The following is a 57,671-nucleotide window of genomic DNA, read 5'->3' as shown; positions in this document are numbered from 1 at the left end:
ACTTTTTAAACCGTTTGTATGGTGGACCAGATTTTGATGCAATGGCACAGCAGATCGAACGTCTATTGAAATATGCACACAAAGCAGAAAGTTTATTGCCAGATAATGCAATTAAAACGGGAACTAAATCGGTTAGCTTAGCTGTCTTAGCAACACGTTTGGATGAGCAAGTTGCTGTACAACTTTTACAAGATTACCCAGCTGACACTGTATTGACTGATGAAATTATGCGTCAAACGCTCATCAAATTGGATCAAGGCGAAGATCGTTATGAGCAATTACATCTTTTGGATGAGTTAGGTGTCGCATTAGATAAATATATGCGTTCAACCATGATGTACGCTGCATTTAAAATGTGTAAAGGCATCGCCAATAAATACCAGTTCGAACGCATGTATGACTTTATTCAAGAAGGTTTTGCAGCGATGAAACCAATGAAATCAGCGGCTAACTTCATCAAAACTTTCACTGAAAAAGAGCGTGAAATTATTGAGAAGGTTCACGCAGGTCACCCAGACCCATTTCGCCCTTAAACATCAGCGTCATCTCTGCTAATTTTTATTGAGAGATGACGCATAAGCATTTTTCGATTTAGAAACTCTTTTTAGTCACTGACTTTCTGTATATTATTCATAACAATTACATGCTAAGCCCTGTAAAAAATTACAAAATCTGTCATCATGCATGTTGATTCGTATCGCTAGAACGAGAGTTTAGGAGAAAACAATGTCTAACGAAAACCAACAGCCTACCCCAGAAGTTGAGCAAAAACCGAGTTCAGACAAAGTCAGTCCATTCCTAAGTTCACCGCTTCCGCAAGGTACACCGCAAGGTCAACAACAATCATTACAACAAGGACTTGCATCTACCCCTACAGGTGGCTCTGTACCAAAATACAACTTACCGCGTGGTGCCAATACTGGCAATGTCGGCGCGACCACACACTTTGGCTATCAGACAGTTAGCAGTGATGAGAAAGCTCAAAAAGTTGCTGAAGTCTTCCATTCAGTTGCGAGTAAATACGACATCATGAATGACTTGATGTCATTTGGTATTCACCGTCTATGGAAACGCTTTGCGATCAACATGTCAGGCGTTCGTCGTGGGCAGCATGTTTTAGATATTGCAGGCGGTACAGGTGATTTAGCGAAAGTCTTTAGCCGTGAAGTCGGTCCTCAAGGGCATGTGGTACTCTCAGATATTAATGAATCCATGTTGAATGTTGGTCGTGATCGTTTGATTGATGCGGGCTGCACCAATGTTGATTTCGTACTTGCCAATGCAGAAACATTAGAACCTTTTGCGGATAATAGTTTTGATTTAGTGACGATCAGTTTTGGTTTACGTAACGTGACGGACAAAGATGCGGCATTACAAGCGATGTATCGCGTACTTAAACCAGGTGGTCGTTTATTGGTACTTGAGTTCTCAAAACCTGTTTTTGAACCATTTTCAAAACTCTACGATTTTTACTCATTCACCGCACTTCCGATGATGGGTAAATTGGTGGCGAATGATTCTGAAAGTTATAAATACCTTGCCGAATCTATTCGTATGCACCCAGACCAACGTACACTTAAAGGCATGATGGAAAATGCAGGCTTCCAAAGCTGTGATTACCACAACTTAACAGGTGGTATCGTTGCAGTTCACCGTGGATTCAAACTGTAAGGCTTAAGATATGTGGTCGATTTTAGCACTCGGTGCAGTCGAACGTATCATTCATCATGTGATTGATTTGGATGCGATTACGCGTATCCAACTGAATCAATTACAAGGTCAACTATTACGAGTTGTGATCGATAGTCCACAACTCTCAGTTGATGTTTTCTTTGATGAAAATAAAGTTCGTCTAGAACCCACTGTCACTGGACAGAGTCAAACTCCTTCTATTTTTGAGCAGCGCCCTTTCGATCATCAAAATAAGATCACCGATGCCACTGCAACCTTACATGTTGCAAACGTGGTTGAACTGATTCGACTTTTGCTAAGTGATATGGATCAAATCGGTAATATTCCTTTACAGGGTGATTATCATTTATTGCAAGATATCCAGCGCATCATGCAACAGGCGGAACCTGATCTCGCTGCACATTTATCCCCTTGGATTGGTCCACAACTCGCACATGAGTTAGGAAAAATCCAGCTTGCGCCTCAGCAAATAAAGCGCTCGTTGCAAAGTCATTTGTTCTTTGTCGAAGATACACTTAAAGAAGATAGTGGTTTGTTTGCGCCACGTTGGCAAATGGATGATCTGAATCGAGAAACTCGTCAGCTCAATCAAGAAATTGATCGCTTAGAAGCAAAATTTCAGCAATTAAAATCTCAGTTTAATCCCACACAAGACTAGGTAAAATTCCATATGATTCCGCATATTACACGGTTACTCGAACTCTGGCGTATTGCAGCACATTACCGCCTTGACACCTTGTTTCCTGCGGAAGAGTTACCAGTTAAAGCACGTCATGCATTAAACATCATCAAAATGCATCCTGCGGCGTGGTCAAGTCGTGAGAAAAAGAATCCTCTCAAGTTAAAAGAAGCCCTAGAGGATATGGGGCCGTTAGCCATTAAACTTGGGCAATTGCTTTCGACTCGCCGAGATTTGATCCCGCCTGAAGTGTTATCACAATTGGTTTTATTACAAGATCGTGTAAAACCTTATGACACACAATTGGCGAAACAGCGCATTCAAGACTCATTAAAAGCAGATATTTCAACACTATTTCTACGTTTTGATGAACAACCGCTTGCGGCTGCATCGATTGCACAAGTTCATACTGCGGCTTTGCACGATGGACGTGAGGTAATCGTTAAAGTCACTCGTCCTGATATTCGCAGTCAAATTTTGCAAGACTTTGAAATTTTGGCATGGTTGGGCGATTGGCTAGAAAACCGTTTAGAAGCTGCGCGTGCGCTGCACTTATCTGAAATCATTCAAGATTATCGCCAAATTATCTTAAATGAACTTGATCTAAGTCTAGAAGCAGACAACACTCGCCGCATGCGTCATTACTTTACTGGCTCAAGCATGATGTATGTGCCAGAAGTCTATATGGACAGTAAAGACGTGATGGTCGCAGAACGCATCACTGGTGTTCCAATTTCAGATACCGCAACTTTTGATCGTCTAGGCATGGATCGTGCTGATTTAGCGGAAAAAGGTTTAACGATCTTCTTCACCCAAGTATTCCGTGACAACTTTTTCCACGCTGACATGCATCCTGGTAATGTGTTTGTGGAAACAATTAACCCAAGTAACCCACGCTTTATCGCGTTGGACTGCGCCATTATGGGTGAGTTGTCAAAACATGACCAAATGACCGTAGCGCGTATGTTACTTGCTGTCATGAACAGTAACTTCATGCAACTGATTCAGATCGTACATCAAGCAGGTTGGATTCCACCTGGTACTGACCAAGATGCTTTATCTCGTGAGATGCGCCGCACTGTGGGTCCAATGGTCTCAAAACCAATGGATCAATTAGATTTTGCAGGTATTTTGATTCAAGTCATGGATATTGCGCGTCGATTCCATTTAGAAATCCCACCGCAACTGATGTTGTTGTTGAAAACCTTAGTCCATGTAGAGGGCTTAGGAACTGATCTTTACCCTCAACTTGATATTTGGAAATTGGCAAAACCGATTTTGACTGAATGGGTCAAAGCCAATATGAACCCAGTTAAAAATATCAAAGAGATTGGACAACAAATCCCAGACTTACTTTTGGGTGCTCAGGATTTACCAACTTTACTCATTGATAGTTTGAATGGTTTAAAAAACCAGTCTGCATGGCAAGACAAACAACTGCGCGAAATACAACAAATGCGTTTGCAAATGCAACAGCAACAACGTCGTAGCTGGATGTTTGGCAGCACGATGTTGATTATGTTAACAATCGCAATTATAAGCCCTTGGTTTGTTTCGATCATTCTGATCGTCTTAAGTAGCCTTTTGGCACTGTGGCGGATTGTGAAATAAGTTCCAAAGCCCTTGTACATACAAGGGCTTTTTTATAAGTCAGTTTTTTAATCTTTTTCAAAATATAGATATCAGTTAAGATCAGGACTAGATCAATATACAAATACTTTAAAAGAAAAAATAATGAAAGCACCTCATTTTGCAATTATTGGTGCAGGCACAGCAGGACTCGCCACTGCGATTTTGCTTGCACGCGAAGGTCATCAAGTCACGATCTTTGAACACGTTGATGAACTCTCTCCTGTTGGTGCTGGTTTACTTTTACAACCTGCTGGCTTAGCTGTTTTCGAACATCTTGGTGTACTTGATCAAGCATTGAAATTAGGTGCAAAAGTCACGGGTTTAGAAGGTCAACTTGCAGATAAACGTCTATTGGTGAATAGTCATTATCACCAAGCTGAGGCTCATCATTTTGGTCTTGGTATTCATCGTGCCACCTTATGTCACGTCTTAACTGAAAAATTGGCTGAATATTCGAGTCATGTCACTTGGAGAATGGGACATCGTATCGACGGACTTGAGGAACTACAAAGTGAAGTTCGAATCTTTGGCTCATGCAAATACCAATTCTTCGATGATTGTTTTGATGCGGTACTGATTGCCAACGGTGCAAGAAGCCAACTTCGCCCTAAAGCATGGGTTAAAATCGATCAACCCTATCCTTGGGGAGCTGCATGGACAATCGTGCCTGAATGCTTAAGCTTGAATCCTGAGATTCTGCATCAATTTTATGATCGCTCTAACATTATGATGGGAATATTACCGACAGGAGCTATTCCTGCAGCACCACAACAACGGCTTTCAAGTGTGTTTTGGAGTTTACCAACATCGCAACTGCAATCTTTCTTAAAAGATGAATCTGCAAAGCAGGAATGGCTAAAACAAGTTTCAGATCGCTGGCCAGATGTGGCTGAATGGTTAAGTCAACTTTTATTAGACAAACAAAATCAACCGCAATGGTTATCAGCTCAATATCGTGATGTGGTGATGTCAAAATTTGGTCAAGGTCGAATCGGGGTCATCGGTGATGCAGCACATGCCATGAGCCCTCAGTTGGGACAAGGCGCCAATATGGCACTGTTAGATGCATGGGCTTTTTCGCAATCATTGAGCCTCGCTCGGAAGAATCAGCAGATTGATTGGTCGATATTATGGCAACACTATCATCAACATCGCCGCTCCTCGACTCAGTTCTATCAATTTCTCAGCCGTTTACTGACTCCTCTGTATCAATCCAACCACTGGTGGGCAGGTAGTTTACGTGACTTAATTTTCCCGTGGATGTATCAAATCCCCTATTTTCGTAAAGAAATGGCAATCACCATTTCAGGCTTAAAAAAAGGTCCTCTTCAACAAATAAGTTATCAGCAAATTGCTGAGTATCAACACCATGAAAATCGTTTGATTACAAACAATCAATCATTACCTGAATGTGAATAAAAAAAAAGAGAGTTAAATTAAATATGAAAATTAGCCATTTAGACCATTTTGTTTTGACCGTTGCTAATATTGAAATCACCTGTCAGTTTTATCAATCAGCCCTGAATTTTGAAGTCATTACTTTTGCCGAAAACCGAAAAGCACTGCAATTCGGCAATCAAAAAATCAATCTACATCAAGCTGGTAAAGAATTTGAACCTAAAGCATATCGTCCAACCGCAGGATCGGCCGATTTATGTTTTATTGCGGAAACACCGCTCCATGAAGTGATTGCGCACCTTCAGGCACAGCACATTAAAATCATTGAAGGTCCAATCGAAAGAACAGGTGCGATGGGAAAAATCCTTTCGATTTATTTTCGTGATCCAGATCAGAACTTGATTGAAATCTCGAACTATCTTTAAAGCCTGATCCATGACTTTTTACCCAACAAGCATAGCCAACCTAAGCCACAAACGCTACACTAACGGCTTTCCACTCAATGGATTTTTCACTCATGTCAAACTGGTTAGATGAAGTTAAATTTGATTCCAATGGTCTTGTTCCTGCCATTGCACAACATCATCAAACTGGTCGAGTGTTAATGGTTGCATGGATGAACCGTGAAGCATTACAACTGACGGCTGAAAAGAATCAAGCGGTGTATTACTCACGTTCACGTCAAAAATTATGGCACAAAGGCGAAGAATCTGGACACTTCCAAACAGTGTATGAAATCCGTCTAGATTGCGATGCTGACGTTATTATTCTACAAATTGAACAACATGGTGGTATTGCTTGTCATACAGGTCGTGAATCTTGTTTCTATCGCAAGCTTACCCTTCAAGGTTGGGAGATTGTAGATGCTCAGCTGAAAGATCCAACGGCGATTTATGGTGCATCAGCGAAAGTAGAAACTCACGAGCATAACCACAGTGAACAAGTCGATGTACTTGCGTATTTAGGTCGCTTGATGCAAGAGCGTAAAAATGCTGCCGCAGATAGTTCTTATATTGCAAGTCTATACAAAAAAGGCATCAATAAAATTCTAGAGAAAGTCGGTGAAGAAAGTGTTGAAAGCATTATTGCAGCTAAAGATTATGCCGCACTAGCCTCTCTCGAAAACAAACATGACCTCATTTATGAAGTTGCCGATTTATGGTTCCACAGTATTGTCATGTTGGGCTATTTCGATCTTGATCCGCAAGAAGTTTTAGATGAACTTGCTCGTCGTCAAGGTCTTTCTGGTTTGGTTGAAAAAGCAAATCGTAGCAAAGAAGCGTAATTAGAGCCTGTGTCAAATCACGAGAAACCCAAAGCTACCTACGAGCAAGCGATTGCCATAGATAATGCTCGTTTAGGACAATCATTTAAAGTGATTGCGTATGCTGGCACAGGTAAAACCACGACATTACAAATGATTAGTGATGCCATGCCTGAACGGCGTGGTATGTATTTGGCATTTAACAAAGCCATCGCATCTGAAGCGCAAAATAAATTTCATGGCAATGTGAATTGCAGAACCTTTCACTCCCTTGCCTTTCGCAGCGTGCCTCGTGGCGTGACTGATAAATTACGCTTACCACGTTTAAGCCCAAGTTTTATCGCTAAAGAATATCGTCTTGAGCCGATTACATTACGTCGCCTTATGGGGGGACGTTATGAAAAATATGTACTGATGCCTAGTCGACTTGCGAGTTTAGTGGCAAATGCAGTTAGTTATTTTTGCTCGACAAGTTCGCAATATCCTGCACCTCGTCATATTCAAGTACCTAGCTGGTTGCACCAAGATGATATTGAGTCATTACAACAACACCTTTACCCTGCAGTAGAACGACGTTGGTTAGAATCAATTGATCCAAATCATCAAGCAGGTATTGGGCATGACATTTATCTGAAATTATGGGCTTTATCAGAACCCAATATTCCAACAGATTATGTTTTGTTTGATGAAGCACAAGATGCAGATCCTCTGATGCTTGGCATATTACTTCGTCAAAAAAGCACCCAAGTGATTTATGTAGGTGATGCACATCAGCAGATTTATGCATGGCGTGGCGCAGTCAATGCAATGCAACAAATGCCCTTACATGAAAGTCGCTTGACGACTTCATTCCGTTTTGGTGATGCGATTGCTGATGTAGCAAACTCCATACTAGGTGCGTTGAATGAAACTGTCCCTTTACTCGGCAATCCAAATGTTAAGTCCAATGTCGTCAACAAACCGCATACCAAAATGCGCGATGCGATTTTATGTCGGACGAATGCACGAGCGATGGAGTTATTACTTTCAGGTTTAGTTCATGGTGATAAAGTCAGCTTACAAGCTGATCACCAAAAACTGAGTCGTTTTGTTGATGCTGCCAGTTTACTCAAACAAGGTAAACGCATCACCGATGTACCAGAGCTAGCTTGGTTTAACTCATGGCATGATGTACATGAATACTGTGAAACGAATGATGGCAGTGATATCAAACCCTTAGTGAAACTAGTTGATGATCATGGGACTGAGCCACTCAAACGCGCTTTAGCTAAAATCACCCCGATTGAACAAGCTGATTATGTCATTTCAACCGCACATAAAGCCAAAGGCTTAGAGTGGAATCGCGTACACATCGAAGATGACTATCAATTTAAAATAAATGGCTTGGAACATAAAATTACAGATGAAGAGCTGAGATTACTTTACGTTGCGTGTACACGTGCTAAAGTAAGTCTAAATATTCATCATCTATATGACTTAATACAACAATTAAAACGATGCGCTCCCTCAACTCTTCGCCAGTCCGCAGGATAAAGCGCTCAGGATTGAGGTGAGCTTATGCAACTCGAGTCGGTTCAATTTAAACATGTCGGAATGTTCCGAGATTTAACTGTTGAATTTCACCCTGCACAACGCCCAATTACCTTAATTCTTGGTGATCAGGCGACAGGTAAAACCACCGTTTTAAAGAATATTTACCAAGCTCTGACTTGGTTTTCAGCACGTTTCAAAGATATTCGAACCGCAGGCGTGGTGATCTCTGATCAAGATATTATGCTGACTCGACTTCAAGCAAAAGTTCAAGTCAACGTTAGAATCAGTTCTGAGTTAAATGGTGCTCTTGCTGAAAGTAGTTCTGCTCTAGAAACAGATACGCATAGTTGCTCATGGAAATTATTTAAAACATTTAATAGTCAAGGCGTTGGTATCAGTCAGGTTGAAACTCAACAACTAGATCAAGTGGTGAATCTTTATCAGAAAACCAGCCTGCAAGATCCTTTGTTCGGCTTACCCCTGATTGCTTACTACCCTGCTGAACGCTTCGTCCAAGAAGTCAATCTACAAAGCAAAAATGTTCCAGGTATTTTGCAAGAAATTGCGGCATATGATTTAACAGCACTTCCCTACACAACCTTTGCACGTTTTTTTGAATGGTTACGAGAAATCAGTGACGTGGAAAATGCGCACTCTGCTCATATTGTTCGACGCTTAATGGGGAATGATTTCAAACAACAAAATCAGTCTGAAATTTTACAGCAGCTTCAACAAGAACTTGCCAATCATCCCAAACAACTATCTGCACCAAACTTATATGCTCTGAAAAAAAGCCTACATACAATTTTCCCAGAAGTTACTGATTTATTTATACAATATGTACCAAAACTGCAATTGATGGTGCGCTACAAAGAGCAACTCATTCCATTTCAACAATTATCAGCCTCCCTCAAAACATGGATCGCACTGATCGGTGATGTGACACGTCGCTTATGTTTACTTAACCAACATTGCTTCGATCCTTGCTTAGAAGGTGATGGGATTTTATTAATTGATCAGGTTGATCATCAACTTGATCAAAATTTCTCAGCAGAAATTCTACAGCGACTACATCTTGCATTCCCTAGACTACAAATCATCGTAACAGGCAACCGAGATGAGCTTTTAGAACATGCGCTTGATTATCAATGTTTACGTTTGGATGCCAACGAAATCTACGAAATCAATCTTGCACAATCTCAAAACCAACTCTCGCAACTTTATAATCAACTGGTATGGAGTGAAGGAACTAACGTTGCTCAAACGCATAATTTATTAGAAACAGAAACTCTTGTAAGTAAAGTGGATGAGTTATTTCATCAAATACAGGAACTTAATCCACAAGAAAAAACTGATTTATTCAATCTGTTAAAAATAGATGATACCCCTCAAGAGACTTCACTTTAATTGATTGTTTTGGTGAACGATTTTTGGCTTTTGAGTTGCTAGAATGTTGTTACTTCATGTAATACCATCGGGTTTTTGTTGATGTTTTATAGTAAGATAAAACTCATTTTTTATTTTCAAGTTGTGCAATACAACTTGCTGCCTCCGTTAACTTGATTGGGTTTCGAGATTTGAAACTTTGGCAATCTCTTTGAATGCCTGTGAATCTTGGAAGAAAATTCACCCTTAGGTCCTTTGATCTAAATCATCGACATGGATACCAGTGTGCTACCGATTATTATCTTATTACCGCTTATACTCGGCACCACCCTTGTCTCACAGCTGCAACGTTTTTCACGTGGTGTGACGGCACTAGGGGCGATAGGCATTAGCCTGAGTTGTTTTTTATTACTGCTAACTCAAGCAGAAACGGTTCTTCAGGGCACACCGCTCGTACAAAGCTGGGACTGGCTTCCGCAATTTGGGATCAATCTAAGCTTTCGTTTAGATGCTTTAGGTTTATTGTTTAGTTTACTGATTAGCGGTATCGGTACGCTTATTTATATTTATGCCTATTATTATTTAAGTCCTAAAAATTCGTTAGCTAAACTGTATCAACTTTTGATGTTATTCATGGCAGCGATGCTCGGGATTTCACTCTCAAACAACTTGATGATCCTTTTAGTTTTTTGGGAGCTTACCAGTATTTCATCATTTCTTTTAGTGGGTTACTGGAGTCAGTACGATGCTGCTCAACGTGGCGCACGTATGGCTCTCACCATTACGGGGATGGGTGGATTAGCGATGCTAGGTGGATTTGTTCTTTTGGGGCAAATTACAGGGACCTATCAAATCGATCAACTGGTGTTGATGAAAGATGAAATTCAACAACATGCCTTATTCATTCCGACACTATTATTAATTTTATTAGGTGCATTTACCAAAAGTGCCCAGTTTCCATTCCACTTTTGGTTACCGAATGCGATGGCTGCTCCAACGCCTGTTTCTGCATATCTACATTCAGCGACTATGGTAAAAGCAGGTATTTTTCTACTTGCTCGTTTAGCACCTATTTTTATTGGTGCTGCGCTTTATCACAATATCGTAACTTTTGTTGGTCTGTTTACCTTGTGTATGGCAGCAGGTTTTGCGATTTTCAAAGAAGATCTCAAAGGTTTATTGGCTTATTCAACAATTAGTCATTTAGGTTTAATTGTTTGTTTACTTGGTATTGGTTCTCCTCTTGCTGTAGCAGCCGCAATCTTCCATATCATTAACCATGCAACCTTTAAAGCTGCATTGTTTATGATCGCTGGTATTATTGATCATGAAAGTGGCACGCGAGATTTACGCAAGCTTAGTGGTCTTTGGCAATTATTACCGTTCACTGGCACATTAACTATGATCACAGCTGCCTCAATGGCAGGAGTTCCACTGACCAATGGTTTTATTTCCAAAGAAATGTTCTTTACCGAATTGCTCGCTAATTTGTCAGGACCCGTGATGGTCATTTCAGCTATCGTTGCAACTTTGGCAGGCATATTTGCAGTCAGTTACTCGATTCGTCTAGTTCACGGGGTGTTCTTCGACGGCGAGCTTGGGAATCAAGTGCCAAATAAAGATGCGCATGAACCACCTTTAGGTATGCGTTTACCTGCAATTTTTCTTGCGACTTTATGTATTTTAGTCGGTATTTTCCCTGCCCTTCTTGCAGGTACGATGGTCAACAGCGTGACACGTGCCAGTCTCATGCAACCAAATTTTGAAGGTACACATCTCGCGATTTGGCATGGCATCAATGCTCCATTGCTAATGAGTGTAATTGCATTAATTGGCGGGGCAATTTTCTATTATAGCCTCGCCAAAGATGGTCGCATTCGTAAAATCGATTTAGATCCGTATTTAGGCAAGTTTCAAGGAAAGATTTTATTCGAGTTATTCCTTAAACATTTATTATTGAATAGCCGCAAAATTAAGCAAAAAACTGAAAATGGTTCATTACAAAGCTATTTGCTCTGGATCGTTTTGTTCAGCATCATCATGGTCGCCTTACCTTTGTTCAATCAAGGCTTAACCACTGGTACTAGAGAACTTACACATGCACCTTGGGTCGCAATGGTTCTTTGGCTTACTCTATTCTCAGCATGTTGGATGATGCTGTGGTTCCATCATGAACGTATCAAGGCAGTGTTAATCAGCGGAGCCGTTGGTTTAGTCGTGACTATGGTTTTCGTGACTTTATCTGCTCCAGATCTTGCATTAACTCAGATCACAGTTGATGTTGTCACCACTGTATTGCTTCTCATGAGCCTATCATTACTTCCGCAATTAACACCATACGAATCAAGTCGTCCTCGTCGTTGGCGTGATGCAAGCTTGGCAATTGCTGGAGGTTTTGGCATCGGTTGGATTACATGGTTAATCCTAACCAGAGACCATAATTCTATCTCTTGGTTCTTCTTGCAACAGTCAATTCCATTAGGCGGTGGCTCAAATGTTGTCAACGTGATCCTCGTTGATTTCCGTGGTTTCGATACTTTTGGGGAAATTGCAGTACTTGGTATTGCTGCAATCGGTGCCCTATGTCTAATGGATGGTATGCGTGCTCATGGTACGACCATGACGCAAGGTCTTAGCTATCGTTTTAATCCGTCACCGTTAATGTTACGTATTACTGCTTCGTGGATACTTCCTCTTGCATTAGTGGTTAGTGTTTATATTTTCTTGCGTGGTCATAACTATCCTGGTGGTGGCTTTATTGCAGGATTGATTACTTCGATGGCATTGATTATTCAATATATCGTTTTAGGTCAAGATCAGGCAGAGCAAATGATCAAAGCTACATCTGGTCGCCTTTATGAGATATGGATTGGTTCTGGACTCACGATTGCAGGTTTAACTGGGATTGCCGCGTGGTACTGGGCACGTCCATTCTTGACCAGTGCTCATATTTATGTTGAGCCTCCGCTTCTAGGCAAAATGCATTTAGCTTCTGCGGCTGCATTTGATTTAGGCGTATACATCACTGTTGTGGGTGCCACGATGCTGTTAATTTCAGTTTTAGGTGACTCTCGCCACTCAAGTATGTCGGGTCCAATCCCAAGTGGAGATAAATAAAATGGTAAGTATTGAATTTTTACTCGCATCGGGAATTGGATTACTGACTGCAACAGGCATTTATTTGATTTTGCGTGCAAGGACATTTCCTGTCGTTCTTGGACTTGCCATGATTGGTTATGCGGTGAATTTATTTTTATTTGCAATGGGCCGCTTACAAGTCAACGCGCCTGCAATTTTAACTGAAGCAACCAAAGTAACTGACCCACTTCCTCAAGCATTAGTTTTGACAGCAATTGTAATTGGTTTTGCAACTACCGCATTTATTGTGCAATTGGCATTACGTAGTCGTTATGAGTCTGGTACGGATCATGTTGACTCCAAAGAGGAACCGACCTTGACATATGACCCACGCGAGGATGAGCCATAATGTTCAATTTTTCAAATTTTTGGCTAAGTCACGCTCCAATTTTTAGTATTTTAATTCCTGCATTTACAAGTTTCCTTCTATTAATTTTAGGAAATCCTGGTTCTGGTTCTTTAAAACAAGATTGGCGTCAACCATGGCGACGGAGTATTAGTTTAGGTTCAGTCACTTTGGGGCTGATTACTGCAGTGAGCTATTTACTGTTAGCGAGCACAGGTCAGATAACGGTTTATCAACTCAGTGAGTGGTCTGCACCTTTTGGTATTGTTTTAGTCTTAGATCGACTTTCAGCTTTTATGCTGGTATTAACTTATGGTTTGGCGCTCCCTGTACTTTGGTATGCCAGTGATAATTGGGATACTCGTGGTCGCTATTTCCATGCAATGTTCCACTTCCTACTCATGGGATTATCTGGTGCATTCTTAACAGGTGACTTGTTCAACCTATTCGTATTTTTTGAAATCTTGTTGATGGCATCGTACGTATTATTACTGCATGGCCAAGGTCGTCCTCGCTTTCAGCTTGGCGTTCATTACGTCACGATTAATTTACTTGCCTCGGCACTTTTCCTCATCGGTTTAGGCATGATCTATGGAAGTGTCGGTAGTTTAAACATGGCTGATGTCAGCCGTCTTGTCCCTACCCTAGACAATGATCAACACAAACTCGCGGTTGCTGGTGGTTTCTTGTTATTCGTTGTCTTTGGTATCAAAGCCGCAATGTTGCCCGTGGGTTTTTGGCTACCGAAAACATATGCTGTAGCAAGCACGCCTGTTGCAGCGATTTTCACAATCATGACCAAAGTAGGTATCTATGCCATCTTACGTGTCAATGGAACGGTATTCGATGATGCGATGGCAAAAGACATCTTAAAGCATGTCTTACTGGTTATTGGATTAATTACATCTCTATATGGTGTAATTGGTGCACTTGGAGCAGATCGCTTACGTCGTTTTGTTGGGTTCATGGTGCTATCGTCAATTGGAACATTACTGATTGCGATCGCTATGCTAAGCACCCAAGCTTGGGCAGCAGGTCTTTATTATTTAGTGCATAGTACATTAATCGCTGCAGCATTTTATCTATTCTGTGGCTGGATGACTTCACAACGTGGCGAGTTTAAAGATCATTTAAAAATCGCACCAAAAATAAAGCAAGAAAAAGCAGCTGCATTAACCTATTTCACCATCGCACTTATGATGGCTGGATTACCTCCGTTTAGCGGTTTTTTAGGTAAAGTCTTTATTCTTCAAGCAACAGCTGAAACAGCTTATCAAGGTTGGATTATTGCTGTGATTCTAGTTGTCAGCTTACTGAGTATCATCGCATTAACACGTGTAGGTTTTATTCTGTTCTGGCGAGCGACCTCACCTGAAGACAATCCTGATGAAGCAGCATTTGCTACTTATCAAGATTTACCTGAAAAAGCACCTAATCGTAATGACACCGTGATTTATGTCATTTTATTCGGCTTGATGAGTTATGTCGTTTTTGCTGCGCCAGTACAACATTATATGACTGCGACTGCTCAGCAAATTCAGAATCATGCACTTTATAATGAAGCAATATTAAAACTTGATGATCAAGGTCGCCCTATTAGCGTACAACCTTATGATCCTAGCTATTTGCCAGAAACGAAATATGGTGGTGAAGTAGAAGATCATAATGCACTGTTGATTCCAAATGTGATTTCTAAACCAACATTGCAAGGTGAGCACATTTCGGAATACAAACAACGTCAGATTGCAGAGCAAACTCTTGAAGCACCAACAATTCCAAATGCCAGTCAACTAAAACCGATGGAGGAACACTAACATGCAAAAAATCGCTTTGCTTGATCGGTGGTTTCCACATCCATTTGTTTCATTTATGGTATTTCTCAGTTGGTTAATGTTGTCAGGAAGCGTTGAACTATCAACATTATTTCTAGCTACCTTGTTAGCCATTATTATTCCACGATTAGTACGCCCTTTTATCGCACGCACACCACATATACATTGGATACCTGCTATCAAATTATTCTTTGTTGTGTTATGGGATATCGTGATTTCAAACTTTCGTGTTGCACGGATGGTGCTTGGACCGATAGATCACTTACAACCTAAATGGTATCGAGTACCGCTTGAAACGGAACATGAAGAAGTTAATACATTACTGGCGATGATCATCACCACAACACCAGGTACAGTTTCAGCAGGTATTGATCAAGAGCGAGGTGATATTCTAGTTCATGCACTCAGTTCAGATAATGCAGAACTTGATATTCAAGAAATCAAAAATAGATATGAAACACCTTTATTGGAGATTTTTAATGTCAAGCCAATGCAAGGAGTAGAACAATGACAATCTTGCCTTATGCTCTTGGTATTTGCTTAGTTGCGATTACGATCTCTATGTTTCTTTGCCTAATTCGCTTAATCATAGGACCATCAGTGATTGATCGATTATTGGCGTTGGATACGCTTTTCCTGAACGCGACTTGTCTGATTATCGTTTTAGGTGTGTATTGGGTCAGCACGAATGTCTTTGAAGGCGCGCTACTGGTTGCCATGTTGGGCTTTGTGTCAACTGCGGCACTTGCTCGTTACTTTACAACGGGTCATGTGATCGATTAAGGAGATATATCATGCAATTTGTTTTTGAAATAATTATTTCCTTCTTTTTGATTTTTGGTGCATTTTTTATGCTGGTGGGTTCCATCGGCATGATTCGTTTACCTGATTTATTTATGCGCCTACATGCACCCACAAAATCAAGCACACTAGGTTTAGGTAGTTTCTTAATTGCTGCTATGATCTTTGGTGCAACTCAAGGAAAGTTTGGCTTTGCAGAATTACTTATCACTCTATTTATCTTTATCACAGCGCCAGTTTCAGCCAATTTGATGGCACAAGCTGCGATACATTTACGATTACGTTCTATGAGTGGTGATGTGCCAGAAGCATTAAATCGTCCTCTACCGTGGCAACGTTATCGTCGTACAGCAAATAAAGAAGATCAGAACTAAATCTTGTGATTTAAACAACATATTCTCATCATAAAAAAGCCACCCGAAGGTGGCTTTTTTAAATTTATTCTTTATCTTCTTGCCCTTGTTCAGGCAGATCCTTGACAGCTTCAGCGATCAAACCAAACATGTAGTTACCGTATGCATTGGTTTTATCATAATGGAACCGCAATCTAGGGGTAATACGTGTCTTAATACGACGACTTAGCTCATGACGCAGGAAACCAGATGCTTTATTTAATACATCTAAAGTTTCTTTATTTGCTGCTTCACTTTGCTCATCACCAAGCTCACGCCCCATCACGGTTACATAAACTTCAGCATATCCTAAGTCAGCACTGACTTTGACCGCAGAGATGGTCACTAGACCACCTAAGCGTGGATCTTTAAGCTCCTGACGGATCAACTCTGACAACTCACGTTGTACTGAATCCGCCATGCGCTTTAAGCGTTGGCTACCCGCCATTAAAGACTCCGTTTAACCAATTGAACATCATAAACTTCGATTTTATCAAGTTCTTTGATGTCGTTATAACCTTTAACCGCAAGACCACATTCCATACCAGCACGGACTTCTTCTACTACATCTTTATAACGACGTAATGACTCAAGCTCACCTTGGAATACAACCACATCATCACGTAAGACGCGGATTGGTTTGTTACGGTGGATTACACCTTCCATTACCATACAGCCTGCAGCAGCACCAAACTTACTTGAACGGAACACTTCACGAACTTGAGCAACACCCAAGATTGTTTCACGATGTTCAGGAGCAAGTTTACCGCTCATTGCTGCTTTCACGTCATCAATTAATTGATAGATAACGCTGTAGTAACGAATGTCGATACCATCTTGGTCAGATTTTTGACGCGCTGTGTTATCTGCACGAACGTTAAAGCCTAATAATACAGCTTCTGAAGATTCTGCAAGAGTAACGTCAGATTCTGTAATCGCACCAACACCTGAACCAATTACACGTACTTTCACTTCATCAGTAGATAACTCATCAAGTGCAACATGTAATGCTTCTAAAGTACCGCGTACATCAGTCTTAAGTACAACATTCACAGTCGGAACATCTTTCTTACCCATAGACGCCATGATGTTTTCAAGACGCATAGAGCTTGCACGTTCAAGACGTTTTTGACGTTCACGATCTGCACGAGCATCAGCAACTTCACGTGCTTTCTTCTCGTCATTTACGACTAGAACTTCATCACCCGCCATCGGTGCTTCAGGTAAACCTAAAATTTCAACTGGAATTGATGGTCCAGCCGAAGTAATACGTTGACCATTCTCATCTGACATCGCACGTACGCGACCATAAGATGAACCAGCCAATACAAGATCACCAATATTCAAAGTACCGTTTTGTACTAGGATAGAAGTAACTGCACCACGGCCTTTATCAACACGAGCTTCAATTACTACACCTTGTGCCGCACCTTCTGCTGAAGCTTTAAGCTCCATCAATTCTGCTTGGATCAAGATAAGGTCAAGTAAGCTATCGATACCTGCACCTGAATGTGCTGATACTTTTGCAACTGGAACATCACCGCCCCATTCTTCAGGCACGATACCTTTTGTAGTCAGCTCATTAAGTACACGGTCAACGTCAGCTGATTCTTTATCCATCTTGTTGATTGCAACAATAATCGGCGTACCCGCTGCACGAGCATGATCAATCGCTTCCGCTGTTTGTGGCATTACACCATCATCAGCAGCAACAACAAGAACTACGATATCTGTTGCTTTCGCACCACGAGCACGCATAGACGTAAATGCTGCGTGTCCAGGCGTATCTAGGAAAGTAATAATACCTTTCTCAGTCTCAACATGGTAAGCACCAATGTGCTGAGTGATACCACCCGCCTCACCAGCTGCCACTTTAGAGCGACGAATACGATCTAATAATGACGTTTTACCATGGTCAACGTGCCCCATAATTGTTACAACAGGCGGACGAGTTGTTTGCTCACCACGTGCTTCTTCAGCAGCTTCAAGTAAGTTGTCTTCCGCTTGAGTATCAGAAACTAGAACTGGATTATGACCCAACTCTTCGACGACTAGTACAGCTGTATCTTGATCGATTGCTTGATTCTGAGTAACTAACTCACCCATTTTCATGAGTGTTTTGATTACTTCACGGACTTTAACCGCCATTTTTTGAGCAAGATCAGCAACAATGATTTTCTCACCGATCTCAACATCATAAATCTGCTTCTTAACAGGTTTTTCAAAACCATGTTTATTCGCTTGGCTCGTTTTTAAACCACGCTTGTGATGGCTCTTACTGAAACTTTGCTCTGCTTGGGCATCGCCACCACGACCGCTTTTCTTACCAGCACGTGGATTTGCAGTTGCACCACCACGTTTGATTTCACGGTCTTCTTTGTTGAATGAATCTTCATATGCTTGACCAACAAGACCAGCAGCTAAAGGAGAGTCATCAATCACGCGAATCGTAGTCGTAGCATCATCATTTGAATATTTTGATGCCATTTTACGCATTTGCTCGAGTGTACGCTGTTGTGCTTCTTCAGCAGCTTTACGACGTACAGCTTCTTCAGTCGCTTTTAACTGAGCCGCTTGAGCTTCACGAGCTTTTTTCTGTTCTGGCGTTTCTGTTGGCTTAACAACAGGTGCTTTAATAATCTTGTCGCTGTTACGTTTTTTAACGACAACAGCTGTTTTAGCTGGTGCTTGTGTTGAACTGTCAGAAGTATGCTCTGCACGCATTGCTTCTAAAGTTGCATTAGCTTTTTGCTCAGCACTATCACGGGCTTTCTGTTCAGCTTCAACACGTGTTTTTTGTTCAACACGTACTTTCTGATCAGCTTCAGCTCGCGCTTTTGCTTCTGCTGCAAGTAACTCAGGGCTCGGTTTCGCAAATACTTGTTTTTTGCGCACTTCAACATTAATGTTTTTAGCTTTACCCGATGTACTTGTTACTTTAGCAGTACTCGTTGTTTTACGTTTCAACGCAATTTTTCCTGTGTTACCACTTTCCTGAGCATGTACTTTTTTCAAATAATTGACCAAAGCATCTTGCTGTTCAGTGGTAATAATGTCATCTGCTTTACGCTGTGGTAGACCTGCATCGCGAACCTGCTCTAGGAGTTTCTCTACAGGACGTTCTACGCTGAGCGCTAACTCTTGAATCGACTTGTCCGTCATCTATTATCTCCTAATTAAACCATGATTCACGTGCTTTCATAATTAACTGACCTGCTTTGTCATGACCTAAACCTTCAATATCTGAGATATCGTCAGTTGCTTGGTCAGCCAAATCATCAATCGTAATCACACCACGCGCCGCCAATGCATATGCAATCTCAGTCGTCATACCTTCCATACCGAGAAGTTCTGCACTTGGCTCTTGAATATTTTCTTGCTGTTTTAACGCATCCGTCAATGCAGCTTCTTTCGCACGACTTTGTAACAATTCAACTAAATCAGCCTCAAGCTCGATTTCATCAAATGTTTCAGCTGGAACATAAGCAATTTCTTCTAATGAAGTAAAGCCCATCTCAACCAATGCCATTGCTAAATCTTCATCAATATCAAGACGAGAAACAAACATATCGAGATATTGTTGAGCTTCATTTTGCTGACGAGCACGATACTCTTCTTCTAACATCATGTCGAGTTTATAACCCGTCAATTCAGATGCCAAACGAACATTTTGTCCTTGTGAACCAATCGCACGCGCCAATTGGTCATTGGTCGCAAAAATGATGTCTGCACTGCGTGCATCTTCATCTAATACGATACCAGATACATCTGCTGGCTCTAAAGCACTTGCGATATATTGCGCTGGATCATCAGACCACACCACAACATCGATACGCTCACCATTTAACTCTTGTTGCACTGCTTGGATACGTGTACCACGCATACCAATACAAGCACCAACAGGATCAATACGGTGGTCGTTAGTTTTCACTGCAATTTTAGCACGAACGCCTGGTTGACGTGCTGCTGCTTTAATCTCAATGATTTCTTCAGAAATTTCAGGAATTTCTTTTTTCATCAATGCAATCAGCATCTCTGGACGTGAACGAGACAACAAAAGTTGTGCGCCACGACCTTCACGATTCACGCTATATAAAATTGCATTGATACGTTGTTTAGGACGCAAAATTTCTTTATGGATCGTTTCTTCACGCGCCAAGTAAGCTTCTGCATTGTCGCCTAGATCAATGATAAAGCCATCTTTGGTTTGCTTTTTCACTTCACCGTAAATCAACTCACCGACTTTCGATTCATAAGCATCAGCAACCAATGCACGCTCAGCTTCACGAATCTTTTGTACAATTACTTGTTTTGCGATCTGTGCAGCAATACGACCAAACTCGATTGACTCAACTTCAAGTTCGCGCACATCACCAATCGACCATTTCGATGGATCTACATCTGAAATTGCATCTTGGCAAGCTGGCATTTCATGATCTTCGTCCGCAACAACTGTCCACTGACGGAAAGTACGGTAATCACCTGTTTTACGATCAATCTCAACGCGAAGTTGAGCTTCTTCTGAATGTGTACCTTCGTAAAACTTTTTCTTCGTTGCTGCAACAAGGGCTTGCTCTAACGCTTGGAAGATCGCTTCACGACTAACACCTTTTTCATTACTAACCGTTTCTGCAACGGTAAGAATTTCGCGGCCCATAAGTCACCTACCGATTTCTTATAAAATTAAGTTAATATTAGTCTTGATAGATTAAATTTGCTTTATCAATGTTATTGCTATCAATTTCAAGCACGTGTTTACCTTCCACTTCAACTTGGATCAGTTCATTTTCCAAATCTACAGAAAGCAATTTCGCCTGAAACTTACGACGGTTTTCGACGGCAGCAATCAAGCGTAAAGCCACTTGTTGTCCAATATATGCTGGTAATTGATTTAATTGGAAGAATGGTCGATCCCAACCAGGTGATGATACTTCAAGAGCATATTCACCAGAAATAGGATCATGAACATCAAGCATTGCACCCACTTGTTGTGTAACGAGCACACAATCTTGAACGCCAATACCACGCCCTTGTTCTAATTCACCATCTTCATTCAGAATAGGTTCTGCGTTCTCATCGACAGGTTTATCGATATAAATACGTAATAAAGAACGCTTTCCTTGTGGAAGGAATTCAATCCCCCACAGATCTACACCACACGCAGCTACAGCTGGCGCGATAAGATCATGCAATGCTTGAGATTTATTTGATAATTTCATTTACTCTCGTCGCTCTCATGCGAGCCAATCAATCTTAACCGTATAGTGAAGCACGACTATTTGACCAATTGATGTCGAACACTACACGATAGCTAAACAACCAATAAAAAAGGGCGTAAATCGCCCCTATGTTACACAGAAAAGCATTGCCCACTGTGCAAAAAGGCCCACCTTATTGTGAGCCTCTTTTAAGAAACTTGGTAGCGGGAGCTGGATTTGAACCAACGACCTTCGGGTTATGAGCCCGACGAGCTACCAGACTGCTCCATCCCGCATCAACGTGCAAAAATTATATACAAATATGAAAAAAAGTCAATTCAAGTTTTCATACTTACTTGATTAAGTTGCACCTTAATCAAATGGTAGCGGGAGCTGGATTTGAACCAACGACCTTCGGGTTATGAGCCCGACGAGCTACCAGACTGCTCCATCCCGCATCAACAAAACACTGCATACACCAAACTTACTGGTTATTAAGTTTGGTGCGGAAGGGGGGACTTGAACCCCCACGCCCGAAAGCACTACCACCTCAAGGTAGCGTGTCTACCAATTCCACCACCACCGCAGCTTTGTGGGACGCATTCTATTCGTTTAAAGCGAAAAAGAAAAGTCCTAAATCAACTTATTCAGTTGTTTTTGGCGCGTTTGATGAAGTTTCAGACGATGAGGCAGGAGCTGTTGTCGTCGTTTGAACTGATTTAAGCGTATATGCATCTGTCGTTTGTTTTTTAGCGAACACAGCCAAGGTCAAACTAGTTACAAAAAATAATGCAGTAAAAATAGCAGTTAAACGGGTCAAGAAGTTACCCGCACCCGAAGCACCAAATACTGTAGCAGCACCAGCAACACCAAAAGATGCGCCAGCTTCAGCACCCTTACCTTGTTGTACAAGAACCAGAGCAATAATCAAAATTGCCAAAATGATATGTACAACGAGTATAAAACTATACATTTCTATTCCTCGTTATTTGCTTTGAGCAAAAGCTTTTGCGATTTGGAAGAAGGATTGCGCATTGAGTGATGCACCACCAACCAGAGCGCCATTAATATCTGGACATGCAGCTAATTCAACAGCATTCTCAGCTTTCACACTTCCGCCATACAAAATAGCAATATTTGCTCCGAAAGGTGTGATTTGTTTTAAACCTTCACGAATTTTTGCATGCATCATTTGCGCATCAGCAGGAGAAGCAGTCTTTCCAGTGCCAATCGCCCAAATCGGCTCATAAGCGATCACAATATGCTGCCATTGATCAGGCTTCACAATCGCTGCGATATCACAAATTTGTTGTAATACAACTTGTTCAGCAGCGCCCTGCTCGCGCTGCTCTAAACTTTCACCAACACAATAAATCACAGTCAATCCTGCATTTAAAGCATTGTTGAGTTTAGCCTTGATGATTTCTACATTATCACCAAATAATTCTCGACGCTCAGAATGTCCAATCAATACAAATTCGATTTGACTATCTTTTAGCAATTCAGCACTGACCTCACCTGTATATGCCCCTGTGCCAGCAATTTTGGAAACGTCCTGAGCGACCGTATAGATTGTTCGATTAAATTCAGCTAAATGTGCTTGTATATTTGTAAGCGCAATCGATACTGGAGAAACACCAATATGACATGCCGCTTGAGAAATAGGTTCCTGTTGTAATAACAGTTTAAATTCTTCTATTAATTTTAAAGCGTCAGCATGCATTGGATTCATTTTCCAATTGCCAACAACCCAAGGGGTAATGGTCGAATTCGACATACTCCGCCAACCTACGAATAAATTCTAAAAAATGCTGCATATTTTACACAGTTTTTTAGAAAATTCAGTTTTTTTATATCGTTTGAATTTAAAGCAGTGACTATGGGATGAAAAAGAGTATTATCAGTTTAACCAAAGTGGATTTGGTTGGCTGAGACATTTATTTATTCAAAACATCATAACTACAAGTTTATGATAAAAATAAATTTGCAAAAGATTCGATCAGTTCAAAGTTTTAAAGCTTAATCAAGTCAAAAACGACACTTTCAATGGTAGTAATTTTACGTAACGAAAGTATAATTTTGATATATAGCTATTATAACCATATTGTCATAAGGCGGACAGATGTCAGGAATACATACGTCTCCAAAATTTTCGGGGTTTATTCGACGCATAGTCGATGATGGTCACATTGCTGCATCAAATATGCAGAGTGCGATTGATGCTGCAAAAAAAGCACAACAAGATATTGTTGCTCACTTAATTGAACATCATCGTCTATCACCTCTGACAATTGCGGAAAGCATCTCTTTAGAGTTTGGTGAGCCACTCTTTGATCTTGCTGTATTTGATACAGCTCTATTACCTCGTGAAATAACTGACAGCAAACTGATTCAAAAACATCGTGTTGTTCCACTCATTCAACGTGGTCAGATTTTGTATGTTGCGACCAGCAACCCGACGAATATTGATGCATTAGACGCAATCAGGTTCAATACCAAATTGAATATCGAACCTGTGATTGTTGAGCACAATAAACTCGAAAAACTGATTGATCAGCAATTTGGAGATAGCGGCAGTTTCGATTTTGGGGAAAATGACGACTTTGATTTAGATAATGTTGATGTTGCAACGACTGATACAAACAACACGACTGAGGATGAGGATACAAATAATCAAGAAGAATCTCCTATCGTAAAATATATCAACAAGTTATTGATTGATGCGATTCGCATGGGAGCCTCTGACTTACATTTTGAGCCTTATGAAAAAATGTATCGCGTGCGTTATCGTGTGGATGGTGTACTCAGACAAATTGCTAACCCACCATTACAACTCGCAACTCGTTTAGCCTCGCGCTTAAAAGTCATGTCTCAAATGGATATCTCTGAAAAACGAATACCTCAAGATGGTCGTATTAAACTCAAATTGTCAAAAACCAAAGCCATCGATTTCCGTGTCAACTCTTTACCCACCCTGTTTGGTGAAAAACTGGTACTCCGTATCCTTGATCCATCAAGCGCTATGCTCGGAATTGAAGCATTAGGCTATGAAGATGATCAGAAAGCATTATTCATGGAAGCACTTGAAAAGCCTCAAGGAATGCTACTGATTACAGGTCCAACAGGTTCGGGTAAAACCGTATCGCTATATACTGGTCTAAATATTCTAAACACTGAGGATACTAATATTTCAACAGCGGAAGATCCTGTTGAAATTAACTTAGAAGGCATCAATCAAGTCAACGTGAATCCCAAAACGGGGTTAACTTTCTCTGCTGCACTGAAAGCTTTTCTACGTCAAGATCCAGATGTAATCATGGTCGGTGAGATTCGTGACCTTGAAACTGCTGAAATTGCAATTAAAGCAGCTCAGACAGGTCATATGGTCATGTCAACATTACACACCAACAGCGCACCTGAAACTTTAACTCGTTTGCGTAATATGGGGGTACCCTCATTCAATATTGCAACCTCAGTCAATCTTGTCATTGCACAACGTTTAGCACGACGTTTATGCTCACAATGTAAAGCACCAGTTGATATACCTAAGCAAAGTCTCATTGAACTTGGATTTACTGAACAAGACTTAGCCAATCCAGATTTACAGATCTTTCAACCGATTGGCTGTGCGGAATGTCGAGAAGGGTACAAAGGACGTGTAGGTATCTATGAGGTGATGAAAGTCACCCCTGCAATTTCTCAAATCATCATGGAAGATGGTAACGCACTGCAAATTGCAGCAGCATCAGAACAAGCTGGTTTTGACAATCTGCGTCGTTCAGGTCTAAAAAAAGTGATGCAAGGTATTACTTCTTTGCAAGAAATTAACCGAGTAACAAGTGAATAAAATCAATAAAAAGGATTAAGAATCATGGCAGCGAAAAAAGCGCAAATGATGCCTACTTTTACTTATGAAGGGGTAGATCGAAAAGGCGCCAAAATTAAAGGGGTATTACCAGCACGCAATATGGCCTTAGCAAAGGTCACATTACGCAAACAAGGCATCACAATTAAAACCATTCGAGAAAAACGCAAAAATATTCTCGAAGGTTTAATGAAGAAAAAAGTATCAACGCTAGATATTACGATTTTTACTCGTCAATTAGCAACCATGATGAAAGCCGGCGTTCCGCTTGTGCAAGGATTCGAAATCGTTGCAGAAGGTTTAGAAAATCCCTCTATGCGAGAGGTGGTACTCGGCATTAAAGGAGAGGTTGAGGGCGGTAATACTTTTGCAGGGGCTTTACGTAAATACCCTCAATATTTCGACAACCTTTTCTGTTCATTAGTTGAATCAGGCGAACAATCAGGGGCATTGGAGACTATGCTCGATCGCGTCGCGATTTATAAGGAAAAAAGTGAATTACTCAAACAAAAAATTAAAAAGGCCATGAAATATCCAGCCACAGTCATTGTGGTTGCAGTGATCGTAACCATTATTCTGATGGTCAAAGTGGTTCCTGTTTTCCAGGATCTGTTTAGTTCCTTTGGTGCAGACCTGCCCGCTTTTACTAAAATGGTCGTCAATATGTCCAAGTGGATGCAGGAATACTGGTTTATTCTTATCATCGTGATTGGCGCAATTATTACCGCTTTTCTTGAGGCAAAGAAACGTAGCAAGAAGTTTCGTGATCTTTTAGATAAAATGGCACTCAAGGCACCAATTTTTGGTGATTTAGTATATAAAGCCATTATTGCCCGCTATAGTCGTACCCTAGCCACCACCTTTGCAGCAGGTGTACCACTGATTGATGCTCTTGAATCTACAGCAGGTGCAACAAATAATGTGATTTACGAAGAAGCAGTGATGAAAATCCGTGAAGATGTCGCCACAGGCCAACAGTTGCACTTTGCGATGCGCGTTTCTAACCGTTTTCCATCCATGGCGATTCAAATGGTTGCAATTGGTGAAGAATCAGGTGCCTTGGATAGTATGCTAGACAAAGTGGCGACCCACTATGAAAATGAAGTGGATAATGCGGTCGATGGCTTAACCTCAATGATGGAACCATTGATTATGGCTATTTTAGGCGTACTTGTTGGTGGTCTTGTCATTGCCATGTATCTGCCAATCTTCCAAATGGGTTCTGTGGTCTAATGCAACAATCACTCTCTTATTTTATCGAGAACCCAACTGCACTGTACCTAGCAGTTGGGCTTTTGAGTCTATGTATTGGTAGTTTTCTCAACGTTGTCATTTTTCGTACGCCAAAAATGATGGAGCAAGAATGGCATCAGGAATGCCAAATGCTGCTTCATCCAGAGCAACCACTTATTGATCAAAGTAAGTTAACATTAAGCCAACCTGCCTCAACCTGTCCTCAATGTAAATCCCCTATTCGCTGGTATCAGAATATACCTATCATCAGTTGGATCATTCTTCGTGGCAAATGTGGTTCTTGCCAGAATCCAATTAGTATTCGCTATCCATTAATTGAACTTCTCACCATGGTTTGTTCATTAATCGTTGTAGCAGTATTTGGTGCAACCATTCAGATGCTCTTTGGCCTGATTCTCACCTGGGTACTCATTACACTCACTTTTATTGACTTTGATACACAACTCCTTCCTGACCGCTTCACACTGCCATTGGCAGCATTAGGTCTGGGTATTAATACTTTTGCAATCTATACAACGGCTAACGCTGCGATCTGGGGCTATTTAATCGGTTTTCTATGTCTTTGGATTGTATATTACCTATTTAAAGTCATCACCGGTAAAGAAGGCATGGGGTATGGTGATTTTAAATTGCTTGCAGCCCTTGGTGCATGGATGGGTCCGATGATGTTACCCCTCATCGTATTACTCTCTTCTATGGTAGGTGCAATTATTGGTATTATGCTGATGAAAATGCGCGGTGAAAATCAACCTTTTGCATTTGGTCCTTATATTGCAATTGCCGGTTGGATTGCCTTTCTATGGGGTGAGCAAATTATGAATGTGTATCTTGGGGGTTAATATGACATTTATCTTGGGGATAACGGGTGGTATTGGGAGTGGTAAATCTGCTGCAACCCAATGGTTTGAGTCCCAAGGTATTGTTGTAATAGATGCAGATATTGTTGCTCGAGAAGTCGTAGCACCAAATCAACCTGCTTTAAAAGAAATACACCGTGCTTTTGGAGATTGGGTTCTATTAGAAGATGGAACTTTAAATCGTCGAGCCTTGAGAGAACATATCTTCAGCCAACCTGAAGCACGTATGACATTAGAAAAAATCACACATCCCGCTATTCGCCAATCTATCATTCAACAATTACAACAAGCAGAAAGCCCCTATGTCATTTTAGTCTCACCGCTTTTGTTTGAAACTAATCAACATGAACTTGTTCATCATACTTTATTGATCGATGCGAGTGAGCACATTCAACTGGAACGCGCAAGTCAACGAGATGGGCAAAGTGAAGAGCAAATTCGCCATATTATCGCAGCACAAATGCCCCGCTCTGAAAAGCAACGTTTGGCAAATGACATTGTGGTAAATGATGGCTTATTGGAACATCTACACCAACAATTAAAACCATTACATTTCAGTTATCTACAACGCGCTGAATATTAATTTTTGTTTTGTTGTTCGAGCTGAGCCTCTAAGGTGTCTTTTTGAAACCATCGCCACGGTTGAAGTGCACCAATCGCCATTCCAATCAAACCACTGATAATGGCAAGATTGATTGGTTCATCTAACAAAGGAACAGCGACAACAGCTGCTATAAATGGTGCTAAAGTTACAATACTTCCCGTTTTAAATGCACCTAATCTTTGAATTGCTGCAACATAAGTCAAAGTCGCAACGATCACTACCAACACACCATGAAAAAGTCCTTGAATCAAGAGGTGAAGAGGTTCTGCATCTTGAAAATGTTTTGGAATAAATAAAATATAAATAGGCAGGTAGATAATCGCAGACCAAATCACTACACCCGCTGTTGAATGCCAAGCAGATAGCTTCCATTGTTTTAGGAGAACGGTAAAAATACCCCACCACACCGCACTAATAAACAGCAACAGATCCCCCCAACCCAATACAGCACTTTGATCATGCAGCATTAAATAACTCATAAGTAATAATGCACTCATCATAATTGCAATACTGAACCACGTATGTTTATCAAAAGGCTGTCTAAATAATAAATATGCAGCAATAGCAGTACACAAAGGGATACAACCATTTAAAAAAATAGCAGCATGTGCAGCTGGGGCATGCAAAAAAGCGGTATATACGGTAAAACAATAGCCTAGCCCGCCGATCAGTGCCAAAATCAAAGGGCGTGGATGCCATAAAAAGGCAAAATCTTTTTTATAAATTAAAACAGGCACTAAAATAACAGAAGCAATTGCAAAGCGCATCGCAACCAAATCCCACATACTGACATGCCAATGCGCATTAAGTCGGGAGAAAATAGTAAATCCGCCCCATATACACATCGTGATCAGGACAAAAAGATAACCTTGCGAGCGAACTGTCATTTTTCAATTTTGAATAGAGCGTAACGATGATTATACAGTAGTACGCTGTCGACATGCCTCATAAAGTGCCATACCTGTTGCAACACTTACATTTAAACTCTGCAAATCACCTGCCATTGGGATAAATACAGTTTGATCACATTGCGATTGGGTAATTGGTCGAAGTCCAGTGTCTTCAGCGCCCATCACTATCACAACCGAACCGCTAAAATCACATTGCTGAATAGGCAAAGCTTTCTCATCAAGCATCGTACCAATCACACGAGTATGGGTAGTCTCTTTTAAATGCGCTAAGGTACGAGCAAGATTAGTGACCTGAATAAACTTAACCTTTTCTGCACCGCCTGCTGCAACTTTACGTGCTGTTGGCGTCAAACTTGCAGAACGATCTCTAGGTACGATGACTGCTTGAACTCCCATAGCGGCTGCAGTTCTGATGCAAGCACCTAAATTATGTGGATCAGTCACTTGATCAAGTGCCAACAATAACGCATCGGGATGCTGCTGCATTAATTGATCTAAATCTTTTTCATTAAGCGTTGGATGAGGACGTACAGCAGCAACAACCCCTTGGTGGAATGGCATTCCTGCTAGTTTTTCCAGACTGTCACGGCTTGCCTTTTGCACACTAATTCCGAAAGGTTCTGCAAGTGCTAAGATTTTTTGTAAACGCTGATCATCTCGACCTTTAAGCGTAAACAATGTGAGTACTCGCTCAGGCTCCAATTCTAATAATGACTCCACGGAATGAACGCCATAATAATACTCAGGTTTTGCCATGAACGACCTCTTTTCAGCATTCCCACTTAAAGCAGGATATTGGGGGGATTTTGAAAATAAAAAATCCTGTAAATGACTTTACAAGTGAGGAGCGAATAGCTCCGCAAGGGAATTTAATAAAAAAATCCTGTAAATGACTTTACAGGATTTTCTTCAGATATAGTGTACTCGATTTATGAAGGAAAAGGTTAACCTTCTAAATGACACACATAATCAAGTACTTCATCTGCTTCAATATGGAATACACTGTTTCCAGGGACATAGAATGACTGCCCCGCACGGAATAATTCACTTTCTGTACTATCTGCAATTTTTACGCGACACTCACCAGAAATAATTTCCATACGCTCTGGGACGTGTGTTTCAAAAGTCAAAGGTTGTTCAGTAGGTAAAATAACGCCTAAAGTTTTTTTTGTACCATCTTCAAATTGTACTGTATGGCTAATACATGCCCCGCCAAAATACACATTCGATTTCTTAATGACCGTTACATGATCAAACTGCACTGAACTCATGCGTACTCTCCAAATTCTGCCGCATTTATATTAGGTTATGCTGGACGTAGTTTAATTGTGCCTTTACAACTAATCAATCCATTTTCTGGCGTAAATACAGCAATTTTCATACCTGAGCGAGGAAAAAACAAAGCGAAGCTTTGTCCGAGCGCAAGACGAGTAGTTATGCTACGAGTGGCGAAAAAGCACAAAGTGTAACTTTGCCTGAGTGCAAGGCGAACAGCTATGCCAAATAAAGAAAAACTAGCAAAGGAACTTTTGCCCAATCACAAGCTGAACAACCATGTTACCAGTGGACAGAATCATCTTAGTTAATTTTACCAAGCACAAAGTGATTTGCACCGCGATGAATGATGAGGATTAAGAAAATCAAACTTCAATATATGAGACCGACTTCAGAAATAAACCATCTGAAGCACTAAAAAAAACAACACCGCTAAAACATTATTAGTTTGAATTATGGATCAGCTTGAAATCATGCACTTTCAGCTCTTTGCTGATCGAACAATACGACTTATGCATTTTTCCAAATTCCAATAAATCGTTTTGTAGTGAAAGCAACAAAATAGGTGAATCACGACTTGTCGCCACTATAAAAACTCTCTATCTTTAAGCAAAACAATCTGTGCATTGGATGCGTTTATGCTCACCCATTTAACTTTAATTAATTTTGCACTCGCTGACCACTTAGCTTTAGATATTGAACAAGGCTTTAATGTTCTCACAGGAGAAACAGGCGCAGGAAAATCTTTATTGTTAGATGCCTTATCTGCATGTTTAGGTGAACGCACAGATACAAATTATGTCCGATATGGTGCAGATAAAGCTGACGTTACGGCTATTTTTAGCTACCAAGCTAATAGTGCTGAAGCCAATTGGCTCATAGATCATGAACTTGATGATGAATCAGGCGAGATTCATTTGCGTCGCGTCATCTTTGCAACTGGGCGAAGTAAAGCTTGGATTAATGGAAGACCTAGTAGCCTTGCTGAACTTAAAGAAATCGGGCGATTATTAGTCCAACTCTACAGCCAGCACAGTCAGCAACAACTTCTAGAACCACCTTATCCAAAACACTGGTTAGATCGTTATCACAATTTTGGTGATCAAGCACAAGCAGTTCGTGAAGCGTATAGCATTTGGCAGCAAAATATCCGACAACACCAAGCCGCGCTAGATGCGCAAGCCACTCGCCTGCAGAAGATACAAAACTTAGAAACTCAATTGGAAGAGCTTGAAGAAATCGTACAAACAGACTATCGAGAAATTGAACAAGAATTTGATCGCTTAAGCCATCACGAACACATCATGCAAGACTGTGGTTATAGCCTAAATGTATTGGATGAAGCTGAACAAAATATTAATCAAGAAATCTCATCGATTATTCGTCGGTTAGAGTCTCATGCTGGACGCAGCGAACTGCTTTCAACCATTTATAATTCTTTATTAAATGCACAAAGCGAAATCGAAGATGCTACAGCAAGCTTGCGTCAGTTCATCGATCGCCAAAGTTTCGATCCTGAACGCATGGAGCAATTAAATTCTACACTTGAAATTTTCCATCGTCTGGCACGTAAATACAGAACTCAACCAGAGTCCCTCAAACAAGATTTTGAACAATGGCAACAGGAATTAGAACAACTTCATCAACTTGAAGATCCTGAAACTTTGGCTGAACAAGTTGAAATTGCCTATCAATCCTTTATTGAAAAAGCACAGCACTTAGATGATATTCGTCGCACCGCTGCGATTCCACTAGCTAAACAACTGACGGAACAAGTCAAACCTTTGGCTCTTCCTGAAGCTCATTTTGAATTCAAATTCGAACCATTAGAACAAGCATCATCAGAAGGCTTAAGCTTTATTCAACTGCTATTCACTGCAAATAAAGGAATTCCTCCACAACCATTAGCACGAGTTGCCTCAGGTGGTGAGCTTTCTCGTATTGCTTTAGTCATGCAAGTCATGAATGCTGAGAAGACCGAAGCAGAAGTTCTAGTATTTGATGAAATTGATGTCGGAATTAGCGGTGGAACTGCAGAAGTTGTAGGACGATTACTGGCTGATTTAGCACAGCATGTTCAATTACTATGTATTACTCACCAAGCCCAGGTTGCGGCGCAATCCGATCAACATCTACTGGTCAAAAAACAACAAACTGATCCAGCTAGCAGTACCATCATCGAACTCGACGAAGAACAGCGTATTCTAGAGCTTGCTCGTATGTCTGGTGGTGTCGAAATTAGTGAGACAACTTTGCAACATGCAAAGCAGTTGCGACAGCTTAAGTTTCAGCCTGCCTGATTTTTAGGACAAAATATCAGAAAATGATTGGCGAAATCCGATTAACTCTTGTATGTTGATATAAAGAACCTATATAGATAGAAACGTACATTCTTTTGATGGAGAACCGCCTAGGTGACGAAACAATACTTAACTCACCGTTGTCTCATCGCTCCACCAGACATGGCAGATGACTTCTTTGCAAATACTGTCATCTATGTTGCGCGCCATGATGAAGACGGTGCACAAGGCATCATTATCAATCGTCCGTCTGATTTACAAATCAAAGAACTTCTCAATGATTTGGAGATTGATGCGGATAATGTTCACCCTCACGCGGTCTTGCAGGGCGGTCCTTTACGCCCAGAAGCAGGCTTTGTTCTACATACTGGTCAACCGACTTGGCACTCCTCTATTGCGGTAGGAGAAAACGTCTGTATTACTACCAGTAAAGATATCTTAGATGCAATTGCTCACAATGAAGGCGTTGGTCGCTATCAAATTGCTCTAGGCTATGCGAGTTGGGGTAAAAATCAACTTGAAGATGAAATCACTCGTGGTGACTGGTTAATTTGCGATTCAGATATGGATCTTATTTTTAATCTTCCATACGGCGATCGTTGGGATGCGGCTTATAAAAAAATCGGTGTAGATCGTACCTGGTTTGCTTCTGAGATTGGTCATGCCTGATATAGAAACTTCCCAGTCGATTATGGCATTTGATTTTGGTACACAAAAAATGGGCATTGCGATTGGTCAATCCGCGATCGAAAGTGCCAATCCTCTGCCTTTGTTTATAATGAAAGATGGCATCCCTGACTGGAACCAATTACTCAAACTTGTTAAAGAGTGGCAACCGAACTTATTTCTAGTTGGGCTACCTTTGAATATGGATGATAGTGAATCCGAACTCTCAGCGCGCGCTCGTAAATTCGCTCGTCGTTTACGTCACCAGACAAATATCCAAACATGGATGGTGGATGAACGCCTAACAACTCGTGAAGCGAGAGAAGAACTCGAATCTTATCAAAGTAAAGGGCAAGCAAAACGCTTATCAGCAGATAGCTTCGCAGCAGCGTTGTTGATACAAAGCTGGTATCGCGATCCTACAGGCATCACACCTTAATCAGACATCTTAGATATAAATGAATATCTTGGCGGGCGATATCCATATCGCCTTTTGAGCTGAACTAACATTGAAGGCGGAACGGAATAACAACATTGAATTGAGCTTATGAGCTTTACTAACCAATATCACTCTACAGGTTTCATTTATTAACAACTTCAAAGCTTATTTCTCAATCACTCTCACCGTTGCAGTGCGTCCAGAAACGAATGCCAATGGATTTTGTGGTGGTTCATCTAATACAATTTTCACAGGAACTCGTTGAGCCAATCGTACCCAACTAAAAGTTGGATTTACATTTGCCAATAAGTTTGAACTGCCCGAACGCTCGCGATCTTCAATCCCAGATGCAATACCTTGCACATGACCACGAATACGTTGTTTGTCCCCCATCAATTGAACTGTTGCAACATCTCCAACATGAATACGGTCAAGTTTTGTTTCTTCAAAATAACCAACCACATAAAGTTGCTGACGATCTAAAAGAGCTGCCACAGCTTGTCCAACTTTAACGTAATTACCCACACGTAAATCAAAATTTGATAAAGTTCCATCGGCAGGAGCAACAACTTCTGAACGGTGTAAATTCAATTCTGCCAAGTGCAAATTACTTGTCGCCACATCCAGTAACGCATGTTGCTGTTCAATCGCAGCATTGGCTTGTTCAATACTTGCTTTTAATTGTTCGCGTTCAGCAAAAGCTTGATCACGTGCAGCAAAAACTTGATCTTGTTCCTGTTTGGAAATTGCACCATCCATAAGACTGGTATATCGAGCTGCATTCTTTTCGGCAAGTTTCATATTGGCTTCGGTCTTTACTAAGCTAGCTTTGGTACCCGAGAGAGTCGCTTGAGCTTGTGCTAGACCTGCTTTAGCTTTCGCAAGATCAGATTTGGCTTGCTCCACATCCAGTGCTTGACGTGCGACATCAATTTTAAACAAGACCTGTCCTTTCTTTACAGTTTGGTTGTCTTGTACCAAAACCTCAGTCACCAAACCATTGACATCTGAAGCCACTTGAATGACATCGCCACGGACACGACCATCTCGCGTCCAAGGTGCCGCATTATAGTAATTCCATAAATGCACAACCGTGTATATCGCCACAATAATGGCAATGATAAGAACCACAGGTCGTATGACTTTTCGCATATCAAATGCATTCATGTTCTTCACCTTTACTACTCATTTTTAAATCAGAGAAATTTAAACAATCAAAAATTTAGCTCAAATCCAAAGTCGGACAAAAATCTCATGCACACAAAGCATCAAAGCTAAATAGAAGCAGAGATTAAAAATACTGGGTAACCCGATCCATCCCATCTGAGCGAAACGGTCTACAAATGGACTCAACATCTTAAACAGCACATAAGCAATCACGGCTTGCACTAACAACGTTGGAATATAAATTCCATATAGATTGATTTCACCCATGAGCAACCTCAACGTCATTCATATTTAAACTCACCTGTTCATTTGAAACATGCCCAATGCTTTTGAGAATATTATTCAGTGAAATCAATAATCTTTGATGCAACTCATCTTCACTAATTGGCATTGCAAGATGCTTGACCACTTCGATTTGCTGAAGAATTTTCGTTGGAAAAGTTTGAAGTGAAAGTTGCTCTGATTGAGTTTGAAAATATTCGGCAAGCTGCTGTTCTAAAAGAGCAATTTCCATTTGCAAGTCCACATAATGTGGAAGCTTTTGGCGGATTTCCTGTAATCGCACAAGATCAACAATCGATGCACTTTCAATTAAGGCATTTTGGATGGCATATTTCAGTTCAGCATTTTGTACCATCTTGCTATTTAGAACCCCAACTCGATCAAGCATGCTACGTAAATGAATTTTGAAATCAATCCCATAACTCAGTGTTAAAGCTTGACGCATCGCTTGGTAATGCAAACTTAAAATACGTGTTGCGCTTGTATCTGGTGAAACAGCACGAACCAAATCAATCACAATTAATGAGACCAAAACACCTAAAATCATGGCAAAAGAGCTGTCTAAATAAGACACCGCATCCATTGAATATTTATTGTGTAAATTCAGCCCCATCATGGTATTAATGCCTAAAACCATACCTATCGGCATTAGCATTTGATTTGCCATCATGCTTACAGCCACAAGGAAAATTGGAAAAAGTACCAGTGCTAATTGCCAAAAGTGCGTAATGTGGGGAAAAATTCCAAAGGCATAAATAAAAACCAATCCCGCTGAAACGATGCTCCCCCAGATAAATATGCGCAACACAGGCACAGGATTATCCAAAGCAGTCAAAATACACGCTGTGATCGCGCCCATTTGTGCCATCATAAATCCAGCTTTCCAACCTGATAAAATCCACGCTCCTGTCACGATGAAAGTGATGAGAACCGCACTGATTCCACCGCGTACCGCGATACCATGATCACGGTGTAAACTTGGATATTTGGTGGTGATCGTAGTTATCTCAGATGGGATTTCTTTATGACCTTTCTGGATCTGTTGCCAAAGTAACTTCACTGCCAACATATTGGCGATAAAATGACGTACATCCATTTTTAATGCAGCCAACACAGTCTTTTGTTCAGACGAAGCCATCGCAATCAATTCGCTAAAATCTTGTTCAAACTGTGGTGGCAAATCACTTAAGTTATCGGCAGTTAATTGTTTTTCTTGATTTAAAAACTGTAAGGTCTGTTGTCGTAGTTGGCTTAACCTTGGAGCTAATGTAGTTAATGGCATTTGCTCTAATTGTTTAATCCGTTGAGACATGGCAACTAGATTGGCCACAACAAGCGAGACCTGATGCAGCATTTCTTGTAGAGGTTTGGTCATGCCTTGCAACTCGCCTTTTTCATAAGCGAGATGAACTGCTAGAGCATGGATATCTGATGCATCACGAGTGATCACCCCTAAAATTTGTGTGTAATTTTGGTTTGTATCATGGGCTGAAATGAGTTTTTCAAAAATATTTTCCAGATCCTGCAAAGTTTTGATGACACGTTGTTTAATCATGGCACCTACATGAACAGGAAAAAAAGTTGCTGAAACGACAGCGGTTGAAATCACACCTACAGAAATTTCTAAAACTCGTGCCAGAGCAATATCAAAAATATTATAAGTATCAACATAAGTGATGGCGTTATACACAATCATTGCGGTGGAATATCCAGCCAACATAAATACATAGCTACGTGGAGTACGATCCAAGAGCGATATATACAGTGCAAATCCGACCCACAGTGCCAAGATGATCGTAAACAACCACGGCGTATTGATAAAATGTGGTGTCAAAATCAACGCGATAATTGCTCCTGCAGCCGTACCAACCAAGCGATAAATACATTTGGAAGAAACCATTCCAGAGTAAGGACTGGCAATAATTAATACCGTCCCTATCGACCACATTGGGTTAATCAAATCAAGCTCAAATGAAATAAACAGTGCCAACATCCCTGCGACAAAGGTTTTGCACGCAAAAATAATATCAAGTCGACTCGGCCTAAAAGCCAACAACTGTTTAAATAACATGAACTTTTCTCAATACTAACCGCGTTAGGAAACGCAAATTCACATCACAACTCAGCTGCATTTAGCTTCTTGATAGAGACTAAAAGAGCGTTCAATTGACCGTGAAATAGAATGAACTGATCGGAATGGCAAACATTTCAGGGATAAATTTAAAACAAATTATCCAATGAAGAAATTGTGCTTATAATTTTTTCAAAACAAAGTTACTTAGTCAACATAAATTATCACTATTTGATAATTATTTAATTAAATACAGAATATGTCATTCAAAAAATATCATTTTTCTCATCAGAGAACTTATTCATACGTTTTAGAATCAACTACGCTAAAAGTGCATACCCGCTGAATGACTTTTCTGTTATAAAGCAAATAAAAGCCACAGCTTTAGACTATTTTTAAGGAGTAAACAGCTCATCATGGCAATTTCGAGTTTTGGTAAAATTCTCACTGTACTGGACTTATTTTCAGTTTCTCGCCCGATTATCAACGTTGATATCATTTGTGATGAGCTCAATCTCTCAAAACCCACTGCATATCGCTATTTAAAGGAACTGGTATCAACTGATATCTTGAAACGTATTAGTGGAACATCTGGTGACTACACTTTAGGCTCTAAAATAGCGGTTTTAGACTATATTTCGCATAGTACAGATCCTTTAGTACAAATCAGTATTCCGTTCATGCGAGACATCGTAGATCGTACAGAACTTTGCTGCTTACTCACCTATTTGAATCATGATTACTGTATTGATTTACATCATGAAACCTTCAAAGCAGCCGAGCTGCTTTCATACGGACGTGGCTGTCCTCGACCTGTATATGTGGGGGCATCACCTAAAATTGTGATTGCTCATTTAACCAAACAAAGAATTCAGTCTTACTATGAGCAATTCTCAAATGAGCTTGCCAAAGTTGGCTTTGCCCATGATCTAGATGAATTCGCTCAACAGATGAAAAAAATCAAAAAGCAGGGATTTTATTTATCTCAAGGTGAAATTGATCCACAAGTTTGCGGTCTGTCTGTGCCGATACGTTTTTCCACAAAGGAAGCACCGATCGCCTTGACCTTAGTTGCATCAAAAAATCGTTTTGATTTTCTGAATATTCAGAAGCTTATCGAAATCTTACAAAGCAATGCAGCTCAGATCGAACATAAATTTGCAACACTGACTGAAAACCAAGCAAACCAAAACTGAGAATATTAAAAAATCTTTACACTTTCATGCGTTGTAAATATCAACATATTCTCATATTATGATTATGTTCTTCAGCATACTCTCCCAAAAAGAGCATGACTTTCCTCAGAGAACTAAGCTCATATTCGTTATGGGCTTTTTTCTTGAGCTGTATATATGAAGCAATAAAAAAGCCCTCTAGGTAGAGAGCTTCTTAGATTTGATGCTATTAGATTGATGAGCAATTAAGGCTGTTTTAAATAAGGCCATGCAGCTCGTAGATATATAATCATCGACCACAAGGTTAATATCACCGCAGCATACAATAAAGCATATGCCCAGATTTCTAATGGCTTCCAGTTCAACAAAAATACACTAATCGCAATCATTTGAAAGGCTGTTTTATATTTACCTACGGTTGAAACCGCAACATTGGTTCTTGCACCCAGTTCTGCCATCCATTCTCGCAATGCTGAAACTGTAATTTCACGAGAAATAATCACAATCGCAGCAAATGCCATGGAAATTGTAGGTTGCCATTGAACCAAAACAATCAAAGCAGCAGCGACCATCAATTTATCAGCGACAGGATCGAGAAAGCGTCCAAAAGCCGATGTTTGATTTAATGTCCTTGCGAGGTAGCCATCAAACCAATCTGTTACAGCTGCAAGGACAAAGATCGCGGTCAAAATCAAATGTCGCATCATCCCACCATGATGCTCAGCAATTCCAATCGCTGGTGGCCAATAGGCAATCACCAAAAAAACAGGAATAAAGGCAATACGTGCCAATGTTAGAATATTAGGAATGTTCAGGATTCGCCCTGTGCTCATAAACACCGCCATGTTGGTCGCATCAAATATGCATATTGCACAAAGGTTGTGCCGAGATTGTATCCATCTGTAAGCAACTTTATACGAAATACGAGGAAGTGTCGACTAGGCAAAAACGGCAACCGTCTGCCTAAGGATCGCAATTAATCGATTTTCACTATCCCAAAGATAAGCATATTCTGTTGAATAACCGTGTTCTGCAAACTCAGTAACGACTTTATATTTAAACCAGTCATGCAGTTGATTTTCAATCGGGTGTATATATGTAATGTGCCAACTTAAAGAGCTCGCTGGTGCTGGTGTTTTAAACATTGGCAAAACACCTGGCGGCCAAACATCCATTAAAGAAAATAAATCACCCAAATATAAATCACGATTTGAGTGTAATTGAGGAGAAAAACGACACCATCCACCAAAATCAGGTGTTTTACTTCCTGCCATAGGATAATGTCCTTCAGCCCAACACAGCTCGAACTGTTGTAAGCATTCAGGCATCAAACCTTCAAGATAAACCATTTTTTCCAGTTGATCTGCTGTTACGTAGTCAGGAACTGTTGGTTGGTTATTCACCACAATTCTCGATTCTCGCCCCAAACCGAAGCTTGCGACTAAAACACTTTGCACTGCATCGTCTTGCCAAAGACGAATTTCAAGTGTCGTCACTGATTTCCCTTGTCTCAATACTTCAGCCGTCAATTTGGCTGCACCTTGCTGTACAGGCCCAACAAAGCTGACACTGCAACTTAAAAGCTGTTTTGCTGAATCATTGACCGTAAGGATCGCTTTTTGGATGAGCAGACCTGCGATAAGACCACCAAATACCGTACGCCCTTGCAACCATCCTGATGGAATATCAATCCATTCTTGTTGTTCTAACTCTTGATACAATCCAAGCAGTGACATTATTATTCCTTAAGGAGCAAATTCACTTTATCTTTCAACGTTTCTTAAGTTTTGTGAATGATCATTTATCCACAACTCTATGGAAGATTCGGTCAATCCGCCCTTTTATTCATGAAGAATTTTATAAATCGTCCTTGCCATCACTTCTCCCAAACCAGGAACAAGCATTAATTCTTTTTCTGAAGCTTTTAACACGCCTTGTATACCGCCAAAATGAGTCAATAAATCGCGTCGACGTTTAGGTCCTAAACCTGGGATTGCTTCCAATACAGAACTACTACGTCGTTTATCTCGCTTGGCTCTATGTTTGGTGATGGCAAAACGATGTGCTTCATCTCGAACTTGCTGAATCAAGTGCAAAGCTTTGTGGTCTTCAGGCAATTGGATCTTTGTACCATCAGTAAAATGTAAGGTTTCTAAACCTGGTTTTCGCCCTTCACCTTTAGAGACCCCAATCATAAATGCATCTAGACCAAGCTCTTGCATGACATCCATAGCCATATGCAACTGCCCTTTACCACCATCAATCAGTAAAAGGTCAGGTAACATATTCTTTTTATAACGACGAATCAGCGCTTGACGCATCGCTGCATAGTCATCACCACCAGTAATGTCCTGAATGGCGAACTGACGATAATCTCTTTTTCTCGCTCCACCTTGATCGAACACCACACAGGAAGCGATTGGTGCTTCTCCCATCGTATGACTAATATCAAAACATTCAATTCGATCAATCGGACGTCCTGCAACTTGTTCAAGTTGATGAAAACGCTCATTCAACTCTAAATGATTACTCAACTTCCCTTTGATTGCATGCTGCACGTTCATTTGTGCAAGCTCTTGCCACTCAGCCCGTGTTTCTCGAACTTTGTGCTTGATCTGAACTTTCTTCTCAAAGGTTTGTTGTAACGCTTCTTCGAGTTGAACTCGATCAGGAAGTTCGACATTCACAATCAACTCAGAAGGGATTTCATCTGCCACTTGGAAGTAGAAGTTAGCAATAAAATCACTGAGCATTTGTCCAAGATCATCACCCAACATATCTGGAAAATAGCTTTTTCCTCCCAGCATACGACCATTACGCACATACATGATTTGTACGCAGGTGACACCCGCTTGATAGGCAATGGCTAAAATATCAGCTTCACCTTTTATTTTAAACACCGCTTGTTGTGCTTGAACTTCACGTAATAAAGACAACCGATCCCGATAAAATACCGCTTTTTCGAACTCAAGAGCTTCTGCCGCTTGCTCCATTTTGCCGATTAATTCCTGATTCAGTTCTTTGGTATCACCTTGTAAGAAGCGAATTGAATTATCAACATCTTCTTTATAGTCTTCTGGACTAATTAACCCCACACACGGTGCTGTACACCGTTTGATTTGATATTGTAGACAAGGGCGTTTGCGTTGAGAAAAATAGCTATTTTCACACTGTCTTACATTAAATAGTTTTTGTAAGGTTAAAAGAGTATCTCGCGCGCTGTACGCACTTGGATAAGGACCAAAAAATTTTCCGATTTGATGCTTACCTTTACCTCGCCCACTGGCAATACGAGGATAAGGTTTATCTGCGGAAACAAAGATATAGACATAAGACTTATCGTCCCGCAGCATGATGTTATATGGCGGACGATGTAATTTAATAAGATTTTGTTCTAATAGTAGCGCTTCAGTTTCGGAACGAACAATCAATGTCTCGATATCATAAATACGTGCAACCAGAGCTTGTGTTTTAGGATGCTCAATAGTTTTTACAAAATAGCTGGAGACACGATTTTTTAGATTCTTCGCTTTACCGACATATAGCAACTCCCCATCTTTGCCTAGCATTTTGTACACACCAGGCAATTGGGTCATATGAGTCAGTATTTTTTCAATGTGTTCACGCGCGTTTGGATTCACAGCAGACTTTCATGATCAGTATTGGTTTGATGATGTAGTCTGCATAAATCAATTTCAAGTGAATTGAGCTAAAATCCATCAACTCAATGGCTCAAATTACACCGATAATTAAAAAACTCGACTCAATACTTTATCAACACTCTTAAATGCTGACTCATTAAAGAAATCACAAGCGAGTTCATTTGTCGGAGTAATTGGATTAACCTCTCTCGTCGTATGGTAAAACCCCCAATACTCACGTGCTTGATGACGAATTCGCGTATCCGCTAAATTAAACTCTGTACTAGGTTGATATGCTGTCCATGATGCATTTTGCCAAATACCCTGATTTTCAACGCTGCTACTGGTACTGACATGCGCAAGATTTTGCGTTGGATAAGATTCAATATAATCTTGAGTACTCAACTGAACTTGTTTTTGCCAACATGTTGCACCTGCAGGGAATTTATCCTGACTGGCAAACAATAGTCCTTGAATAATTTCTAGCGTTACATCGCTTATGAACGAAGATGCTGTCGCTTGTCTTAAAAAATAACGTACATAGTTAGAAACATCTAAGCCAGACAAGTCAATCTTCTTGAGCTGATAAGTAAGTTTAAATGCTGTTCTCTGTTCTAAATTATAAGGTTCATACTCTAAAACACTATCACTGAATACTGCTTTACGACCTACGATATAAGCACCAGTGGTATTTTGCGGTGGAAATATGGTTGATATCCCATTGCTAGTAATGAAGTTTCGAAGCGCTTCTGTCTGTAATTTTGGTGTCTCGGTATAAGAAATTAAAAGATCATTATTTTTATCTACTTGATACGATTTCTTTGTCAGTTTATTAGACTCATTTGCAGCTGAAAGATCATAACTATAAAAAGCTTTATTCTGAGGATCAACAGTTCCATAAATATCATCAGTTTCTTCAGTACAAGCCACTAAACTTAAAATACTTAAACTAATCAATAGCTGTTTTTTCATTATATTTTCTCATGATTTTAAATATCAAATTTTATCCAAATTATACTATCTGGTACAACTAAAAAAAATATTGCTCTTTTTAAAAATAAGTTTTCTATTCAACATGAAATGCGAAATTATCAATCTATTTTTTAGTGAGTACTGACTGTATTGCCTGACAGAAAGCCTGTTTATTTTTAGGTGATACCAAAATATAAGTTGCTATACCATTCTTTTTATAATCAATGCGTAAACGATCCAAAGATAGAGCTGGGGACGAGGTCAGATGATGTGTGCTTGTAAGCTCAACAATATCCTTCCTATTTATTCTCCATTTAAACCACATCGAATGAATCGTCAACTCATGTTCAGTCACAACATAACGAGTGTTTAAGATCGGCCACCACAGCACTACAATCGTTAGAAAGTATATAACTGCATGCTCAGGGTATTCTTGCATGGTTCCTTTAATATACATCGTCCATAAAAACTGCAGCAGTAAACCTGTCGTCGCAATGACTATTCCCCATAACCACCAATCTATTTTTGAACGAAATGTCTGCATACTTTGTACCTCGATAAAGTTCACTCATTTAAACGTATTTTATAACGAGAGCAAATAAAAAACGCCCTGTCGGGCGTTTTGATTTCACTCATTAAAATACATAGGGACGTATAAAAATAAGGAAGAATAATCCTAACATTAAGAACCACTTTAAAAAGTAATAAAGTTGGCGGTTTGATTTCTTTAATGCTTTGGCTTTAATTCGGATTTGGTAAACATAACCAAAAACTTTATTTAAACCACCTGTTTGGTCACCTGCTTCATTAGGTGAACTCGCAGCAGTCATCACACTTTTACCAAACCAGTGATTAAACTTTTCCATAAAACGCGTCTTTAATGGACGCTCTACATCAGCGAAAAAGATAATACGGTTTTGATCTGTTTTATTTTCAGCGTAGTGAATGTAGGTTTCATCAAACACAACACTTTCACCATCACGCCATGAATAACGTTCGCCATCCACATCAATAAAGCAACGGTCATCATTTGGTGTAATCAAACCTAAATGATAACGCAACGAACCTGCATAAGGGTCACGATGTCGTACTAAACGACTATCTGGTGCCAACTCGGTAAACATCGCAGCCTTAATACTTGGCAATGTTTTCAACAAAGCCGTCGTTTTTGGGCAAAGCTCTGCAGCTGACGGATGCGCAGAATCGTACCATTTAAGATAAAAACGCTTCCAACCTGTTTTAAAAAATGAGTTAAAACCTAAGTCATCGTAGCTACTTGAAGCTTTAATCCCACCCTTGTCGTATAAAGCTTTTGCCTCATCACGAATCATTTCCCAATTTTCATCTAAAATTTTTAGGTCTTTGAAATATTGAGTATCGATATAAGGTTGATTCGGTACTTTAGAAAACATGTACATTAAGAAATTAATCGGTGCGAGCACAGTAGAATGGTCAAAAAATTGACGATAAAACGAATGCTTAACTTTACCACGACGCTGAATATACAACGCCGAAATGATAAAGATCGCTAATATGATCCATTTAATCATTGATATCGGCACTTAAAAATTAATCGCCAAATTTTAACACCATCCCTCACAATTTCTAGCCGCTTTTACTCAAACTCAGACGTAGATAGCGAGTTAATTTTTTTTAATTCTATTTTTCAAAAACTTAATAACTTTTTTAAAAACTATATTTTTGTTTTACGCTCTTTTTTCACCTGATACATTCTCGCATCAGCTTCATGGATTAAGGTTGTTGCATCAATATACCCTTCAACATGATCGGTTTGTTTGACACCGATACTCAAGCTAATTGAAGGTTCTATTTGGCGAATATATTGCTCCAAACGAGGTACAAAACTCTCTATCGCTTGAGATTCTGTACATCTTGGGAAAATGATACAGAATTCATCACCTCCGCATCGGAAACAATGATCATCAAGTCGAGCAACATAGCGGATACCATCTGCCACTATTTTTAAAATTTGATCGCCACGTGGGTGCCCAAATGTATCGTTGATCATTTTGAAATCATTAATATCAATAAATACCACCGTCACAGGTTCTAATGTGTGTTCAGCCGTACATATGGTTGCATTCAAAATACTATTTAAATGTCGAACATTCAGTAAACCTGTCAGAGGATCGGTTTGTGACAATGCTTCCATTTGTTGTGCCCGATCTTCGAGGACATTAGCATATTGTTCAATTTTCTCTTTAGACGATTTGATTTCACTGACTAAACTCCAAACATAGGTTTCAACAACTAAAGAAATATCAAACATAAATAGTTTTTCTAGAGTTTGCACAACTTGATGATATTCATCTGTATGTCCAATTTGCTCATACACCAAAGTCATTAATCTAGTTTTCAGATGATAAATCGCCGATAAATATAATTTGGGTTCTACACCGATCCGTTTATGCACTAAACCAATCCTTAGACGGTTGTTAACGTAATTGGCATCATAAGTCCCAGAAAACAACTCAGTGACGTATTGTCGTTGCGCACGTTGTAAACGAGATAAGGTATCTACATCTCCAATCAAAGTTGCAATTTCGGCTACTGAAGTTTGTTGTTGATAAAACTCCATCACAACTTGATCAAATAAAGGCTCAAGTTTTATGCCTAATTGAACCAACTGTAGAAGTTCTTTATTCGTCAACGATAGTAAAGATTTTCGATACTCTATTTCTTCTGAGGAAATATGCATTTGTTTCATCAAGGTTTGGTCTGTTGGTTTCATCCTGACACCTCTCATCCCCAAACAAGATTATCGAGAATCGAATTGGATTGATTTTCAGTTCTATCTTGTTCTGAGTGTGCAAACCATCTTTAGTTAAATTCTAGCCTTTATTTTCACATTCCACTTCAAGCATTAACTAACATTTTTTGTCAGCTGATGACGGTTTTTCAATATGCAAAATAAATGCTGTGAATGTTTAAAAGAACCACAGCTTCCCTATTTCAAGGTTCTAGCGCTAAATGTGATTTTCTTCTCAAAATGCAGCAAGAAATAGACCAAAATAAAGAATTTGCCTTTGAACAAATAAAATTTAATATCTATTCCTTTAAGAAAGCACATATTCCACAGTAAATAAGCGTTCTAGATAAATTTATTGTTGTAAGTACTTATGAAGATTATTTTATTCATTTCAGCATTTTTTATTTACAATCATCATTATAAACAACAATAAACCATTGATTTAAAATAATTAAAATCACAAAAAGCTATCCATCAAAACAATAGATGACCCTAGCGTCACGGCTTGATACAACTTGTTATGTTCTTTTTGGATATAGTTATCGTAAGATTAGCGAAGCATTTTGTGTGCCTATATCCACACACACGCTTTTATGACATCAACTCAGAATCCTCCACAACAAGGGAGATCAGGCATGATCCACGCTGGCAATGCCATTACCGTCCAAATGCTTGCGGACGGAATTGCAGAATTCCGCTTTGACTTACAAGGTGAGTCGGTTAATAAATTTAACCGTGCAACCATTGAAGACTTCCAAGCAGCAATTGCTGCAGTTAAAGCCAATAACGATATTAAAGGCTTAGTTGTTACTTCTGGAAAATCAACATTTATCGTTGGTGCTGACATTACTGAATTCGGCGACAATTTCGCTGCTGGTGAACAAGCAATCATTGATTGGCTTATGCCTGTACACGAAATCTTCAATAGCTTTGAAGATTTAGAAATGCCTAAAGTTGCTGCGATCAATGGCATGGCGCTTGGTGGCGGTTTTGAAATGTGCTTAGTGTGTGACTACCGTGTCATGTCTGAACAAGCACAAGTTGGCTTACCAGAAATCAAACTTGGTATCTATCCTGGTTTCGGTGGTAGCGTTCGTTTAAGCCGTTTGATCGGTATCGACAATGCTGTTGAATGGATGGCAATGGCGAATCCTAAGAAGCCAGCTGCTGCGCTTAAAGATGGTGCTGTAGATGCAGTTGTTGCTGCTGACAAACTTCAAGAAGCTGCTGTTGACTTAGTTAAACAAGCACTTGCTGGTCGTTTGAACTGGAAAGCAAAGCGTCAAGAAAAATTAGACGCAATTAAATTGAACCCACTTGAACAAATGATGGCGTTCAATACAGCGAAAGGTGCGGTTCTTGCTAAAGCAAATCCTGCACAATACCCTGCTCCTAAATTATTGCTTGACTCATTACAAGCAGGTGCAAGCTCAACTCGTGATGACGCATTAAAAGCAGAAGCTCAAGGTTTCGCTAAAGCTGCGATCACACCACAAGCTGGCGCACTTATCGGTTTATTCATCAACGATCAAGTTGTGAAGAAAACTGCGAAAAAATATGAAAAAGGTGCTCATCCTGTAAACCAAGCAGCTGTATTAGGTGCTGGTATTATGGGTGGTGGTATTGCTTACCAAGCGGCAAGCAAAGGCACTCCAATCATCATGAAAGATATTGGTAACCCACAACTTGCATTAGGTATGAAAGAAGCGAATGGCTTGCTAACGAAGCAAGTTGAACGCAAGAAAATGAAACCTGCGCAAATGGGTGAAACCCTTGCTCGCATCCGTCCTACTTTAAGCTACGATGAGTTTAAAGAAGTAGATATCGTGATCGAAGCGGTAACTGAAAACCCTAAAGTTAAAGAAATCGTACTTGCAGATACAGAAAAGCATGTTCGTGAAAACACGATCATTGCATCTAACACATCTACAATCTCGATTACACGCCTTGCGAAAGCATTACAACGTCCTGAAAACTTCGTTGGTATGCACTTCTTCAACCCAGTACACATGATGCCATTGGTTGAAGTTATTCGTGGTGAAAAAACTTCTGATGAAGCAATCGCAACAACTGTTGTTCTTGCTCAGAAAATGGGTAAAACACCTATCGTTGTAAACGACTGCCCAGGTTTCTTGGTAAACCGCGTATTGTTCCCTTACTTCGGTGCATTCGACCTACTCGTTAAAGACGGTGCTGACTTCCAGCAAGTTGATAATGTAATGGCAAAATTCGGTTGGCCTATGGGTCCTGCATACTTGATCGACGTTGTTGGTATCGATACAGGTGTTCATGGCGCAGAAGTGATGGCTGAAGGTTTCCCTGACCGTATGAAGCCAGATTACAAAGGTTCTATCCAAGCGATGTACGAAGCAAAACGTCTTGGTCAAAAGAACGATGTTGGTTTCTACAAATATGTGTTAGACAAGAAAGGTAAGAAAGCGAAAACTGTTGACCCAACAGCTTACGAAATCATTGCGCCTTTCGTGACTGGCGAAAAACGTGAATTTGATCCACAAGAAATCATTGACCGTATGATGCTTGCTTTCTGTAACGAAACAGTTCGTTGCTTAGAAGACAACATCGTTGCAACTGCTTCTGAAGCAGATATGGCGATGATCATGGGTGTAGGTTTCCCTCCATTCCGTGGTGGTCCATGCCGTTATATCGACCAAACTGGTGTTGCTGAATACGTTGCGCTTTGCGACAAATATGCACACTTAGGTAAAGCTTATGAAGCGCCACAAATGTTGCGTGACATGGCTGCTAACAACAAAAAATTCTACGGTTAAGGAGCGACGTGAATGGCTACTTTAAATCCACGTGACGTTGTGATTGTTGATGGCGTTCGTTCTGCCATGGGCAAATCACGTAACGGTATGTTCCGCAATGTACGTGCCGACAGTTTATCTGCTGAATTAGTACGTGCACTTGTTGCTCGTAACCAATTTGATACCAACGAAGTTGAAGACATCATTTGGGGTTGTGTAAACCAAACTTTAGAGCAAGGTATGAACATTGCTCGTAACATTGGTTTATTAGCTGATATTCCAAAGACTGCTGGCGGTCAAACCGTTAACCGCCTTTGTGGTTCTTCTATGCAAGCACTTCATACTGCTGCTGCACAAATTGCGACCAACCAAGGTGACATCTTCATCATCGGTGGTGTAGAGCATATGGGTCACGTAGGTATGATGCACGGCATCGACCTTAACCCTGAAGCATCTAAACACTATGCAAAAGCATCTAACATGATGGGCTTAACTGCTGAAATGTTAGGTCGTATGAACGGTATCTCTCGTGAAGAACAAGATGCGTTCGGTGTTGAATCTCACCGTCGTGCATGGGCTGCAACACAAGAAGGTCGTTTTAAAAACGAAATCGTTGGTGTAGAAGGTCATGATGCAAATGGTTTCAAAATCCTTTGTGACATCGACGAAGTGATTCGTGCTGACGCAAACCTTGAAGCATTCAAAGCGTTGAAACCAGTTTTCGATCCTAAAGGTGGTTCAGTAACAGCAGCAACTTCTTCTGCTCTTTCTGACGGTGCTTCTGCAATGTTAGTTATGTCTGCTGAACGTGCTCAAGCGCTTGGTTTAAAACCACGTGCTGTGATTCGTTCTATGGCTATTGCAGGATGTGATGCTGCGATCATGGGTTACGGTCCAGTTCCAGCAACTCAAAAAGCGCTTAAACGTGCTGGTTTAACGATGGCGGATATCCAAACTATCGAATTAAACGAAGCATTTGCTGCTCAAGGCTTATCAGTAATGAAAGGCTTAGGCATCTATGATAAACAAGACATCATCAACTTGAATGGTGGTGCGATTGCATTAGGTCACCCATTAGGCTGTTCTGGTGCTCGTATCACTACTACATTGTTGAACGTGATGGAACAACAAGATACACAAATTGGTCTTGCGACTATGTGTATCGGTCTTGGTCAAGGTATCGCGACAATTATCGAACGTGTTTAATCGACACTGAGATAAAAGAAAAATCCCCGCCATGTGCGGGGATTTTTTTATAACCAATTCTATTTATTAGAGAATTTAAAACAGCGATCCATCCAAAAAAGTCTATAGACAAACAAAGTGGCATCAGATTAATATCGGATTTCCAAAAATTATAAGGCTCTAACAATGTTTAAAAATATGGCAGCAGATTTAATGGGGACAAGCGACATTGGTCGGATCATCGAACCAAGAGACTATGACAAAACAGATATTGATGACTATATTTTTCATGAAGATAACGAAAAAATCTTTTTCCTAATCAAAGCCAAAACTGATGAATATTGTTTCACAAACTCTGCTTTCATTCATCTCGATGGTACAAGTGCTGTAAGTAAAAAACGTACTTTAAACCGATATCCCTACAAACATTATCAAATCAGTCATGTTCAGCTCGAAACTGCAGGTACAGTAGACCGTGATGTAGAACTCAAGTTCCATCTAGGCGGTGCAGCATATTCAATTGATATTGAAAAATCACAAATTGAAAAAGTGCGCGATTTATATAAAGCACTGTTTAGCATTGGTGAGGCTTGTAAAGAAATCGAGCGCCAATCATCATTGCTTTTTTCAACACAACAAGCTGTAAATAATATGTTCTCGTTGCGTGAACTTCCTGAGCAAGTGTTATTAAATTTACCAAGTATCATTTCGCAAACAACGATTCAAGTTGAAACAAAACTGACGGAGCATCGTAAAAAGATTGAAAACTATGATTTTTCTGCAATTTTTGAGCGATATATAAAAGAATAAATAAAAAAATCCCCGTACTATTACGGGGATTTTTTATCTCAACATATGATTTAAGTTAACGTGTTAGAAAGTTCTGAGGTGTTTTCAAACCCGCTTCAATTTGTTGTTGTAATTTTAATAGATCATCCAAACTTACTTTTATTGTGCCTTCACGAAATGCATTCGCATTATCCCGATTAATATTGAGGGGTTCTAACATTTTGAAGACCCCATTACTTGGATTAGATGACTGAAAGCCCATCGCAACAGCCATAATATAATCTTCTAAAAAAGGTGAAACTTGAGATAAATCAGGTTGTACGGTTCTCGGCTGATAATCCATCGAAGTTGTGACTTCGGTGAGTTGAGCATTTTGAATATCAGTCTGCTGCTTGTTTATATAATGTTGCAGGGCTTGACGGACTTTGATATCTTCCTGAAAAGGAACCAATCCAACCTCATCACGTAGCTCTGATTCTGCCATGATCCGAATCGTAGGCAAAGAACCTACCTGTTCTTCGGCTTGAACAGTTGAAATACCGATATAAGTTAACATCGTAATCAGCAATGATCGTTTGAGTAAGTTCATTTCTGCTCCAAAACTCAGTCATCAAATCCGTGATGAGATTAAATAAAAGCATCTACCCTATAGGCTACAACAAAGTGCTGTTTTATTCAGCAGAGGTCAGATAAACGGTAAATTTCATTAAAATTTTAAACTTTAGATAAAAAAAATTAAAATAGACTCATCTGTTAGATGTTTGTAAAAAATCAAATTTCAACGCCAAAAAACCTCGCATATATCGCCTTTTTTGATTATTGTCCTAAGAGCTATTTTCATACTTTTTGTTCTTTTTTAAATTTAAAATTCAAAATATTAGGAGTAAATGGATGTCTTCAACATCAGCAAAAATAACAATGATCTGCATGCTAACAGGCGTTGCTTTAACTGGATGTGCAACTAAAACCCTTATTACTAAAGACAGTAAAACATATACCCGTACTGAACGTGTCATGTTAGTTGAAGACAATGTCATTGCGTTCGGACGACCTGCGCAAGCATCTGTCAACTTACCGAAAGACAGTATTGTGATTGCAGGGCAAAAAAACAGTTATATCCTGACGCAAGGCAGCACTCAGTTTGTCACTTTGATCAATAAACTTGATCCTAAAAACATTCAAATCACCAGAGAACTCAACTTCTATTCGGAAAAGAATGATGGAAATTTCTCAGGTACATTGCCGCTGTCTTATGTAAAACTTAAAGAAGACCTGAGCAAAAGGGACTTAGAATTTTTCATAGAGAATGGTGCCAAAGAATGTTCATCATCTAGTGACGAACGTATGCAAGCGCAACGCTTTTGTTTTGATATTAAATTGGCGGGGGTAGTCTACCCTGCTGCAAATAATCTCAGTTCATTAAAAGCATTGAGTAAACCTTATCAAGTCTCGATTTATACCCACAAACAAGAAACTTATAGCTCTAAATCAGGTATGAATCCTTTTGAAAAACTCGTTTTGTTGCCATTTGCAGTGGCGATTGACGTAGTGAGCTTACCGTTCCAAGCAGCTGAAAAGATTTTTGATTAAATAAAAAATAGGTCTTTGATCATTGTTCTGAAAGATGCTCAAAGACCTTCCTACTATGTTGATTCTAAATCAATGCGTCATATCAACTATGTGTTTCTTCTTCGCCTTCATTATCAAAAGTTTTAGCGATCTTTTCGATATTTAGGCTTTTTGCCATCGCATCAAAAATATCTTTATATACCCCTTGTTGCTGATAAAGTTGATGATGTTCACCATGCTCAACAATGGCACCATCTTGCATGACATACGTGTAGTCAGCATCAATAATCTGAGAAAGACTATGAGAGATAATAATCACAGTTCGCCCTTGTTTGATTTCATCTAAACTGTGCTTAATCTGCTCTGTTGCGATTGCATCCAAACTCGCTGTCGGTTCATCTAGAAAAATAATCGGTGGATCTTTAAGAAACATACGTGCTATTGCGATTCGTTGCTGTTGTCCGCCCGACAATAACAATGCATCAGATTGATAACCTTTAGGTAACTTTAAAATTTGCTCATGGATCGATGCTTTTTTAGCGGCTTGGATAATTTCGTCTTCACTTGCATCCATTTTTCCATAGCAAATATTGTCTTGTATCGTGCCCTGAAAGATATGATTTTTTTGCAGCACCAAACCAATATGATCTCGCAAATATTGAGTATCCATATCATTCAAATCAATACCATCCAACAGAATTTGTCCTGTCTGCGGTAAATAAAATTTATCCAATAAGCTGATTAAAGTCGATTTGCCTGCACCAGATAATCCCACCAGTGCTGTAATTTTATTGGGTTGTATGGTCATACTAATTTCTTTAAGCGCATGATGACCATTTGGATAGAAGAAATCGACCTGTTTTAACTCAAACTTTCCACTGAGTTGTGAAGGTTTCTGCTGTCCTGAGGTTTCAATCTCATTATCCGCTTCAAGAATCTGAAAAAAGCTTTCCGCATAAATCATGGCATCATTGACCTCATCATAAATACGATGCAATGAGCGAATAGGAGCTGAAACATTATTAAATAGCAAAATATGAAACATAATCATCCCGATACTCATGTCGCCAATCAACACAAAATACGCGGTGAGGATAATGATAAAAACGATCCCAATTTGCTCAGTAAAAGTTTTAACGCCATCAAAAATAAAACTAATTTGACGCGTGTGCATCTGATTATCGGTAAGCTGCTTTTGTAAGATCAGTTGTTTTTCAGCTTCAACTTGTTCACGGTTAAACGACTTAATGACTGTGATCGAATTAATAATACTCAGAATACCCTGACTTTTCCGCTCACGACCATCTCTTAAACTCCGTCTTACTCCACCTAATTTCTGCGCTTGTTTAAAGGTCAACCAAAAATAAATCGGCACGATACTTAGGGCGACTAGTCCGATCCAAAAATTAGCATAGAACATCAAACCCAATGCGAGAATCGCGCTACTGAATAAAGGCAAAATGTCGATAAAGAAGATTTGAATCAAACGTGTAATCGAACCAATACCACGATCAATACGAGTTTGTAATTTTCCCGCTTGATTGTCATCTTGAGTGAAAAATGAAAGCCGATAGGTCAGAAATTTCTCAATAATTGCTTGGGCAACATCTTGTGAAACCATAATTCTGAGACGCTCACCAAATAACTTTTGCCCAAACTGAATCAAAGTACTGATAATTTCTTTACTAAGTAAAATAACACTGATCGTTACTAAAATATGCCAACCTTGAGTAAGACCATCTCCCGCTTCTACTAAACGATTGATTTGATCAACAGCATATTGCAGCGTTAAAGCATTAACCTGAGCGGTCAATGCTCCAATCAAAGTCAGGATTAAGGTGATTATCACCAATAGTCTGTAAGGCTTCACAAAAGGTCGAACTTTGCTAAAAAGTTGCCATAGATTCATGTTTTTAACGTCAGCTCTCCTCAAAAACTTTTAATTTAGTTCAAACCATTATCGTCTAAATAACCTAGAGCTCTTTTTCTAAAACAGCAACATTGTTATTTTTAATTTTCTCTATTTGAGCATTTAGCTTTAAAACATCTTGGTATAACGTATTGAATTTGCGGACTTGAGCAGATTCATGAAACAAAATAAGTTTTCCTTGTCGCTGCCATTCATATTTTTTTAACAAATCAAACATCGCTTGAGCTTTCTCAATGATTTGCTGTTCTATAGCAAAAATATCTTGAGCTGGATCAACATGCAGATTCTTAGCGAGTTTTTGTTGTAGGCGTTGCTGTAACTCAGCATCTAGAGAAAGTTCTTTGGCATCAGCTAAAGCTTGAGATTGTATCTGCTGACGCTTTTTATCGTACTCTAATGATGCACGGCGAACATCGCTAAACATTTGCTCTGTTTCTTTATAGTTTGATTTACTATCACGCTCCAATCTTTCTACATCTAAAAATGCATCCCACTGCGCTGCTTTTAATTGACGTAAATAGTGATTACGCGCCTCAATATTCTCCTTCCAATAATTCAGTAGAAACTCCGACATCAACTGATAATCACCAGATAGCCGATCATCCTCAACCTCCAATTGTACGGGCGTTGACCAATCCTGTGTTTGGATATATAGCTCACGCATTTTTTCTGCCATCACGACATCAAACATTTTCTGATTTTGAATTGTTCGCTGTTTTGAATTATTTTGATAGATGAAAAATGCCCCTATACATACCACGATCACACCGAGAATCATTAAAATACGGCGCATAAAGCCTCCCTAGCTTCATTTTATTTTTTTGTTGTTAAAGTCAGTTTAATCAATAAGAAAACAATATATATAGTTTTTATTTCACTTCTCGTAACGGAGCATTACATTTTAATCGCTTTAAATTCAGCAACTACGCCCCTATTATCTCTTTTAACGATAATTGAAGAGAAATTTTATGCGCGTTGATATTTGGTCAGATGTAGTTTGTCCTTTCTGTTACATCGGAAAAAAGCGTCTTGAACATGTAGCTGAACAAGCAGGCATTGAGCTAGATATTCATTGGCATAGCTTTGAACTTGATCCTGACGCCCCTACAAAACACGAGGTTTCAAATACTGAACGTCTCGCGCAAAAGTATGGACGTAGTTATGCAGAGATGGAAGAAATGGAGCGTAATGTCGCCGCTATGGCAGCGACTGAAGGCATCGATTTCCAATGGCAAAAAGCCAACTCTGGGAATAGTTTTAACGCTCACCGCATCATTCATTTGGCACAAAGCAAAGGTTTAGGTAATGAAGCAAAAGAAGCTTTTTTCCATGCTTATATGACTGAAGGTTTGGCGATTGGTGAGCGAGAAGTTGTTGAGGAAATTGCTTCGCGTATTGGTTTAGACAATGCTGAAGTTGAATACGTGTTAGATTCAGATGAATTAGCTGACTTTGTACGTCATGATGAAAAAATTGCACATGAGCAATTGAAGGTCACAGGCGTTCCTTTCTTTGTTTTTGATCAGAAACTTGCTCTTTCAGGCGCACAGCCTCGAGAAATCTTTTTACAAGCACTTCAACAAGCACAAACCTCATCAGTAGAAAGCATTGAGCAGGACAACTCAGCTCAATGTAATGATGAATGTTGTGAAATCAAACATTAAGACATCATTCATCACATAGGTTTCGGTTCACCCCGAAACCTATGCGTTTCACGCATGTAAAAATCAATACAATTCCAATCATTATTGATCACAAATCAGGCATTTTTATTGCACTAAATAATATGAAACAAATCCTGTAATTACTTTGATCAAGTTTTGACTACAGGCTTTGTGATGAAGCTCACATAAAGAATTTAAATTTATAGATATCTTTGTGTATAGCCATCTAATTATCCGATTCTATCTTTTAATACGTAGCAGTTTTAAAGCTAAAAGTATGATCTAAATCTCGATTTAGCAAATTTAAATACAGAATTTGAATAACTTAGGCACTATAGATTTTACGCATTTTTCTTCTATAATCGTCATAAAGTGACAATCTTTTGTTATGGAAATGCAAGAGTTACAAGCCTTAATAAACGGTCAGATTCAACCAGAACAAATATGTGTAGAACAGCTTGTATCATTGGCAAAACAGCACACTTTGGCAACCACGACTGAATACAAATTGCTTGAAGATGCTGTCAATGTTGTACTTACTTATTATTTAAAACAGGCTCAAGCCTATCTCTAAGGAAATAAGCAATGGACGTATTAGAGAAAGCATTATTGGTTGATGAGCTCAAACATCTTATTGTTGGGCTTAATGATAATAAAGCTTCGCTTTTTGAAATTGCCAAATCAAAAAAAAGAATTAAAGACATTTGTGCATCATGTAATGACCCTCTTTTTCAAGAAGAATTAGCGCAGTTCAAACAATATATACAACAAGAAGAAGTCCCATCTGAGGAACTTGCTGCATATGGTTTTTCGATGACTTATTACGGCACATATAACTTCTCAGAAAAAATTGAGCATGCTTTATTTGCTGCTCCTGATATGGGATGGGCAACCTTACGCCAAGCTAATCATTGGCAAGTATGGGTGGTTCGCCCTGCTTTATCATTTTTGAAAAGTCCGTGGATGGACTCAAGCAAAGAAGCTTTAGAATGGTTAACTAAACACGCTAAGCAATATGTCAAAACTGATGAGCAGCTAAAACAAATCATTCCAATCTTAGAACCAATCAGTGAAGCTGGGTTAGATTCAACAACAAAGGCAACTCAAACTGAAACCAAGGATGTGTTAACGGTGCTTAAAGAGAAAACTGCGAATTTCGATGCACAGCTTGAAGCGATTATTCAAGAAAAATTACAAACTGCACCACCAATTGCACCTTCGACACCATCAGTTGCAAGCAGACCAAAACCAAGTTTTAAATCCGCTTCTCGACCGACTGCGAATCTAGAAAAAATTAAACCTCTAAATACAGAATTTAATCTAGATGGTTTAGTTTGCCGACTTGAACGTGTAGATCCAAAAGTTTTTCCATCTTTGTATCATGTAGATCTACATGATGAGATTGATCAAAACATTAAAATTGATTGGTTATATTTAAAAGCTGAAAATGATGAACAACCAATTTGGGAAACAGCTCAAATCTTTTTAGCTGAACAACTCTATGCACAAGGTCAATTTTCACATTATGTTGTCTTAATTGGTACACACAGCGTTGAATATGCAACGAGTGTTTTACAAACCTACACTGATCAACGCCATACGCGTACCAGCTCCATACATCAGACACATTGGACGACCTTTAAGCAGCACTATCATCAACATGAAACGTTGTTTAATGAATGCATCATGAATGGTCATACAGTTTGGCAACGTGATGAAGATGCCTATCCATATATTCCAGCATCATTTATAAATACACAGAAGTTCATTCCTTTTGATGAAACAGCGGCTAATTTCCTTACACCAATTATTCTGTTAAAAGAACGTCAAAAAATTCGTGTGATACATGGCTTAGAACGCATCAAACTTTCCTCTGAAGATCAAGCCTATCCATTCTTATTACTTGATCGTGCAAACGGCTATACATGGCAATTGATTCGACAAGTGATTAGTAGTTTAGCTCAACCGATCTCAGTCCACGCCTTGTATGATGCTTTAGCTAAGGCGGACGTTTCAGCATAACAAAAATCTATCACAAGATTTATATAGCCACATTCATCTCAGAATGTGGCTTATTTTTTTAAAGTTTATTTGTATAGCTCTCTGATAAATTGTAAGCGTCCGCTGAACCCCATGCCTATTTTTTAATTTGAGTTGGATTTCCAGCGATGTGGCAGTAATTCTTCTATTTGGGTCGCTTTATGCGTCGGCAGCCTTTTCAGCACA

At 39.8% G+C, this 57,671-nt stretch carries 52 protein-coding genes and 3 tRNA genes (1 of these 55 running past the window's edge); 30 read left to right on the top strand and 25 right to left on the bottom strand.

Translation table 11 applies throughout. The annotated features are described in order from the left end of the window. The 15 genes from ACSC97_RS01965 to ACSC97_RS01895 all read left to right on the top strand — a co-directional run. Positions 1-533, top strand: the 3' portion of a protein-coding gene (locus ACSC97_RS01965; RefSeq protein WP_168154542.1) for an FFLEELY motif protein. It extends 175 nt beyond the left edge of the window; only the last 533 of its 708 coding nucleotides appear in the window; its start codon lies beyond the left edge, outside the window; the stop codon is at positions 531-533. Positions 534-726: 193 nt separating this feature from the next. Further along, positions 727-1,671 (top strand): bifunctional demethylmenaquinone methyltransferase/2-methoxy-6-polyprenyl-1,4-benzoquinol methylase UbiE, encoded by a 945-nt coding sequence (gene ubiE, locus ACSC97_RS01960; RefSeq protein ID WP_004916798.1) that lies wholly within the window; start codon positions 727-729, stop codon positions 1,669-1,671. A 10-nt stretch (positions 1,672-1,681) separates the two neighbouring features. Further along, on the top strand, positions 1,682-2,350 hold the full coding sequence (locus ACSC97_RS01955) for a ubiquinone biosynthesis accessory factor UbiJ (RefSeq protein WP_004958639.1): 669 nt from the start codon (positions 1,682-1,684) through the stop codon (positions 2,348-2,350). A gap of 12 nt (positions 2,351-2,362) precedes the next feature. Next, on the top strand, positions 2,363-3,982 hold the full coding sequence (locus ACSC97_RS01950) for an ABC1 kinase family protein (RefSeq protein WP_004916803.1): 1,620 nt from the start codon (positions 2,363-2,365) through the stop codon (positions 3,980-3,982). Positions 3,983-4,105: 123 nt separating this feature from the next. Next, entirely contained in the window at positions 4,106-5,422 is a 1,317-nt protein-coding gene (locus ACSC97_RS01945) for an FAD-dependent oxidoreductase (protein WP_436659055.1), read from the top strand. A gap of 23 nt (positions 5,423-5,445) precedes the next feature. After that, entirely contained in the window at positions 5,446-5,826 is a 381-nt protein-coding gene (locus ACSC97_RS01940) for a VOC family protein (RefSeq protein WP_125272057.1), read from the top strand. Positions 5,827-5,918: 92 nt separating this feature from the next. Further along, entirely contained in the window at positions 5,919-6,686 is a 768-nt protein-coding gene (gene hisIE / locus ACSC97_RS01935) for a bifunctional phosphoribosyl-AMP cyclohydrolase/phosphoribosyl-ATP diphosphatase HisIE (protein WP_436659053.1), read from the top strand. Between the two features lie 9 nt (positions 6,687-6,695). Further along, a complete protein-coding gene (locus tag ACSC97_RS01930) occupies positions 6,696-8,198 on the top strand; it encodes a UvrD-helicase domain-containing protein (protein WP_243483437.1) in 1,503 nt (500 codons plus the stop codon). 24 nt (positions 8,199-8,222) lie between these two features. Next, entirely contained in the window at positions 8,223-9,605 is a 1,383-nt protein-coding gene (locus ACSC97_RS01925; RefSeq protein ID WP_436659050.1) for an AAA family ATPase, read from the top strand. A 252-nt stretch (positions 9,606-9,857) separates the two neighbouring features. Continuing rightward, positions 9,858-12,701: a monovalent cation/H+ antiporter subunit A gene (locus ACSC97_RS01920; protein WP_436659048.1), complete on the top strand. Its 2,844-nt coding sequence runs from the start codon at positions 9,858-9,860 to the stop codon at positions 12,699-12,701. A 1-nt stretch (position 12,702) separates the two neighbouring features. Continuing rightward, positions 12,703-13,071: a Na+/H+ antiporter subunit C gene (locus ACSC97_RS01915; RefSeq protein ID WP_004876507.1), complete on the top strand. Its 369-nt coding sequence runs from the start codon at positions 12,703-12,705 to the stop codon at positions 13,069-13,071. Next, positions 13,071-14,882 carry a monovalent cation/H+ antiporter subunit D gene (locus tag ACSC97_RS01910; protein WP_436659046.1) on the top strand — a complete coding sequence of 604 codons (1,812 nt, stop codon included), beginning with the start codon at positions 13,071-13,073 and terminating at the stop codon, positions 14,880-14,882. The genes ACSC97_RS01915 and ACSC97_RS01910 overlap by 1 nt, the downstream gene beginning before the upstream one ends. A 1-nt stretch (position 14,883) precedes the next feature. Beyond that, positions 14,884-15,411 (top strand): Na+/H+ antiporter subunit E, encoded by a 528-nt coding sequence (locus ACSC97_RS01905; protein ID WP_346801828.1) that lies wholly within the window; start codon positions 14,884-14,886, stop codon positions 15,409-15,411. After that, complete coding sequence (locus ACSC97_RS01900) at positions 15,408-15,683, top strand: monovalent cation/H+ antiporter subunit F (protein ID WP_151830101.1); 276 nt, start codon at positions 15,408-15,410, stop codon at positions 15,681-15,683. The genes ACSC97_RS01905 and ACSC97_RS01900 overlap by 4 nt, the downstream gene beginning before the upstream one ends. Before the next feature lie 11 nt (positions 15,684-15,694). Beyond that, complete coding sequence (locus tag ACSC97_RS01895; protein ID WP_004916830.1) at positions 15,695-16,075, top strand: Na+/H+ antiporter subunit G; 381 nt, start codon at positions 15,695-15,697, stop codon at positions 16,073-16,075. A 64-nt stretch (positions 16,076-16,139) separates the two neighbouring features. Here the strand turns inward: ACSC97_RS01895 and ACSC97_RS01890 are convergent, their stop codons facing one another. The 9 genes from ACSC97_RS01890 to tpiA all read right to left on the bottom strand — a co-directional run bounded on the left by ACSC97_RS01890 (position 16,140) and on the right by tpiA (position 23,068). After that, entirely contained in the window at positions 16,140-16,541 is a 402-nt protein-coding gene (locus tag ACSC97_RS01890; protein ID WP_004916834.1) for a ribosome-binding factor A, read from the bottom strand. Then, a complete protein-coding gene (infB, locus tag ACSC97_RS01885; protein WP_436659041.1) occupies positions 16,541-19,255 on the bottom strand; it encodes a translation initiation factor IF-2 in 2,715 nt (904 codons plus the stop codon). Before infB ends, ACSC97_RS01890 begins: the two co-directional genes overlap by 1 nt. A gap of 10 nt (positions 19,256-19,265) precedes the next feature. Then, positions 19,266-20,750 carry a transcription termination factor NusA gene (gene nusA, locus ACSC97_RS01880; protein ID WP_004916840.1) on the bottom strand — a complete coding sequence of 495 codons (1,485 nt, stop codon included), beginning with the start codon at positions 20,748-20,750 and terminating at the stop codon, positions 19,266-19,268. Between the two features lie 37 nt (positions 20,751-20,787). Next, entirely contained in the window at positions 20,788-21,312 is a 525-nt protein-coding gene (gene rimP / locus ACSC97_RS01875; protein WP_004916844.1) for a ribosome maturation factor RimP, read from the bottom strand. 198 nt (positions 21,313-21,510) lie between these two features. Beyond that, positions 21,511-21,587, bottom strand: a tRNA-Met gene (locus ACSC97_RS01870). Positions 21,588-21,672: 85 nt separating this feature from the next. Next, positions 21,673-21,749: transfer RNA gene (locus ACSC97_RS01865), tRNA-Met, on the bottom strand. A gap of 43 nt (positions 21,750-21,792) precedes the next feature. Then, positions 21,793-21,877: transfer RNA gene (locus ACSC97_RS01860), tRNA-Leu, on the bottom strand. A gap of 57 nt (positions 21,878-21,934) precedes the next feature. After that, entirely contained in the window at positions 21,935-22,264 is a 330-nt protein-coding gene (secG, locus tag ACSC97_RS01855) for a preprotein translocase subunit SecG (protein ID WP_436659038.1), read from the bottom strand. A gap of 12 nt (positions 22,265-22,276) precedes the next feature. Beyond that, a complete protein-coding gene (gene tpiA, locus ACSC97_RS01850; protein WP_436659036.1) occupies positions 22,277-23,068 on the bottom strand; it encodes a triose-phosphate isomerase in 792 nt (263 codons plus the stop codon). A 345-nt stretch (positions 23,069-23,413) separates the two neighbouring features. On the opposite strand from tpiA, the gene pilB reads away from it, so the two are divergent. The 4 genes from pilB to coaE are packed head-to-tail and all read left to right on the top strand — an operon-like array spanning position 23,414 to position 27,850. Continuing rightward, positions 23,414-25,138 (top strand): type IV-A pilus assembly ATPase PilB, encoded by a 1,725-nt coding sequence (gene pilB, locus ACSC97_RS01845; protein WP_436659034.1) that lies wholly within the window; start codon positions 23,414-23,416, stop codon positions 25,136-25,138. A 24-nt stretch (positions 25,139-25,162) separates the two neighbouring features. After that, positions 25,163-26,389, top strand: a complete 1,227-nt coding sequence (locus tag ACSC97_RS01840) for a type II secretion system F family protein (RefSeq protein WP_436659032.1) — start codon at positions 25,163-25,165, stop codon at positions 26,387-26,389. Further along, a complete protein-coding gene (locus ACSC97_RS01835; RefSeq protein ID WP_436659030.1) occupies positions 26,389-27,249 on the top strand; it encodes a prepilin peptidase in 861 nt (286 codons plus the stop codon). The genes ACSC97_RS01840 and ACSC97_RS01835 overlap by 1 nt, the downstream gene beginning before the upstream one ends. Before the next feature lies 1 nt (position 27,250). Further along, positions 27,251-27,850 (top strand): dephospho-CoA kinase, encoded by a 600-nt coding sequence (gene coaE / locus ACSC97_RS01830; protein ID WP_151690735.1) that lies wholly within the window; start codon positions 27,251-27,253, stop codon positions 27,848-27,850. Here coaE and ACSC97_RS01825 read toward each other — a convergent pair. The 3 genes from ACSC97_RS01825 to ACSC97_RS01815 all read right to left on the bottom strand — a co-directional run bounded on the left by ACSC97_RS01825 (position 27,847) and on the right by ACSC97_RS01815 (position 30,053). After that, positions 27,847-28,758 (bottom strand): DMT family transporter, encoded by a 912-nt coding sequence (locus ACSC97_RS01825; protein ID WP_151690736.1) that lies wholly within the window; start codon positions 28,756-28,758, stop codon positions 27,847-27,849. The two genes, coaE and ACSC97_RS01825, sit on opposite strands and share 4 nt — an antisense overlap. Positions 28,759-28,788: 30 nt before the next feature. Further along, a complete protein-coding gene (gene rlmB, locus ACSC97_RS01820) occupies positions 28,789-29,538 on the bottom strand; it encodes a 23S rRNA (guanosine(2251)-2'-O)-methyltransferase RlmB (protein WP_004916859.1) in 750 nt (249 codons plus the stop codon). A 188-nt stretch (positions 29,539-29,726) separates the two neighbouring features. Further along, complete coding sequence (locus ACSC97_RS01815) at positions 29,727-30,053, bottom strand: pyrimidine/purine nucleoside phosphorylase (RefSeq protein ID WP_004958605.1); 327 nt, start codon at positions 30,051-30,053, stop codon at positions 29,727-29,729. 642 nt (positions 30,054-30,695) lie between these two features. Between ACSC97_RS01815 and recN the strand changes: the two genes are divergently transcribed. The 3 genes from recN (at position 30,696) to ruvX (ending at position 33,462) form a co-directional block, all read left to right on the top strand. Next, positions 30,696-32,357 carry a DNA repair protein RecN gene (gene recN / locus ACSC97_RS01810; protein WP_436659027.1) on the top strand — a complete coding sequence of 554 codons (1,662 nt, stop codon included), beginning with the start codon at positions 30,696-30,698 and terminating at the stop codon, positions 32,355-32,357. A 114-nt stretch (positions 32,358-32,471) separates the two neighbouring features. Continuing rightward, positions 32,472-33,026: a YqgE/AlgH family protein gene (locus tag ACSC97_RS01805; protein WP_004916866.1), complete on the top strand. Its 555-nt coding sequence runs from the start codon at positions 32,472-32,474 to the stop codon at positions 33,024-33,026. After that, entirely contained in the window at positions 33,019-33,462 is a 444-nt protein-coding gene (gene ruvX, locus ACSC97_RS01800; protein ID WP_436659024.1) for a Holliday junction resolvase RuvX, read from the top strand. The genes ACSC97_RS01805 and ruvX overlap by 8 nt, the downstream gene beginning before the upstream one ends. A gap of 165 nt (positions 33,463-33,627) precedes the next feature. Here ruvX and ACSC97_RS01795 read toward each other — a convergent pair whose 3' ends face one another. Genes ACSC97_RS01795 through ACSC97_RS01785 form a run of 3 tightly spaced genes read right to left on the bottom strand, consistent with a single transcriptional unit; the run spans position 33,628 to position 36,982 of the window. Further along, entirely contained in the window at positions 33,628-34,629 is a 1,002-nt protein-coding gene (locus ACSC97_RS01795) for an HlyD family secretion protein (RefSeq protein ID WP_436659022.1), read from the bottom strand. A gap of 60 nt (positions 34,630-34,689) precedes the next feature. After that, complete coding sequence (locus tag ACSC97_RS01790) at positions 34,690-34,896, bottom strand: DUF1656 domain-containing protein (protein ID WP_004916871.1); 207 nt, start codon at positions 34,894-34,896, stop codon at positions 34,690-34,692. Beyond that, positions 34,889-36,982, bottom strand: a complete 2,094-nt coding sequence (locus tag ACSC97_RS01785) for an FUSC family protein (RefSeq protein WP_436659020.1) — start codon at positions 36,980-36,982, stop codon at positions 34,889-34,891. The genes ACSC97_RS01790 and ACSC97_RS01785 overlap by 8 nt, the downstream gene beginning before the upstream one ends. 416 nt (positions 36,983-37,398) lie before the next feature. Here ACSC97_RS01785 and ACSC97_RS01780 point away from each other — a divergent pair, with 416 nt between their 5' ends. Then, positions 37,399-38,178 carry an IclR family transcriptional regulator gene (locus tag ACSC97_RS01780; RefSeq protein ID WP_004916873.1) on the top strand — a complete coding sequence of 260 codons (780 nt, stop codon included), beginning with the start codon at positions 37,399-37,401 and terminating at the stop codon, positions 38,176-38,178. A 224-nt stretch (positions 38,179-38,402) separates the two neighbouring features. On the opposite strand, the gene pgsA is transcribed toward ACSC97_RS01780, so the two are convergent. The 7 genes from pgsA to ACSC97_RS01745 form a co-directional block, all read right to left on the bottom strand. After that, positions 38,403-38,990 carry a CDP-diacylglycerol--glycerol-3-phosphate 3-phosphatidyltransferase gene (pgsA, locus tag ACSC97_RS01775; protein WP_004916874.1) on the bottom strand — a complete coding sequence of 196 codons (588 nt, stop codon included), beginning with the start codon at positions 38,988-38,990 and terminating at the stop codon, positions 38,403-38,405. A 105-nt stretch (positions 38,991-39,095) separates the two neighbouring features. After that, positions 39,096-39,893: a thioesterase family protein gene (locus ACSC97_RS01770; RefSeq protein ID WP_125298859.1), complete on the bottom strand. Its 798-nt coding sequence runs from the start codon at positions 39,891-39,893 to the stop codon at positions 39,096-39,098. A 105-nt stretch (positions 39,894-39,998) separates the two neighbouring features. Next, a complete protein-coding gene (uvrC, locus tag ACSC97_RS01765; RefSeq protein WP_004916878.1) occupies positions 39,999-41,798 on the bottom strand; it encodes an excinuclease ABC subunit UvrC in 1,800 nt (599 codons plus the stop codon). Between the two features lie 108 nt (positions 41,799-41,906). Beyond that, positions 41,907-42,770, bottom strand: coding sequence for a hypothetical protein (locus ACSC97_RS01760; RefSeq protein ID WP_436659017.1), 864 nt, complete (start codon positions 42,768-42,770; stop codon positions 41,907-41,909). Between the two features lie 124 nt (positions 42,771-42,894). Further along, the gene (locus ACSC97_RS01755; RefSeq protein ID WP_436659015.1) at positions 42,895-43,314 is read right to left on the bottom strand and encodes a PH domain-containing protein; all 420 of its coding nucleotides are present in this window, start codon (positions 43,312-43,314) and stop codon (positions 42,895-42,897) included. A 91-nt stretch (positions 43,315-43,405) separates the two neighbouring features. Further along, positions 43,406-44,320 (bottom strand): lipid A hydroxylase LpxO, encoded by a 915-nt coding sequence (gene lpxO / locus ACSC97_RS01750; RefSeq protein ID WP_004957454.1) that lies wholly within the window; start codon positions 44,318-44,320, stop codon positions 43,406-43,408. A 143-nt stretch (positions 44,321-44,463) separates the two neighbouring features. Beyond that, complete coding sequence (locus ACSC97_RS01745; protein WP_004957450.1) at positions 44,464-45,522, bottom strand: diguanylate cyclase domain-containing protein; 1,059 nt, start codon at positions 45,520-45,522, stop codon at positions 44,464-44,466. Between the two features lie 653 nt (positions 45,523-46,175). On the opposite strand from ACSC97_RS01745, the gene fadB reads away from it, so the two are divergent. From fadB to ACSC97_RS01730, 3 genes are all read left to right on the top strand, one after another. Further along, positions 46,176-48,329, top strand: coding sequence for a fatty acid oxidation complex subunit alpha FadB (fadB, locus tag ACSC97_RS01740; protein WP_004957445.1), 2,154 nt, complete (start codon positions 46,176-46,178; stop codon positions 48,327-48,329). Between the two features lie 12 nt (positions 48,330-48,341). Next, the gene (gene fadA, locus ACSC97_RS01735; protein ID WP_005403562.1) at positions 48,342-49,514 is read left to right on the top strand and encodes an acetyl-CoA C-acyltransferase FadA; all 1,173 of its coding nucleotides are present in this window, start codon (positions 48,342-48,344) and stop codon (positions 49,512-49,514) included. A gap of 165 nt (positions 49,515-49,679) precedes the next feature. Next, positions 49,680-50,303: a PH domain-containing protein gene (locus ACSC97_RS01730; RefSeq protein WP_004916889.1), complete on the top strand. Its 624-nt coding sequence runs from the start codon at positions 49,680-49,682 to the stop codon at positions 50,301-50,303. A 55-nt stretch (positions 50,304-50,358) separates the two neighbouring features. On the opposite strand, the gene ACSC97_RS01725 is transcribed toward ACSC97_RS01730, so the two are convergent. Next, positions 50,359-50,871: a hypothetical protein gene (locus ACSC97_RS01725; protein WP_436659010.1), complete on the bottom strand. Its 513-nt coding sequence runs from the start codon at positions 50,869-50,871 to the stop codon at positions 50,359-50,361. Between the two features lie 302 nt (positions 50,872-51,173). Between ACSC97_RS01725 and ACSC97_RS01720 the strand changes: the two genes are divergently transcribed. After that, complete coding sequence (locus tag ACSC97_RS01720; protein ID WP_436659008.1) at positions 51,174-51,872, top strand: hypothetical protein; 699 nt, start codon at positions 51,174-51,176, stop codon at positions 51,870-51,872. A gap of 82 nt (positions 51,873-51,954) precedes the next feature. Here ACSC97_RS01720 and ACSC97_RS01715 read toward each other — a convergent pair whose 3' ends face one another. Further along, positions 51,955-53,760 (bottom strand): ABC transporter ATP-binding protein, encoded by a 1,806-nt coding sequence (locus ACSC97_RS01715; protein ID WP_125297391.1) that lies wholly within the window; start codon positions 53,758-53,760, stop codon positions 51,955-51,957. A gap of 64 nt (positions 53,761-53,824) precedes the next feature. Beyond that, positions 53,825-54,574, bottom strand: coding sequence for a hypothetical protein (locus ACSC97_RS01710; RefSeq protein ID WP_436659006.1), 750 nt, complete (start codon positions 54,572-54,574; stop codon positions 53,825-53,827). Positions 54,575-54,749: 175 nt separating this feature from the next. Here ACSC97_RS01710 and ACSC97_RS01705 point away from each other — a divergent pair, with 175 nt between their 5' ends. The 3 genes from ACSC97_RS01705 to ACSC97_RS01695 all read left to right on the top strand — a co-directional run bounded on the left by ACSC97_RS01705 (position 54,750) and on the right by ACSC97_RS01695 (position 57,467). Further along, entirely contained in the window at positions 54,750-55,445 is a 696-nt protein-coding gene (locus tag ACSC97_RS01705; protein WP_436659004.1) for a DsbA family oxidoreductase, read from the top strand. 388 nt (positions 55,446-55,833) lie between these two features. Next, the gene (locus tag ACSC97_RS01700) at positions 55,834-56,019 is read left to right on the top strand and encodes a hypothetical protein (protein WP_005403557.1); all 186 of its coding nucleotides are present in this window, start codon (positions 55,834-55,836) and stop codon (positions 56,017-56,019) included. A gap of 11 nt (positions 56,020-56,030) precedes the next feature. After that, on the top strand, positions 56,031-57,467 hold the full coding sequence (locus ACSC97_RS01695) for a hypothetical protein (protein WP_099949308.1): 1,437 nt from the start codon (positions 56,031-56,033) through the stop codon (positions 57,465-57,467). Positions 57,468-57,671: the final 204 nt, after the last annotated feature.

The sequence above is a fragment of the Acinetobacter sp. P1(2025) genome, from assembly GCF_051390655.1.
Lineage (GTDB): Bacteria > Pseudomonadota > Gammaproteobacteria > Pseudomonadales > Moraxellaceae > Acinetobacter > Acinetobacter junii.
Note: the sequence above shows the minus strand (reverse complement) of the source record. Positions and strands in the feature narration are given on the sequence as shown.

Excerpts from the sequence above, each read along its gene's own strand:
- ACSC97_RS01900 (WP_151830101.1), top strand. The coding sequence starts at position 15,408 with ATGACAATCTTGCCTTATGCTCTTGGTATTTGCTTAGTTGCGATTACG.
- ACSC97_RS01720 (WP_436659008.1), top strand. The coding sequence starts at position 51,174 with ATGTCTTCAACATCAGCAAAAATAACAATGATCTGCATGCTAACAGGC.
- ACSC97_RS01780 (WP_004916873.1), top strand. The coding sequence starts at position 37,399 with ATGGCAATTTCGAGTTTTGGTAAAATTCTCACTGTACTGGACTTATTT.
- recN (WP_436659027.1), top strand. The coding sequence starts at position 30,696 with ATGCTCACCCATTTAACTTTAATTAATTTTGCACTCGCTGACCACTTA.
- ACSC97_RS01815 (WP_004958605.1), bottom strand. The coding sequence starts at position 30,053 with ATGAGTTCAGTGCAGTTTGATCATGTAACGGTCATTAAGAAATCGAAT.
- nusA (WP_004916840.1), bottom strand. The coding sequence starts at position 20,750 with ATGGGCCGCGAAATTCTTACCGTTGCAGAAACGGTTAGTAATGAAAAA.
- ruvX (WP_436659024.1), top strand. The coding sequence starts at position 33,019 with ATGCCTGATATAGAAACTTCCCAGTCGATTATGGCATTTGATTTTGGT.
- ACSC97_RS01835 (WP_436659030.1), top strand. The coding sequence starts at position 26,389 with ATGCAACAATCACTCTCTTATTTTATCGAGAACCCAACTGCACTGTAC.
- ACSC97_RS01920 (WP_436659048.1), top strand. The coding sequence starts at position 9,858 with ATGGATACCAGTGTGCTACCGATTATTATCTTATTACCGCTTATACTC.
- ACSC97_RS01700 (WP_005403557.1), top strand. The coding sequence starts at position 55,834 with ATGGAAATGCAAGAGTTACAAGCCTTAATAAACGGTCAGATTCAACCA.
- pgsA (WP_004916874.1), bottom strand. The coding sequence starts at position 38,990 with ATGAGCACAGGGCGAATCCTGAACATTCCTAATATTCTAACATTGGCA.
- ACSC97_RS01730 (WP_004916889.1), top strand. The coding sequence starts at position 49,680 with ATGTTTAAAAATATGGCAGCAGATTTAATGGGGACAAGCGACATTGGT.
- ACSC97_RS01770 (WP_125298859.1), bottom strand. The coding sequence starts at position 39,893 with ATGTCACTGCTTGGATTGTATCAAGAGTTAGAACAACAAGAATGGATT.
- ACSC97_RS01710 (WP_436659006.1), bottom strand. The coding sequence starts at position 54,574 with ATGCGCCGTATTTTAATGATTCTCGGTGTGATCGTGGTATGTATAGGG.
- fadB (WP_004957445.1), top strand. The coding sequence starts at position 46,176 with ATGATCCACGCTGGCAATGCCATTACCGTCCAAATGCTTGCGGACGGA.
- ACSC97_RS01915 (WP_004876507.1), top strand. The coding sequence starts at position 12,703 with ATGGTAAGTATTGAATTTTTACTCGCATCGGGAATTGGATTACTGACT.
- ubiE (WP_004916798.1), top strand. The coding sequence starts at position 727 with ATGTCTAACGAAAACCAACAGCCTACCCCAGAAGTTGAGCAAAAACCG.
- ACSC97_RS01745 (WP_004957450.1), bottom strand. The coding sequence starts at position 45,522 with ATGAAACCAACAGACCAAACCTTGATGAAACAAATGCATATTTCCTCA.
- ACSC97_RS01925 (WP_436659050.1), top strand. The coding sequence starts at position 8,223 with ATGCAACTCGAGTCGGTTCAATTTAAACATGTCGGAATGTTCCGAGAT.
- ACSC97_RS01755 (WP_436659015.1), bottom strand. The coding sequence starts at position 43,314 with ATGCAGACATTTCGTTCAAAAATAGATTGGTGGTTATGGGGAATAGTC.
- ACSC97_RS01890 (WP_004916834.1), bottom strand. The coding sequence starts at position 16,541 with ATGGCGGGTAGCCAACGCTTAAAGCGCATGGCGGATTCAGTACAACGT.
- ACSC97_RS01725 (WP_436659010.1), bottom strand. The coding sequence starts at position 50,871 with ATGAACTTACTCAAACGATCATTGCTGATTACGATGTTAACTTATATC.
- pilB (WP_436659034.1), top strand. The coding sequence starts at position 23,414 with ATGTCAGGAATACATACGTCTCCAAAATTTTCGGGGTTTATTCGACGC.
- secG (WP_436659038.1), bottom strand. The coding sequence starts at position 22,264 with ATGTATAGTTTTATACTCGTTGTACATATCATTTTGGCAATTTTGATT.
- coaE (WP_151690735.1), top strand. The coding sequence starts at position 27,251 with ATGACATTTATCTTGGGGATAACGGGTGGTATTGGGAGTGGTAAATCT.
- ACSC97_RS01840 (WP_436659032.1), top strand. The coding sequence starts at position 25,163 with ATGGCAGCGAAAAAAGCGCAAATGATGCCTACTTTTACTTATGAAGGG.
- infB (WP_436659041.1), bottom strand. The coding sequence starts at position 19,255 with ATGACGGACAAGTCGATTCAAGAGTTAGCGCTCAGCGTAGAACGTCCT.
- lpxO (WP_004957454.1), bottom strand. The coding sequence starts at position 44,320 with ATGATTAAATGGATCATATTAGCGATCTTTATCATTTCGGCGTTGTAT.
- ACSC97_RS01705 (WP_436659004.1), top strand. The coding sequence starts at position 54,750 with ATGCGCGTTGATATTTGGTCAGATGTAGTTTGTCCTTTCTGTTACATC.
- tpiA (WP_436659036.1), bottom strand. The coding sequence starts at position 23,068 with ATGTCGAATTCGACCATTACCCCTTGGGTTGTTGGCAATTGGAAAATG.
- ACSC97_RS01905 (WP_346801828.1), top strand. The coding sequence starts at position 14,884 with ATGCAAAAAATCGCTTTGCTTGATCGGTGGTTTCCACATCCATTTGTT.
- fadA (WP_005403562.1), top strand. The coding sequence starts at position 48,342 with ATGGCTACTTTAAATCCACGTGACGTTGTGATTGTTGATGGCGTTCGT.
- ACSC97_RS01955 (WP_004958639.1), top strand. The coding sequence starts at position 1,682 with ATGTGGTCGATTTTAGCACTCGGTGCAGTCGAACGTATCATTCATCAT.
- ACSC97_RS01760 (WP_436659017.1), bottom strand. The coding sequence starts at position 42,770 with ATGAAAAAACAGCTATTGATTAGTTTAAGTATTTTAAGTTTAGTGGCT.
- ACSC97_RS01795 (WP_436659022.1), bottom strand. The coding sequence starts at position 34,629 with ATGAATGCATTTGATATGCGAAAAGTCATACGACCTGTGGTTCTTATC.
- ACSC97_RS01940 (WP_125272057.1), top strand. The coding sequence starts at position 5,446 with ATGAAAATTAGCCATTTAGACCATTTTGTTTTGACCGTTGCTAATATT.
- ACSC97_RS01715 (WP_125297391.1), bottom strand. The coding sequence starts at position 53,760 with ATGAATCTATGGCAACTTTTTAGCAAAGTTCGACCTTTTGTGAAGCCT.
- ACSC97_RS01910 (WP_436659046.1), top strand. The coding sequence starts at position 13,071 with ATGTTCAATTTTTCAAATTTTTGGCTAAGTCACGCTCCAATTTTTAGT.
- ACSC97_RS01695 (WP_099949308.1), top strand. The coding sequence starts at position 56,031 with ATGGACGTATTAGAGAAAGCATTATTGGTTGATGAGCTCAAACATCTT.
- ACSC97_RS01950 (WP_004916803.1), top strand. The coding sequence starts at position 2,363 with ATGATTCCGCATATTACACGGTTACTCGAACTCTGGCGTATTGCAGCA.
- ACSC97_RS01945 (WP_436659055.1), top strand. The coding sequence starts at position 4,106 with ATGAAAGCACCTCATTTTGCAATTATTGGTGCAGGCACAGCAGGACTC.
- rlmB (WP_004916859.1), bottom strand. The coding sequence starts at position 29,538 with ATGGCAAAACCTGAGTATTATTATGGCGTTCATTCCGTGGAGTCATTA.
- ACSC97_RS01895 (WP_004916830.1), top strand. The coding sequence starts at position 15,695 with ATGCAATTTGTTTTTGAAATAATTATTTCCTTCTTTTTGATTTTTGGT.
- ACSC97_RS01790 (WP_004916871.1), bottom strand. The coding sequence starts at position 34,896 with ATGGGTGAAATCAATCTATATGGAATTTATATTCCAACGTTGTTAGTG.
- rimP (WP_004916844.1), bottom strand. The coding sequence starts at position 21,312 with ATGAAATTATCAAATAAATCTCAAGCATTGCATGATCTTATCGCGCCA.
- hisIE (WP_436659053.1), top strand. The coding sequence starts at position 5,919 with ATGTCAAACTGGTTAGATGAAGTTAAATTTGATTCCAATGGTCTTGTT.
- ACSC97_RS01825 (WP_151690736.1), bottom strand. The coding sequence starts at position 28,758 with ATGACAGTTCGCTCGCAAGGTTATCTTTTTGTCCTGATCACGATGTGT.
- ACSC97_RS01785 (WP_436659020.1), bottom strand. The coding sequence starts at position 36,982 with ATGTTATTTAAACAGTTGTTGGCTTTTAGGCCGAGTCGACTTGATATT.